51 protein-coding genes and 1 pseudogene (1 of these 52 running past the window's edge) are annotated in these 57,671 nt (G+C 42.1%); 12 read left to right on the top strand and 40 right to left on the bottom strand.

All coding sequences use genetic code 11. The features are described 5' to 3' along the window. The 6 genes from BVG16_RS30850 to BVG16_RS30825 all read right to left on the bottom strand — a co-directional run. Positions 1 to 647, bottom strand: partial view of a tetratricopeptide repeat-containing glycosyltransferase family 2 protein gene (locus BVG16_RS30850; RefSeq protein ID WP_078503032.1) — the 5' portion only. 463 nt of this gene lie to the left of the window's left edge; the window shows 647 of its 1,110 coding nt (coding positions 1-647); the start codon lies at positions 645 to 647; its stop codon lies off the left edge, out of view. Positions 648 to 779: 132 nt separating this feature from the next. Then, positions 780 to 3,224 (bottom strand): collagen-like protein, encoded by a 2,445-nt coding sequence (locus BVG16_RS30845; protein ID WP_233147218.1) that lies wholly within the window; start codon positions 3,222 to 3,224, stop codon positions 780 to 782. Positions 3,225 to 3,808: 584 nt separating this feature from the next. Continuing rightward, positions 3,809 to 5,233 carry a PQQ-dependent sugar dehydrogenase gene (locus tag BVG16_RS30840; protein WP_078503030.1) on the bottom strand — a complete coding sequence of 475 codons (1,425 nt, stop codon included), beginning with the start codon at positions 5,231 to 5,233 and terminating at the stop codon, positions 3,809 to 3,811. 282 nt (positions 5,234 to 5,515) lie between these two features. Further along, the gene (locus BVG16_RS30835; RefSeq protein WP_078503029.1) at positions 5,516 to 6,880 is read right to left on the bottom strand and encodes a copper amine oxidase N-terminal domain-containing protein; all 1,365 of its coding nucleotides are present in this window, start codon (positions 6,878 to 6,880) and stop codon (positions 5,516 to 5,518) included. Further along, positions 6,870 to 7,424, bottom strand: a complete 555-nt coding sequence (locus BVG16_RS30830) for a sigma-70 family RNA polymerase sigma factor (protein ID WP_078503028.1) — start codon at positions 7,422 to 7,424, stop codon at positions 6,870 to 6,872. The genes BVG16_RS30835 and BVG16_RS30830 overlap by 11 nt, the downstream gene beginning before the upstream one ends. A 458-nt stretch (positions 7,425 to 7,882) precedes the next feature. Next, positions 7,883 to 8,863 carry a serine hydrolase domain-containing protein gene (locus BVG16_RS30825; RefSeq protein WP_078503027.1) on the bottom strand — a complete coding sequence of 327 codons (981 nt, stop codon included), beginning with the start codon at positions 8,861 to 8,863 and terminating at the stop codon, positions 7,883 to 7,885. An 821-nt stretch (positions 8,864 to 9,684) separates the two neighbouring features. On the opposite strand from BVG16_RS30825, the gene BVG16_RS30810 reads away from it, so the two are divergent. The 3 genes and pseudogenes from BVG16_RS30810 (at position 9,685) to BVG16_RS30800 (ending at position 12,223) form a co-directional block, all read left to right on the top strand. Then, positions 9,685 to 10,188 carry a MerR family transcriptional regulator gene (locus tag BVG16_RS30810; protein WP_078503042.1) on the top strand — a complete coding sequence of 168 codons (504 nt, stop codon included), beginning with the start codon at positions 9,685 to 9,687 and terminating at the stop codon, positions 10,186 to 10,188. Positions 10,189 to 10,191: 3 nt separating this feature from the next. Continuing rightward, a pseudogene (locus BVG16_RS30805) lies at positions 10,192 to 10,634 on the top strand (SRPBCC family protein). Then, positions 10,631 to 12,223 (top strand): MFS transporter, encoded by a 1,593-nt coding sequence (locus BVG16_RS30800; protein ID WP_078503025.1) that lies wholly within the window; start codon positions 10,631 to 10,633, stop codon positions 12,221 to 12,223. The pseudogene BVG16_RS30805 and the gene BVG16_RS30800 overlap by 4 nt, the downstream one beginning before the upstream one ends. A gap of 295 nt (positions 12,224 to 12,518) precedes the next feature. On the opposite strand, the gene BVG16_RS30795 is transcribed toward BVG16_RS30800, so the two are convergent. After that, a complete protein-coding gene (locus tag BVG16_RS30795; RefSeq protein ID WP_078503024.1) occupies positions 12,519 to 13,520 on the bottom strand; it encodes an NADP-dependent oxidoreductase in 1,002 nt (333 codons plus the stop codon). A gap of 95 nt (positions 13,521 to 13,615) precedes the next feature. Continuing rightward, complete coding sequence (locus BVG16_RS30790) at positions 13,616 to 13,939, bottom strand: ArsR/SmtB family transcription factor (RefSeq protein WP_078503023.1); 324 nt, start codon at positions 13,937 to 13,939, stop codon at positions 13,616 to 13,618. A 259-nt stretch (positions 13,940 to 14,198) separates the two neighbouring features. On the opposite strand from BVG16_RS30790, the gene BVG16_RS30785 reads away from it, so the two are divergent. Continuing rightward, the gene (locus BVG16_RS30785; protein ID WP_078503022.1) at positions 14,199 to 15,293 is read left to right on the top strand and encodes a lactonase family protein; all 1,095 of its coding nucleotides are present in this window, start codon (positions 14,199 to 14,201) and stop codon (positions 15,291 to 15,293) included. 21 nt (positions 15,294 to 15,314) lie between these two features. Here BVG16_RS30785 and BVG16_RS30780 read toward each other — a convergent pair whose 3' ends face one another. Next, positions 15,315 to 17,135 (bottom strand): alanine--tRNA ligase, encoded by a 1,821-nt coding sequence (locus tag BVG16_RS30780; protein ID WP_078503021.1) that lies wholly within the window; start codon positions 17,133 to 17,135, stop codon positions 15,315 to 15,317. A 401-nt stretch (positions 17,136 to 17,536) separates the two neighbouring features. Continuing rightward, entirely contained in the window at positions 17,537 to 17,872 is a 336-nt protein-coding gene (locus tag BVG16_RS33585) for a DUF4111 domain-containing protein (RefSeq protein ID WP_269845624.1), read from the bottom strand. Positions 17,873 to 18,300: 428 nt separating this feature from the next. On the opposite strand from BVG16_RS33585, the gene BVG16_RS30770 reads away from it, so the two are divergent. Beyond that, complete coding sequence (locus BVG16_RS30770; RefSeq protein WP_078503019.1) at positions 18,301 to 18,786, top strand: hypothetical protein; 486 nt, start codon at positions 18,301 to 18,303, stop codon at positions 18,784 to 18,786. Between the two features lie 419 nt (positions 18,787 to 19,205). Here the strand turns inward: BVG16_RS30770 and BVG16_RS30765 are convergent, their stop codons facing one another. The 5 genes from BVG16_RS30765 to BVG16_RS30745 all read right to left on the bottom strand — a co-directional run bounded on the left by BVG16_RS30765 (position 19,206) and on the right by BVG16_RS30745 (position 22,930). Next, positions 19,206 to 19,652, bottom strand: a complete 447-nt coding sequence (locus BVG16_RS30765; protein ID WP_078503018.1) for a GNAT family N-acetyltransferase — start codon at positions 19,650 to 19,652, stop codon at positions 19,206 to 19,208. 364 nt (positions 19,653 to 20,016) lie between these two features. Further along, on the bottom strand, positions 20,017 to 20,391 hold the full coding sequence (locus BVG16_RS30760) for a hypothetical protein (RefSeq protein ID WP_078503017.1): 375 nt from the start codon (positions 20,389 to 20,391) through the stop codon (positions 20,017 to 20,019). 346 nt (positions 20,392 to 20,737) lie between these two features. Further along, on the bottom strand, positions 20,738 to 21,685 hold the full coding sequence (locus BVG16_RS30755) for an alpha/beta hydrolase (protein WP_233147216.1): 948 nt from the start codon (positions 21,683 to 21,685) through the stop codon (positions 20,738 to 20,740). A gap of 355 nt (positions 21,686 to 22,040) precedes the next feature. Continuing rightward, complete coding sequence (locus BVG16_RS30750) at positions 22,041 to 22,232, bottom strand: hypothetical protein (RefSeq protein WP_144027547.1); 192 nt, start codon at positions 22,230 to 22,232, stop codon at positions 22,041 to 22,043. Between the two features lie 29 nt (positions 22,233 to 22,261). Further along, complete coding sequence (locus BVG16_RS30745; protein ID WP_078503015.1) at positions 22,262 to 22,930, bottom strand: phosphotransferase; 669 nt, start codon at positions 22,928 to 22,930, stop codon at positions 22,262 to 22,264. A gap of 297 nt (positions 22,931 to 23,227) precedes the next feature. On the opposite strand from BVG16_RS30745, the gene BVG16_RS30740 reads away from it, so the two are divergent. Next, positions 23,228 to 23,908, top strand: coding sequence for a hypothetical protein (locus tag BVG16_RS30740; RefSeq protein WP_144027546.1), 681 nt, complete (start codon positions 23,228 to 23,230; stop codon positions 23,906 to 23,908). Positions 23,909 to 23,955: 47 nt separating this feature from the next. Here the strand turns inward: BVG16_RS30740 and BVG16_RS30735 are convergent, their stop codons facing one another. The 12 genes from BVG16_RS30735 to BVG16_RS30680 form a co-directional block, all read right to left on the bottom strand. Continuing rightward, positions 23,956 to 24,474, bottom strand: a complete 519-nt coding sequence (locus BVG16_RS30735) for a hypothetical protein (RefSeq protein WP_078503013.1) — start codon at positions 24,472 to 24,474, stop codon at positions 23,956 to 23,958. 162 nt (positions 24,475 to 24,636) lie between these two features. Next, positions 24,637 to 25,548: an aldo/keto reductase gene (locus tag BVG16_RS30730; protein ID WP_078503012.1), complete on the bottom strand. Its 912-nt coding sequence runs from the start codon at positions 25,546 to 25,548 to the stop codon at positions 24,637 to 24,639. A gap of 217 nt (positions 25,549 to 25,765) precedes the next feature. Further along, a complete protein-coding gene (locus BVG16_RS30725) occupies positions 25,766 to 28,936 on the bottom strand; it encodes an ATP-binding cassette domain-containing protein (RefSeq protein WP_078503011.1) in 3,171 nt (1,056 codons plus the stop codon). A 167-nt stretch (positions 28,937 to 29,103) separates the two neighbouring features. Beyond that, positions 29,104 to 29,520 carry an SRPBCC family protein gene (locus BVG16_RS30720; RefSeq protein ID WP_078503010.1) on the bottom strand — a complete coding sequence of 139 codons (417 nt, stop codon included), beginning with the start codon at positions 29,518 to 29,520 and terminating at the stop codon, positions 29,104 to 29,106. Then, a complete protein-coding gene (locus BVG16_RS30715; RefSeq protein ID WP_078503009.1) occupies positions 29,520 to 29,843 on the bottom strand; it encodes an ArsR/SmtB family transcription factor in 324 nt (107 codons plus the stop codon). Before BVG16_RS30715 ends, BVG16_RS30720 begins: the two co-directional genes overlap by 1 nt. Before the next feature lie 354 nt (positions 29,844 to 30,197). Beyond that, positions 30,198 to 31,400: a macrolide family glycosyltransferase gene (locus BVG16_RS30710; protein WP_078503008.1), complete on the bottom strand. Its 1,203-nt coding sequence runs from the start codon at positions 31,398 to 31,400 to the stop codon at positions 30,198 to 30,200. 225 nt (positions 31,401 to 31,625) lie between these two features. Then, a complete protein-coding gene (locus BVG16_RS30705; RefSeq protein ID WP_078503007.1) occupies positions 31,626 to 32,741 on the bottom strand; it encodes an extracellular solute-binding protein in 1,116 nt (371 codons plus the stop codon). After that, complete coding sequence (locus tag BVG16_RS30700; protein ID WP_078503006.1) at positions 32,738 to 34,552, bottom strand: RNA polymerase sigma factor; 1,815 nt, start codon at positions 34,550 to 34,552, stop codon at positions 32,738 to 32,740. Before BVG16_RS30700 ends, BVG16_RS30705 begins: the two co-directional genes overlap by 4 nt. Before the next feature lie 189 nt (positions 34,553 to 34,741). Beyond that, positions 34,742 to 34,960 carry a VOC family protein gene (locus tag BVG16_RS33920; protein WP_078503005.1) on the bottom strand — a complete coding sequence of 73 codons (219 nt, stop codon included), beginning with the start codon at positions 34,958 to 34,960 and terminating at the stop codon, positions 34,742 to 34,744. 81 nt (positions 34,961 to 35,041) lie between these two features. Further along, positions 35,042 to 35,551 (bottom strand): hypothetical protein, encoded by a 510-nt coding sequence (locus BVG16_RS30690; RefSeq protein ID WP_078503004.1) that lies wholly within the window; start codon positions 35,549 to 35,551, stop codon positions 35,042 to 35,044. 282 nt (positions 35,552 to 35,833) lie between these two features. After that, positions 35,834 to 36,940 (bottom strand): polysaccharide deacetylase family protein, encoded by a 1,107-nt coding sequence (locus BVG16_RS30685; protein WP_078503003.1) that lies wholly within the window; start codon positions 36,938 to 36,940, stop codon positions 35,834 to 35,836. 180 nt (positions 36,941 to 37,120) lie between these two features. Beyond that, entirely contained in the window at positions 37,121 to 37,480 is a 360-nt protein-coding gene (locus BVG16_RS30680) for a hypothetical protein (RefSeq protein ID WP_078503002.1), read from the bottom strand. Between the two features lie 101 nt (positions 37,481 to 37,581). Here BVG16_RS30680 and BVG16_RS30675 point away from each other — a divergent pair, with 101 nt between their 5' ends. Genes BVG16_RS30675 through BVG16_RS33805 form a run of 3 tightly spaced genes read left to right on the top strand, consistent with a single transcriptional unit; the run spans position 37,582 to position 39,177 of the window. Continuing rightward, positions 37,582 to 38,157 carry a transposase gene (locus tag BVG16_RS30675; RefSeq protein ID WP_233147220.1) on the top strand — a complete coding sequence of 192 codons (576 nt, stop codon included), beginning with the start codon at positions 37,582 to 37,584 and terminating at the stop codon, positions 38,155 to 38,157. Continuing rightward, positions 38,087 to 38,848, top strand: a complete 762-nt coding sequence (locus BVG16_RS30670) for a GTP-binding protein (RefSeq protein ID WP_158081843.1) — start codon at positions 38,087 to 38,089, stop codon at positions 38,846 to 38,848. The genes BVG16_RS30675 and BVG16_RS30670 overlap by 71 nt, the downstream gene beginning before the upstream one ends. Further along, positions 38,785 to 39,177, top strand: a complete 393-nt coding sequence (locus tag BVG16_RS33805; protein WP_078502999.1) for a GTP-binding protein — start codon at positions 38,785 to 38,787, stop codon at positions 39,175 to 39,177. The genes BVG16_RS30670 and BVG16_RS33805 overlap by 64 nt, the downstream gene beginning before the upstream one ends. 7 nt (positions 39,178 to 39,184) lie before the next feature. Here BVG16_RS33805 and BVG16_RS30660 read toward each other — a convergent pair whose 3' ends face one another. Next, entirely contained in the window at positions 39,185 to 40,018 is an 834-nt protein-coding gene (locus BVG16_RS30660; protein ID WP_233147215.1) for a phytanoyl-CoA dioxygenase family protein, read from the bottom strand. 126 nt (positions 40,019 to 40,144) lie between these two features. Between BVG16_RS30660 and BVG16_RS30655 the strand changes: the two genes are divergently transcribed. Further along, positions 40,145 to 41,014: a helix-turn-helix transcriptional regulator gene (locus BVG16_RS30655; protein ID WP_078502997.1), complete on the top strand. Its 870-nt coding sequence runs from the start codon at positions 40,145 to 40,147 to the stop codon at positions 41,012 to 41,014. Between the two features lie 130 nt (positions 41,015 to 41,144). Here BVG16_RS30655 and BVG16_RS30650 read toward each other — a convergent pair whose 3' ends face one another. Together BVG16_RS30650 and BVG16_RS30645 are read right to left on the bottom strand one after the other, a co-directional pair. Continuing rightward, a complete protein-coding gene (locus tag BVG16_RS30650) occupies positions 41,145 to 42,482 on the bottom strand; it encodes an MFS transporter (protein ID WP_233147214.1) in 1,338 nt (445 codons plus the stop codon). 185 nt (positions 42,483 to 42,667) lie between these two features. Continuing rightward, positions 42,668 to 43,300, bottom strand: a complete 633-nt coding sequence (locus BVG16_RS30645; protein WP_078503039.1) for an ArsR/SmtB family transcription factor — start codon at positions 43,298 to 43,300, stop codon at positions 42,668 to 42,670. A gap of 506 nt (positions 43,301 to 43,806) precedes the next feature. On the opposite strand from BVG16_RS30645, the gene BVG16_RS30635 reads away from it, so the two are divergent. Next, a complete protein-coding gene (locus BVG16_RS30635; protein WP_233147213.1) occupies positions 43,807 to 45,747 on the top strand; it encodes an N-acetylmuramoyl-L-alanine amidase in 1,941 nt (646 codons plus the stop codon). A 450-nt stretch (positions 45,748 to 46,197) separates the two neighbouring features. On the opposite strand, the gene BVG16_RS30630 is transcribed toward BVG16_RS30635, so the two are convergent. The 10 genes from BVG16_RS30630 to BVG16_RS30580 all read right to left on the bottom strand — a co-directional run bounded on the left by BVG16_RS30630 (position 46,198) and on the right by BVG16_RS30580 (position 56,075). Next, on the bottom strand, positions 46,198 to 47,586 hold the full coding sequence (locus tag BVG16_RS30630; protein WP_078503037.1) for an FAD-binding oxidoreductase: 1,389 nt from the start codon (positions 47,584 to 47,586) through the stop codon (positions 46,198 to 46,200). 643 nt (positions 47,587 to 48,229) lie between these two features. Next, positions 48,230 to 48,583 carry an acylphosphatase gene (locus BVG16_RS30625; RefSeq protein ID WP_078502995.1) on the bottom strand — a complete coding sequence of 118 codons (354 nt, stop codon included), beginning with the start codon at positions 48,581 to 48,583 and terminating at the stop codon, positions 48,230 to 48,232. A gap of 362 nt (positions 48,584 to 48,945) precedes the next feature. Next, positions 48,946 to 50,229 carry a DUF4179 domain-containing protein gene (locus tag BVG16_RS30620; protein ID WP_078502994.1) on the bottom strand — a complete coding sequence of 428 codons (1,284 nt, stop codon included), beginning with the start codon at positions 50,227 to 50,229 and terminating at the stop codon, positions 48,946 to 48,948. Continuing rightward, positions 50,195 to 50,758 (bottom strand): sigma-70 family RNA polymerase sigma factor, encoded by a 564-nt coding sequence (locus tag BVG16_RS30615; RefSeq protein ID WP_078502993.1) that lies wholly within the window; start codon positions 50,756 to 50,758, stop codon positions 50,195 to 50,197. The genes BVG16_RS30620 and BVG16_RS30615 overlap by 35 nt, the downstream gene beginning before the upstream one ends. Positions 50,759 to 51,101: 343 nt before the next feature. Next, the gene (locus BVG16_RS30605) at positions 51,102 to 52,040 is read right to left on the bottom strand and encodes a GNAT family N-acetyltransferase (protein WP_078502991.1); all 939 of its coding nucleotides are present in this window, start codon (positions 52,038 to 52,040) and stop codon (positions 51,102 to 51,104) included. A gap of 283 nt (positions 52,041 to 52,323) precedes the next feature. Next, positions 52,324 to 52,785, bottom strand: a complete 462-nt coding sequence (locus tag BVG16_RS30600; protein WP_078502990.1) for a GNAT family N-acetyltransferase — start codon at positions 52,783 to 52,785, stop codon at positions 52,324 to 52,326. 597 nt (positions 52,786 to 53,382) lie between these two features. Continuing rightward, entirely contained in the window at positions 53,383 to 53,991 is a 609-nt protein-coding gene (locus BVG16_RS30595) for a hypothetical protein (protein WP_078502989.1), read from the bottom strand. Positions 53,992 to 54,166: 175 nt separating this feature from the next. Then, positions 54,167 to 54,781, bottom strand: a complete 615-nt coding sequence (locus BVG16_RS30590) for a CPBP family intramembrane glutamic endopeptidase (RefSeq protein WP_078502988.1) — start codon at positions 54,779 to 54,781, stop codon at positions 54,167 to 54,169. A gap of 348 nt (positions 54,782 to 55,129) precedes the next feature. Beyond that, the gene (locus BVG16_RS30585; protein WP_144027545.1) at positions 55,130 to 55,603 is read right to left on the bottom strand and encodes a hypothetical protein; all 474 of its coding nucleotides are present in this window, start codon (positions 55,601 to 55,603) and stop codon (positions 55,130 to 55,132) included. 265 nt (positions 55,604 to 55,868) lie between these two features. After that, positions 55,869 to 56,075 carry a hypothetical protein gene (locus BVG16_RS30580; protein ID WP_078502986.1) on the bottom strand — a complete coding sequence of 69 codons (207 nt, stop codon included), beginning with the start codon at positions 56,073 to 56,075 and terminating at the stop codon, positions 55,869 to 55,871. A 239-nt stretch (positions 56,076 to 56,314) separates the two neighbouring features. Between BVG16_RS30580 and BVG16_RS30575 the strand changes: the two genes are divergently transcribed. Continuing rightward, complete coding sequence (locus BVG16_RS30575) at positions 56,315 to 57,523, top strand: IS110 family RNA-guided transposase (RefSeq protein ID WP_078501439.1); 1,209 nt, start codon at positions 56,315 to 56,317, stop codon at positions 57,521 to 57,523. Positions 57,524 to 57,671 lie beyond the last annotated feature (148 nt).

The raw sequence follows: 57,671 nt of genomic DNA, 5'->3' as shown, positions 1-57,671 counted from the left end.
AATTTATCGTAATAACATATCGCTTGTTCGTACATCCGGTGATCAACGAGTTCATTGGCAAAGTAATATAAATCCCTAGGCGAAAAATCTTCGCCGCGGAGCAACCGTTTTTCGTAAATTCTAAGATTTCGGTCGCTATCATGTTGGAGGCTGCTATGTGTGATGGCAACATCACTATTCAAAATGTTACCCCAAACTTCGAGGTATTCGTGCACGGCACCAATCCATCGAAATTGATTTCCCCTCTTTACAAGACGGTTACGTCTAACGCTTGAAGTCACGTTTCCATATTCATCGAAAGCCAAATAATAATCCATCGTAACAGAATCAACGGATTGATCGAGTCCCCCTATTAGAGTGGAGAATTTCTTACGGTCTTCATCTTTTAATATGTCATCTGCGTCCAACCAAAAGATATAGTCTTTTGTACCGCAACTAAAAGCATAATTACGTGCGGCTGCGAAATCGTCAATCCATTCGAAATCGAAAATTTGATCCGTATACTTACGTACAATTTCCTTAGTGTCGTCGGTCGACCCTGTGTCTACTATAATGATTTCATCAACGATATCCTGAACAGAGCTTAAGCATCGATCGATACTATCCTCTTCGTTTTTTACAATCATACAAAGACTAATGGAAACCAAATTACTCACCTCATAATAGGTATATTCATGGGGAGATGCCCATGTGAACCTTCATTTCTCCTTTATTTCTATAAAAGTTAACCCTAGGGAAATAAAAAGCGACCAATCCGCAAAGGATTAGCCGCTTGTTGCCTAAGGCTGTATTAAAGACCCAATAAAAGTGATTCCACCAATAGCATTTCCTGATCCGACAATAGTTAGTGCATCTAACGAATACGTAACATTTCCAGTTCCAGGGGTTAGATCAACGTGCTCAACACTGGTTGCTCCAAATGTGTTATTTCCGACTGCATGCTGATTAATGCTAAAAATTATCGTTGCCCCTCGGAGGATTTGTAGTTGAAGTAATGTAGTGCCAGCCGTAGACTCCCATCCAACGATTCCGGTTAACCAAATGCGACTTCCTGTAGGAACTCCCGTTATTGTGATGGTTTTTAATGTAGTTGCGACAGCGCTTAACGGGATGGCTGAACTCCCTGTTGTATTTGGCGTATTCTCGGATACTTGTAATTGTAGGAAGGGTCCTCCTGTTGCTCCGGTTGGACCCGTTACACCAGTAGCACCAGTTACTCCTGTAGCTCCTGTTGGACCCGTTGCACCAGTAGCTCCAGTTGGACCTGTGGCTCCCGTTGCACCAGTTGCTCCGGTTGCTCCTGTTACTCCAGTAGCTCCTGTTGGTCCTGTTGGTCCTGTTGGTCCTGTTGGTCCTGTAGCTCCCGTTGGTCCTGTAGCTCCAGTTGAGCCAGTAGCTCCTGTTACACCAGTTGCACCCGTTACTCCAGTAGCTCCTGTTGGTCCTGTAGCTCCCGTTGTTCCCGTTGCTCCTGTAGATCCTGTTGCACCAGTTGCTCCGGTTGCTCCAGTTGTACCAGTGGCTCCAGTAGCTCCAGTTGGACCCGTTGTTCCAGTAGCTCCCGTTACACCAGTAGCACCCGTTACTCCAGTAGCTCCTGTTGGACCTGTGGCTCCCGTTGCACCCGCTGCTCCGGTTGCACCCGTTGCACCAGTTGGTCCTGTTGGTCCTGTTGGTCCTGTTGGTCCTGTTGGTCCTGTTGGTCCTGTTGGTCCTGTAGCTCCCGTTGGACCTGTAGCTCCAGTTGAGCCAGTAGCTCCTGTAGCTCCTGTTGGTCCTGTAGCTCCCGTTGCTCCGGTAGCTCCGGTAGCTCCGATTGCACCAGTTGCTCCAGTGGCTCCAGTAGCTCCAGTAGCTCCGGTTGCACCAGTGGCGCCAGTTGCTCCTGTTGTTCCGGTTGCACCAGTGGCGCCAGTTGCTCCTGTTGTTCCGGTTGCACCAGTGGCTCCCGTTACTCCAGTAGCTCCTGTTGGACCTGTTGGACCCGTTGCTCCTGTTACACCTGTTGCACCCGTTACTCCAGTAGCTCCTGTTGGACCTGTTGGACCTGTTGGACCTGTGGCTCCAGTAGATCCTGTTGCTCCGGTGGCTCCAGTTGCACCCGTTGCACCAGTAGCTCCTGTAGCTCCTGTTGAACCTGTAGCTCCTGTGGCGCCAGTTGCTCCTGTTGTTCCTGTTGAACCTGTAGCTCCTGTTGAACCTGTAGCTCCTGTTGCGCCAGTTGCTCCTGTTGTTCCTGTTGCACCTGTTGCTCCAGTAGCTCCAGTTGCACCAGTTGTTCCCGTTGCTCCTGTTGTCCCAGTTGCACCTGTGGCGCCAGTTGCTCCTGTTGTTCCTGTTGTTCCTGTTGTTCCTGTTGTTCCTGTTGTTCCTGTTGCACCAGTTGTTCCCGTTGCTCCAGTAGCTCCTGTTGTACCAGTTGCACCTGTGGCTCCCGTTGGGCCAGTAGATCCAGTGGCTCCCGTTGCACCTGTGGCTCCCGTTGGGCCAGTAGATCCAGTGGTACCCGTAGCTCCTGTAGCTCCCGTTACACCAGTGTCTCCTGTTGCACCAGAGGCTCCTGTTGCCCCAGTTGCCCCAGTTGGACCTGTAGCTCCAGTTGCTCCTGTAACTCCGGTTGCACCAGTGGTGCCAGTTTCACCAGTAGCACCAGTAGTTCCCGTTGCACCAGTGGCGCCAGTTTCACCAGTAGCTCCCGTTGCTCCTGTTGGTCCTGTTGCACCTGTTGCTCCTGTAACTCCGATTGCACCCGTTGCACCAGTGGCTCCTGTAGCTCCGGTAGCTCCCGTAACTCCCGTTGGACCTGTAGCTCCAGTGGCTCCCGTTGCTCCTGTAACTCCGATTGCACCCGTTGCACCAGTGGCTCCAGTAGCTCCGGTTGCTCCCGTTGCCCCAGTAGCACCAGTAGCACCAGTAGCTCCAGCTGCTCCAGTGGCTCCAGTTGGACCAGTAGCTCCAGTAGGTCCTGTTGCTCCAGTTACTCCCGTTGCTCCCGTCGCTCCCGTTGCTCCCGTTGCCCCAGTGGCACCCGTTGCACCTGTTGCACCTGTTGCTCCAGTATCTCCCGTAGCTCCGGTTGGTCCTGTGGCTCCGGTTGCACCAGTGGCGCCCGTTGCTCCCGTTGCACCTGTAGCTCCGGTTGCACCAGTGGCTCCTGTAGCTCCCGTTGGTCCTGTAGCTCCAGTTGCACCAGTAGCTCCTGTATTTATCGGTGTAGGTAACACAGGGAAAATGCTTCGACAACTTTTCGGTGGTATTAGACAAGAAGGTAGTGCATTTAAAGGATAATATCTTACGACGACCATAAATACACGCCTTTCTTAAGAAGAGAGTTAAAACTCAGCTATAATAATGCAAAGTTTTATCAAACTTATGGTATTATTTCGATTATCACAGCTTATGTGAGTAGATAACTCATGAAACATGTACATTTTTATTGACATTTTTAATCTTTACGAAATGCCCGTTAGATCAATAAAGTGCGACTAATATTTTGGAACATTTGTGTCATTGGACATGTCATACACATTATATAGCTCCATTTTTCGGTGATAAAATAATAAGTTGGTTACCCTTCCCGTGCTGAAAAGAAAAAAGCCGCCATTTGGCGGCAATACTTGTGATCGAAGAATTGAACAACAACTACAATTCCTCCAATGAAAATCACCATATCATAATCCTTGTTTGAAATCCGTTTCATCTCACCTTCAAAGTTCACCTTTTTTTCAGTACTGCTGCATTAACCTGTGTAAAGATCGCCATCCTCGTGCTGAATGCAGATTATTAAATCGAACTATATAGTTATGAATTATGGAACAATTTCATAAACAGTACCTTGGTAAGAATCAGCCACTTTCATCGAGTCATAAACCCCTAAATATAATCTGGTTTGATCCAGATTCGTTCCCAAACTAACATAATAAGCTGATTGAGACCCAAAATTATAATCGGTTTCAATAACACTAAAATCATTTAGTTTACAATCTGTTCTTACCCTCGTATAAGCTAAAACCCCTCTTACCGGAAGTTGAGATTCTTTAGCCCGAGCTAGATCGGTAAACACAACGTTCCCCCTTAAATCGGGGATTTCATTTCCCATATATGGCTGGACTCCTGTAAGTGCAGTTGCTCCAAACTTATCGATTCGGGGATCTTTATGAAAATAACTAGTTAGAGGCTGAAGACGCCGCACTGAAGTTTTTACTGCTTCATCGTAATAAGCAATTGTTTTCGAATTCAAAGCCGGATTTGCAGAGCAGCTTGTTATTATCGAAGTAGGAAAAGCCCCTTCCCACCCTCGCCAGCCTAAGTTAATAAATCCTTCTTGGTCAGGTTCAGAATCCATTAAAAAAGCTTGAACAAGCTGAGTAACCGGTAAGGGTTTATAATGAATGAATGAAAAAATCGACTCTACGAGATCCTGTCCGACATTTCCTACGTATTTGACATACTGATTATAAAACCTTTGAAATGAAATGCCTGGTATATTGCGAACTCCTTTGGCAATTACCGTAAGCGTTTCCTGAATAGGTACGGGTAGCTCATTAAAACGTGTAACTACAGGCGGATTATCGATAAATGTATTCTTAACGACATCAATTTCAATTATTTTACCTGCGATTTCCATATCATCTTGGCTTAAATTAAATGGATCATAGCCTGATCCGCCATCTCCGGTTGTCAAAACAAGTTTTCCTGTTTCAGGTGAAAAGTTTAAGCTATTGACACCATTATGATTTAAAAATGGTCTTCTTATATGAAGTAATGTCCGCCGTCTTTGAGGTTGACCATTCGAATGTAGAATCCATTCTTCAACTGTATCAATATGATCATATTGAATTTCTCTATTTATCCACTTTAGGTTTAAGGTTCTAGCATCACACGGGTTAGGCTTAAAAGATTCAAAAGCACCTGGAAGAGCGCCTGGACCTTGGGTTCCAGCTACGGAATAATGGAGATAAAACAGACCATTATAATAAAATTCGGGATGAAACGCGAGCCCTAGCAATCCCCGTTCATCATACCCACCACTAGAGACACCTAGTTTTATGATTCGTGAGCGAATATCTAAAAAAGTCCTTAAAACCCCGTTCCAAATGTAAAAGATCTCTCCTACCTGGGTTGCCATAAATAATCTTTCAATTGTGTCACCCGGAAGTATAGTTGTTTTCAAAACAGTGGGTAAGTTTATCTTACTTACAATGGGCCGTAAACTAACCTTAACTTTTATCAAATAACTGTACACCCCTTCTTATTATTTTCTTTTATAAGGATATGATTAGAACTGTTCTATTAGTATCAAATTAGGGCAGCCTCCGTTGCGCTATCCTGGCCAGCTTTCCATTCCCGATTCGTTTCCACAAATTTTCCGTTGATCGATACATAAATATAAGGGCATTGCTGCGCTATCCTGGCAGTTTCGATCCTATGAAATAATAAATGAAGACTACCGATCTTGCCGGTAGCCTTCGCATTAATTTCGTTAGATTTTTTGTTGTACTACGTTAATAGTTGTTTATGGAGAAATAATCCACATGCTTGTAGAATATTTAAGTGTATAGTCAACATCAAAGTAATCTTCTATAAGATACGGCGGTATACTCAATTCTCCGTTTTGCATATTAACGCCTTCGTAATCTCTTTCTTTTAATGGAATTTCTTGTCCGTTAACAATGGCCGTACTACTACCTGCTGTTAATTCTAAAGTAGTGCCCCTATATGTTAATACCAGTTTAGCGTTCTGATTATCCCAAGAATATTCTGCTCCTAATCCTTTACAAATATCATCCACCGACATAAGGGGGCCGTCTTTTTCTGTTCTTTCGAATTCGATTATTCTGCTTTCAAAACGATGCAGCTTTTCATCGATCACGACCGGTTTTGGCTCAACTTTTTTGTTTAGAGTGTATTCCATATTATCAATAATAACGGATTGAATATCGTTTAAATCCATAATTTCTTTGAATCTGAAATAAAAGCGGTAAAGCCCATCCTGATCAGCAGTTAGTATAGAACTTGAGGATTTATAATTATTAACCAGTTGATTTTTAGTTTTAATCGTACCATCTGACATTTTGAAAAAGATTTCAGGCATCAAAGCGTCTTCTATACTGTTCCAACCTCTCGAATCGATAACCATACTGATACTGTTAATGCCCATATGCTCTATCGTATATTTCTTACCATTAGCCTCGGCTTCCTGATTCATTTGAAAATCCAATGTTTGAATATTACTGTCCATTGGGACTGTAATAAATAGCTCCGGTGATTTAACCTTATCCAGGTATAACCTCATCGGCTCTTGTTTGGGATTATCGATAGCATCCACCTCTAAAGCAAAATACTTTTTATTAAAAGTATTTTTGTCCCCAAAACTAGATTGCCCATAGCCATTGTTTTTAGTTTCTGACCCAGGAGTTGTTTTTAACGTAATAGTACTCTCAAATAAAAACATCGAATTTGTTTCTAAAGCATTTGTTGCCTCCTTTGTTAAGCCTTCTACAGAGAACACTATGATCGCATCGTGAGGGGCTGCCAACACTTGTTCCAGTGTAACCTTATATTCATCATTTTGAATGCTTGTATTTGGATTACGTACCTCTTTTTGTAATATGTTGGTATCTCCCCTAAGAAGCTCTTTCAGCAAATCAATATTACTCGTGGCGAAAACCGACCCTACCCCCAATGTTAAAATAGCCGTTGTAACGATTGCAAATTTTGTTAATCTATATTTCATATACAATCTCTTTTCTTGTGGTTTGGCATTCAATCTTTGGTTAACTCTGCGTTTAATATCTTTCGAAGTTATGCCTGTTAGATTCAGGGTTTCTTCATCGATCAAATGATCAATCGAATGAGCTTTGTTTAGCTTAATTTTCATATTCGTACCCCTTTTCGATCAGATTCATCTTTAAATTCTTGCGTCCTCTGAACAGCTTTATTTTGACGGAAGAAGCAGTCATTTTCATATTTTCGGCAATACTGCCGATCTTCTCATCATGAAAATAATATCGTTTGAAAATCTCTCTTTCAGACTCCTCCATACTGTCTATGGCTTTTAAAAGAAGCGCTGCTCTTTCTTTTTGTTCTATTTCTTCCTCAAAATTGACTTCTGCAAAAAGCACATCATATTCATCAATGCTTAAATCGGAATTCAACCCTCTGAGTTTATTTTTTGCGCAATTCCGAGCGATGGCACCTAAATAGCCCTTAATGCTTTGACGGCTTTCGTCTAACTTCTCAGCATGATTCCACAGTAATATGAACACATCGGAGATCACTTCTTCCATATCTTCTTTTGACATGATGTTCCCAATAATGTTATACACGATGGTCGCAACATAGCCGGTGTAGATCGTAATCGCTTCATCGAGAGCGCCTCTTTTTTTCCTTTTTAAATGTATTAGAAGTTTACGTTCATTCATCTTCCTCAATCCGTTCTTGTGTGATGTAGTGGTACTTGTTTTTCATAATGCATTATGTATTAACCGTAACCGTTACATAACTAAATACACAAAAAATATAATATGGTTACACTTTAATTAATATTTTGTATTTTAAATCACTAGCGTTGGATTAAACCTACAAACATAAACTATCTAAACATTCAGAAATTCATTTTCATCTGCTGATCCAAAAGGTTCGGCAATCGGACTATATTTTTGACATTCGACAAATGGCTTGTGTCACAATCAATCGTTGTATTTATCTAATTTATCACTTCTACTTTTCTTGTTTTTGAGTTTAGATATACTGTTTTCGATCCTATGAAATAATAAATGAAGGCTACCGAACTTGGCGGTAGCCTTCGCATTAAGCAGCACTTAAGAGCTTTGAACTCTTTGAAATTTGTGCAGTGATCAGACTTCTATGCAGCTGGTTACTATGTTAACGAGTAAATTCTTAGAATCTCATGACTTAGTTTATCAACATCTACTGTTGACAAGTTATTTAATATGATTAAAGTTACGCGTTCATCAACTAAACGAGTTATTTTATTTTTAAAACCAACTATTCCACCACCGTGATGTATTTGTCTTCCGTTTTCATTGTTGTTTATAAACCAACCGTAACCATAGCCAAAATCATAAGAACTGAACATTTTTTCGAGGGTTTCTTTTTTTACTAGGCATTCCGTATATAACGCCTGATCCCACTTAAATAAATCACCAGTTGTTGAATATAGATTACCGCCACCTACTGGAAGCGTCATATCAATGTATGCGGCATTAACTAGGCAAGAATCGAATTCATAACCTTGTGCTCTATGTAAAATGATTTCTTTGTGGTCGTCACAGCCTGTATTTATCATATTTAAAGGCTCAAAGATATATTGTTTTAAAAATTCTCCATAAGATAAACCTGTGGAATTTTCAATAATGTAAGCTAATAAAATGTATCCCGAATTCGTGTACTGGAATCTAGATCCAGATTTGAAATCAGGTTCTAAGTTTAAGAATAAATTTATTGATTTCTCAAGTGTTGCAGGCTGCTTCATGATCTCTAAAAAATTTGGGATTTGAGTTATATTGGGGATACCGGATGTGTGGGTCAATAAATGATGAATTGTTATCTGATCTGCATAACTGAATGAAGGGGTAAACCTAACTAGATTTTCTTCAACTCTCAGTATCCCTTGTTCAACCAACATCATAATTGCCATAGCTGTAAACTGTTTCGTTATCGATCCAATTCTGAATTTTGTATCAGTAGAATTCATTACTTGGTGCTCTCGGTTCGCAAACCCATATCCACGATTGAAAATGATTTTACTTTCTTTGGCGAGCAACACGCTTCCACTAAATTCATTATTATCCTGCAATGTGGATAATAACTCATCTATCTGAAGTGTTAATAATTGCAATAGACATTCCTCCTAACAATTTATAACACAATTTTACAGGCATTAATTGTAAATTCAAGACTTATAGTTATTTCACCATTATGTTATAATTGAATTAGGGAGGTCCGTTTGGACCTCCCTTTTCATTTTGTATCTCAACTATCTTGCCCATTAGCTTAATGACAGCACATCCATTTTGAGCACTATCGGCATATTCGCTTGCGACCGTTCCAGGATCGATAAGCTCCTGCGCGCAAGACATTTTCAACAGATTAATACTCATATTTCTGAAGTTGAATACTGCAGATTTGTCGTCTTCAAACACGACAGAGAGGCCAAAGACCTCTTGATAGACGACTTCGCGTCTTTCAGATCCTCAACGAACAAGGTAATAACATTGACATTCCTCGACCCTAAAGGCTCCATACTTACACCCCTTCTCGTTTCGGGTTAATCCATTCATACCTTAAGCTTTTGTTCTAGTTCACTCTTCTGATGCAGGTGATGGCGGAAGCGCATAGCGACAAGATCGAACCACTCCCGCGAGTTCAGCCAGCCAAAACCGTCATATCTGACTTTATAATTGGGGTTTATAGTATCGACTTTCTCATCCCATCCGGACATTCTCTTTAGTACTAAGTCGAGTCCACAGATTAGGTCGTCTTTACCTTCCGAATTATTGGGAGTATTTCGGGGGCCAACAGGCTCCAGTTCCCTAAAGAAAAACACCCTATTTTCATACATATATTTAAAAAATTTCATTTTGCACTTGAAACTTACGTAACGGAAGGTCTTATGATGTGGATACCGGTAAAAACCTCGCGCGAAAAAAGGGGATGATCATGAAACGGGAGTGGAAAGTTGGAGAACTTGCGAAATTAGCGGGATTAACGGTTCGAACATTGCGATACTACGACCAGATCGGTTTGTACTCGCCATCTGGTCATACAGAATCCGGACACAGGATCTATACCGAATCCGATATTGCACGCCTACAGCAAATTCTGTCATTGAAAGAGCTCGGCTTGTCGTTGGAGCAGATCAAGTCCGTTAATGCTGGCAATCATTTCAGCCTGTTCGACATTGTTTCCCTTCAAATTGAGCGTCTGAAAGAAAGTATAAGCTTACAACAAAAACTTTTACAGGAATTAGAGCATGTAACAAGCCTTATACAGAGAAAAGAACCGTTGACCGTTCAAGAATTCACCAAAATATTGAGCGCCATGAGGAAGAGCCATCATAAATATCTTGCCGAGCGGGAAGCGATCTGGAGATCCCATCTCGACCGACTTGGCGATTATCTTGGCGAGCATCCAGATGACGCTTCCCAAGGGAGGACAAAATAAACCATGAATGAACGATCTGTAAAGTACTCTACCTTTGTTATCGAGAAAAATTATAATGCATCGCCCGAGCAGGTATTCTTCGCCTGGTCGGATCCGTCGGCCAAAGCCCGGTGGTTCCCGAAAGCCGATGAGTTCAACTTCCGGGTTGGTGGTCGAGAAATCAACCCCGCGGCGGCCCGCCGAACGGTCCGATTTACACTTTCGACGCTTGCTACCATGAGATCGTTCAGGACAGTCGCATCGTTTATACTTACACCCTGGATCAAGGAGAGACACGGATGTCGGTTTCCGTGACGACAGTAGAAATAAAGCAATCGGGCAACAGTACTCAACTTATCTATACCGAACAAGGAGCTTTCTTCGATGGTTACGATATACCAGAACAACGCGAGCAAGGCACAAAATTTATGTTAGATAAGCTGGGCGTGGAGCTGCAGAACGAATGAAGAACGCCTTGCATGGAAATGAGATGATGGCCGGCATGCGTGAATGGATCGGGCTCGCGGTACTGGCCTTACCCGCCCTTCTTGTCTCGATTGATCTCTCTGTAATGATTCTCGCACTGCCGCACATTGGTGCCGACCTCGGCGCCGATAGCGCTCAGCAGTTGTGGATCATCGACATCTACGGATTCATGCTCGCCGGGTTCTTGATCACCATGGGGACGCTGGGAGATCGGATCGGTCGCCGTAAACTGCTGTTGATCGGCGGGAGCGCATTCGTGATAGCCTCGATATTGGCTGCATTCTCCCGAAGCGCTGAGATGCTCATTGCGGCCCGCGCAATACTCGGTATAGCCGGAGCGACTGTATCGCCTTCTACTCTAGCCTTGATTAGCAACATGTTCCGTGACCATAAGCAGCGCTCTCTTGCCATCGGCATATGGTTAACGTGCTCTATGGGCGGCATGGCGCTCGGGCCTGTGGTTGGAGGTATCATGCTAGATCACTTCTGGTGGGGCTCGGTGTTCCTTCTGGGCGTGCCGGTCATGTTGCTTCTACTAATAACCGGACCCATGTTGCTGCCTGAATACCGGCACCCCGAATCCGGCCGGCTGGATTTGACCAGTGTTGCTTTATCTCTGGGCGCCATCCTGCCGATCATATACGGCCTCAAGGAAATCGCCAAGTACGGTCTGCAGATGATGCCTGCGCTGTTAATACTAGCGGGTGTCGTCCTAGGAACGGTGTTTGTGTTGCGGCAGCGCAGACTGACGAGTCCCCTACTCGATTTACGCCTGCTCGCGAGTCCTGGATTCAGCGCTGCACTGGGGGGTATGTTCGGTATTACACTGACAGGAGCGACCATGCTCTTCATCGCGCAGTACCTCCAATTCGTGCAAGGAATGTCGCCACTTCAGGCAGGGTTGTATATGTTCCCTGGGGTAATTGCCTCGATGGTCGGTATGTTTTTCTCACCGCTAATCGCACGCCGGATCCGACCGGCCCGTCTTATCGGAACGGGACTACTGATATCGACCGCGGGCTGTTTTCTGCTAACCCAGGTTGGAGTCGAGTCAGGTCTCACGTTTCTGGTGCTCGGGTATATCTGCTTCAATATAGGTTCAGCACCGCTACTGAGCCTGTCCAGCGATCTTATTATTGGCTCAGCCCCGCCAGAGAAGGCAGGATCGGCGGCCTCCATGTTGCAAACCAGCGGCGAATTCGCCTTCGCGCTGGGCATTGCAGTCTTGGGCAGCATCGGCACGATCGTTTACCGCAACCAGGTGGCGAACTCTATTCCCGCCGACTTGCCGACGTCCGCGATACAAGCTTCCCGCGACAGCTTGGCTGGTGCCACGGCTATAGCGGGAGATCTCTCCGAACAAGTCGGCAAGACACTGCTCACGGGGGCCCGCGAAGCCTTTACGAGCGGGATGCACGCCGTTGCGGCAGTCAGCGGCGCAATCATGCTTGTTATCATCGTCGTTGTCGTTACGCGGCTTCGGCACCTACGACCAATCGGAGAGACTCAGTCTAGCCAATCCGGCAGTATCCCAGAAGCAGTACCTGGTGCTGCCAAAGAATCAAGATAGTTGCACTGCAAGTCATGCTTAAGTAATAGACCAACCCGTACGGGCACTGTCCAATACCAATGTATTCTTGCTAGGAGCATCAACAAAGCCGACCCAAACTGGAACAATACAGTCTTGGTCGGCTTTTTTCTGTTTTTCAACTTCCTCGGTACGATTTAGTTTTCTCACGCATACTCACTTATTCGGAATTTTGTTAGTTGAATTGTACTTCTTATCCTGCGTGATATTTTCAATATATGTCCACCTCAGCCACACTTTGCATTCGGTCGTGAAGTATACCTCTATAAGCTATGAATTACTTTATTCTAATGACTACCTTTCCTTTGGCGCTTCCACCTTCAAGGTAATGAAGCGCTTGAGCGGCATCTTTCAAATTATACACCTTATCAATAACGGGCTTTATGTGATTGCCTTCAAAATATTCCTTTAAAACCTTCAGTTGCGTTCCGCTCGGTTTCATAAAAAGGTAATGATATCTCGTTTGGCTCTTCTTCTCAAGAGATGTGATTTTATGGCTCGCGATGGACAAAATTGCCGTTTTCATCCAACCCAATTGTTGTTCTTGTCCAAATCTTGCGTTGGGTATACCGGAGATTGATACTATTTGTCCGTTTGGCTTCAGTATCCGGAATGATTTTTCCAAGGCTGCTCCTCCTAAAGTATCATAAACGGCGTCATATCCCGTAAGCAGTTCTTCAAATTTCTCTTTTTTATAATTAATGATCAGATCGGCACCCAGCGATTTGACCAATTCATATCCTTTTTCGCTTGCTGTTGTTGCGACAAAAGCTCCCATCAGCTTGGCCAGTTGGATGGCGAAAGTGCCCACGCCACCTGAACCTGCGTGAATCAATATTTTTTGACCTTTTTGAAGGTTCAAAATATCGGAAAAGGCTTGGTAAGTCGTAAGTCCGATCAGCGGTATGGATGCCGCTTCTTCAAAGTTTAGATTTTGCGGCTTCAGCGCAATATCTTCCTCATGAACAGCAATATATTCGGCTAATGTGCCGATCCGGTTTTTGCGGGGTCTCCCGTAAACTTCATCTCCGGGTTTAAATGCATTCACCTGATCGCCAACTTTGACTACAACTCCGGAGAAATCATTTCCTAAGATTAATGGGAACTGGTACTTCAACAAGAATTTTACTTGCCCTTCCTTTATTTTAAAATCGATAGGATTTAAGCTGGCTGCATGGATTTCCACCAGCACATCATGCTCTCCGATGTCAGGCATTGGTTGTTCTGTCATAATTAATGGAACATTTTTTCCGTATTTCTCGATTATCATGGCCTTCATTTATCATCACTCCAATTATGTTTATTGGTTTAAACGATTGAACCAAATTGGCAAAATATTTTCAATTCATACCTTTGCCTTAAGTCTTCCGCTGGTCACTGAGACTTGCTGCACACAACTTCAACGTCCGCAATTAATGTTTTGAGCTTTTCAAGCGGTACACGGACAGTCAGCACATAGTAATTCTCTACGCCTTTTTTTTCGGAATTAATAAAACCAGACTGCTTCAACACCTTTAAATGATGGGAGACGGCCGGCCTGGACAAATTAATATGGTCGGATATCGTATTGACATTAAGCCCCGATTTGTGCTGTGCCAGCAGAATAATAATGGCTTGACGGTTTTCGTCGGTCAGAACATCCAGCAGAGGGATACATTCTTTAAATTGTTGCAGAACATGCTCGGTTTGTTTGCTCATACATTTCTTTTCCCCTTCAGTCTATTGGTTTAATCACTTAAACATAATTGTATCCATCCGGTTAAAAAAAATCAAGCGTAAGTCCAGTACATCCTGATTCCACTCCTCCTGGTCGGTTTTTCAACACAAACCCGGGAAAGCATCATGTATCCCCACAGCCTTACTGCGGGGGCATTGTTCTAGCTTCAGATGAATAATATTAAACGATAACATAATCTAAGGCGGAGCAAAGAACTACTCGAAGGAGGAAAGTCATAAAATGCCGACATCAACTCGAACGAGCATGGTTTACATGATGACCAATATGGAAGTAATGAACGAAGTCATAGCTTTTTATCGGGACACGAATGGTACACTTACCTTTATGGGTCCCTACCCAACATATGGAAGAGGTACGGGTACAAGGAAAGTTTCACCTGCAACAGCAAACGATGGCATCGATCCCCTCGTGTCACAAGGATCACTGTCTTTATCCCGTGATGGTCGTTTCTTATTTGCAGTTAATGCAGGCAGTAATAGTATCAGTAGTTTCATCATTACCGACAGCGGAGGACTTGTTCTCGCCGATGTGAAGCCATCGGAAGGTGCTCAGCCAAATAGCGTAAATGTATTCGGTAATCTTCTTTATGTTTCAAATGTGGGTAATGCCGCCAATAATTTTGCATCCAATATCACTGGTTTTCGCATAGAGGATAACGGACGTCTTACTTATATTCCGGGGTCCACCCATTCGCTAAGTACGATCAATGCTCAGCCTGCGCAGGTTTTATTCACTCCAGATGGCAGTAAAATCGTTGTAACTGAGTTAACTACAGACCGAATCAGTGTATTCCATGTTCATAAAAATGGTACTGTTACAGGACCAATCATTAACGATTCTAATGGTACGAGACCGTTAGGCTCTTATTTCCTATCCTCAGGAATCCTTTTAGTTACGGAAGTAGCTTCTAGTGCGCTGTCATCATATTCAATGAGTGACAACGGGCTGCTTCATGTTATCAGTGGCTCCGTACCGAACGGCCAGAAGACAGCATGCTGGGTTGCAATTACGAGGAATGAACGTTTTGCATATACCACCAATACCTTAAGTGGCACAATATCCACTTACCGTATAGATGACAGCGGAGCGCTAACGGTTCTCGGGCATATTACAAGTACACCAGTTGGCAGACCTACTGGCATACCAATAGATGCTGGAGTGAGTAAAGATGGACGCAATTTTTATACCCTTAACGGGAATCATGGCACAATATCAGTATTTAATATCAAGGATGATGGTAGTCTAGTCAGATTGCAGGTTGCGGCATCGACCAACTTTCCGTACTTTGGATCGCAAGGTTTAGCTGTTCTTTGATTCTGATTGGTCCACCTGCTTCTATTCAATATCATGTTCCAAAATATTCTGACCATTTAGCCTAATGCAATCAAGTATTGCCTTTATCCTTCTCACGCTTGATGAAGAGCTCTCCTCCTTAATAATTTTAAAAGAACCGAGGTCTGCCGTATTCGCCGCGTGCGGACCACCGCATATCTCTTTGGAGTATACGCCCATTGTATAAACTTTTACTTTCTGACCATATTTGCTCTCAAATAACCCAATTGCCCCTGCATTCCGGGCTTCATCCAATGTCATTTCATCGAATGTAATCTCCACGCCTTCGGCAATAGCTTCATTGACAAGTTTCTCAGTTACTGCAATTTCCTCTTCCGTCATTTTGCGATGGAAAGAAAAATCAAAACGCAGTCTTTCGGCTGTTATATTGCTGCCCTTTTGTGCCACCTCGTCGCCGAGCACCTTTCTTAATGCAGCGTGCAGAAGATGAGTTGCCGTATGCAAATTAGCCGTCTGAGTGGAGTGATCCGCCAATCCTCCTTTAAACTTCTGGGCTGCTCCGGCCTGAGATAACTCTCTATGTTTCTGAAACTTCTCCCGATATCCTTCCATATCGATGACGATAGAACGCTCTCTTGCCAGTTCCATAGTCAGTTCGATGGGGAAACCGTAAGTATCATAAAGCTTGAATGCTACACCGCCGTCTAGTTGACCATTTACCAGCGAATCCGAAAACTTTTCGAACTCGCGTAGTCCTTGTGCGAGAGTTTTTTGAAAACGTGCTTCTTCCACTTGTAGCTCCCTAATAATCTTATCTCGGTTGCTTTGCAACTCTGGATAAGTTTGTTCGTATTGCTCAATTACTGCTTTGGCGATATGCGTCAAACCGCCTTCTTGAATACCCAATTGCATTGCGAAACGAAGAGCCCGACGAATTAATCTACGTAGAACATAGCCTTGATCGACGTTAGACGGGGTAACTCCATAAGCATCACCCAGGATAAATACGGCTGTTCGGGTATGATCTGCAATTACACGATATGCTTTTTGTTGATCTTCGTATGTTGTCCCTGACAGTGTTGCAATGCTGGAAAATATCGAAGAAAAGAGATCGCTATCGTATACTGTTCCACCATTCAAAGCGACCAACACTCTTTCCAAGCCCATTCCTGTATCGACGTTTTTTTGGATAAGTGGCTCAAACTTTCCAGCTGCTGTTTTGTAGTATTGTAAGAATACGTTATTCCAGAACTCAACGTAACGTCCGCATCCGCATGCTGGAGAACATGAAGGACCGCAACGTTCTTTCTCGGAAATGATGAATATTTCTGTATCAGGACCGCATGGTCCTGTCTGACCTGCCGGGCCCCACCAGTTATCGACCTTTGGCAAGAAGAAGATCTCTTCCTCACTTTGACCTAATTCACGCCAAATCTCGTACGATTCTTCATCACGAGGAGCATCATCATCTCCTTCGAAAACAGTAACCGCAATTTTTCGTTTGGGTATATCGAGCCATTTCGAGGACGTGACGAATTCCCAACTCCATGAAATCGACTCGTGTTTGAAATAATCGCCTAATGACCAGTTGCCCATCATTTCAAAAAATGTGCAGTGGGTATCATCACCGACTTCGTCAATGTCTCCGGTACGTATACACTTCTGGATATTAGTTAACCTCGTACCAGACGGATGCTTCTCACCAAGCAAATACGGTATCAGGGGGTGCATACCAGCTGTCGTAAACAGAACGGTTGGATCATTATCGGGAATAACAGAAGAGCTTGAAATTACGGCATGTTCTTTTTCTTGGAAAAACTGAATATACTTCGTTCTAATTTCATTAGATGTATACAATTTCATTGTTTTGTCCCCCTCTAATCTGTTTTTGACAACAAAAAAACGCCCCAAAAATTGGGACGATTTTATCGCGGTACCACCCAAGTTATTGTATCCGCGTATAGCGAAACAATCAGCTCTGTCGACAATAACGGGTCGAACCGACGGGCATTAACCGCACTCCTGAACCGGCAACACACTAAATTTCGTAGGATTTCACACCGAAACATCCCTCTCTGAACGAAATGTAGCATATTTTGTTCTTTCATTGATTTACCATATTGATTTCCTAATTATTGAAATTGTAACCATTTGGAAGTCGGATGTCAACCGGGCGATTTGACTGTCTTTAACGTTAAAATAGCAACGGCTGCTGGCATCAGCAGCAGCCTTGTCCTGGATGTTTATTCAGCTATAGTTCGCCGTTAGCTGAATGATATGTTTTGCTTTATTTCTTGTATCATGTATTCAACGAATGCTAAAAAATTTTGTGAATCAACATTACTATTATCTGTTTCTCCGTTGTATTCATTTAGACATTGGTTAACCAACTGCTGAAACTTTTGAGGCAAATTTTTTACTCCCCATTCTCCGCCTTCTCGCTTTGAAGATATCTTACCTTTTTTTATAAAATAAAGGACTCGACTGAGATTTAAGGTTAGGTACGTAGGAGTAAGGTACGCAGGGGGATTGTCAATGATCTCCTCTGCTGCTCCATCCACATCGTGTAGAATGGAGGCAAGGTAGTATTGACTCTCGATCGGTTCATAAAGCTTACTTAATGGTTTTCCGTATAGGGTTATTCCTCTCTCATAGGCAACAACAATTTGAGAAGCTAAATCTATTTTTGCAATCCTAGAATTATTTACTGGTGTTAGCTTTTCTTTTACAACAACTAAAAAATCGATGCTCTAAGTATAATTCAACTGACATTTACATCAAGGTAATACTTATTTATAATCAACTATCCTGTCCGTTAGCCCAATAAAATGAGCGAGCAGCTGCCGTAGCAAACTGCTCCTCGCTCTGTTCAACTAACGTTCCCCGTTAGCGCAACACGCTATTCTCTGAGGAATCTCCTTTATAGGCATCTGCACAATCATATAGTTATTAACCTACATACTGTAAACAAAGGTTATTTGACTTTACGAATAGTGCATTATCTTTTTAAAGCAAAAGGAGATATTATATGACAAATTTTTATTCTTTTCACGGGACTATCACTATGATTAATGATTTTTTTACAGGTCAAAATGGTGAAGGATGTTTTAATTTAGTATCTGTAGACAACGGATTGGGAGCATTAGTAAATTTCGTTGTGTCACCCAATACTTATTTTGTAGACCATGTAATGATGTCAGTAGGAGATCAAGTGACTGGATATTATGACGGAAATGCACCTGCTCCACTAATTTACCCTCCACAATATCAAGCAATTGTCATGGTAAAAAATAGCCCATATCAGAATGTAAAAGTAGATTATTTTAATACTGAGTTGGAGAGTAGTGATGGACGATTACGATTAAATATTTCTCCATATACTCAAATAGTATTAACAAATGGGCAACACTTTTCAAGAACCCCTGCGAACCGAGATCTAATTGTTATTTATGGACCTACCACAAAAAGTATCCCCGCCATTACCACACCCTATAGAATTATAGTTTTGTGTTAGGGGGATGCTGTCCACTGCAGAGGATGGAATAATATTCATAATTCATTGGTTCAACTAATCTGCCCGTTAGTTTAGTCTCAACCTTGGCTCAATGCAATAACATGATGGCTCAATTTTATTAACAAGGTCCATTTAACCTAATGGCTCTATGACACCGAAATATTCAGTTTATACTGCTTTCGTTATTATCCTTTAATTAGCACTTGGAGATTTCCGATAACGTTCTTGTATTCATGAACCCGAAAGGCTTAAGGGAGCGTTAGCGATCGGCTGGCTCTGCCACTTAGCCTTGCAGGGTTGTCTGCCTGATCCGCTTCTTCGAAAGTGCCGCGGGCAGACCTAGGGAGCATCAGCGACCGCGGCATGAATACATTGTTATGTGATGTTCATTGACTTCATTGAATAACTACTCAATTCTTTTAAGTCATAAGATGACGAACCACTTCACCGTCAATTAATTCTTTACTTACTCTTTCAAATCCCAGAGATTCATATAGATTACCTGCAACTGTATTCTCGGGTCTATGTCCAATCATAATTCTTTGGCAGTTCAATGTTTCTTTCATTAATTCTATTAATTGTTTCATCGATTCTTTTCCATGCCCTTTTCCCTGGTACCTTTCATCAATCATCAGTGCAGGAATCCAATAGTTACCCTCATTATCCGGTATCTTACAATACACAATAAAACCTATAATATCCGAACTATAATAGATCGTCATCGGTTCAAAGTCAGTGACATACTTTGATTCAGCAATCCAGTATACTATTGGGGCTGGGAATACTTTCTTTTGATCTTTTGTTACTTCCAATTGGGTGCAGTTATACCAGTTATCAACCGATACAGGCTTCAAACTAATTGCCATTTTAGATTCCTCCTTGTCAAGTTCCACAGAGGAATCACCTAATCATTCCTCTGTGTTAAATCAAAACACCTCTTAAATCACTGTTGGTTTTACTCGTATTCGTATTATTCATACTACATCACTCCTTTCATGCTATTTGATTATTCATATTTTTTTAGACTATTTCAATGAATTTCGCATAACGTTTTTGTATCTACGAACCCGAGAGGCTTAAGGCGCTCCGCACCGGGTCCGACGGACTTAGCCTCGCAGGGTTGTTCGCTGAATCAACTTCTCCACTTCCACTTGTCGCGAACCAAGGGCGTAGATACGGTGTTAGGCGAAGTGCCACCTGAGTTACTCACAAAATAGAAGATTGCTATGATTACGAGTCGTTATCAAAGAATCCTTTAGGGTAATATTCATCATCTTCTATTTCAACATCGGGGTAGCTAGTAAAGACGTTTTGAAACTCATCTGTTTCAATTAAGTAATGTATTACTTCGTGGATCCTTTCCTTACTTCCAATATCAATTAATACCATATCACTAAACCATAAATAGGCCCCATTCATACATTCTCCTGTTTTTCTATTATTTTCTCTTCTTGTATTTATGTTTTTATATGTAAAAAAACTTGCTACCCACTTCAATTTATTTGAAAAGACTACAATTACATCAGTATTTACATCTTCAATATCCCATTGCCCCTCTGCCCACTGTTCTGCTTCTATCCATATAATTCTCTGTAAGTTTTTCATTACTCTAACCTTTCAGTAGTTATTAATCCTAGCATTTTAAAGGTTTTATAATTGTATTACTTATTTAGCTTCGGCATTTCGCATAACGTTGTTGTGTTCATGACGTCCCACCACCGTCTTATTCATGAACTTCATTAATAATTCCATATGTAGAGTATTCGCGAAAATATTGAAGCTAACCTGCCCGTTAGCTCAACGAGGCTGCCGTTACATGCAGGCAGCCTCGTCATGATGTTTATTGATCTATAGTTCCCAGTAAGCTTAACGTTCATCAATGACTCTTCGAGAACAGTGAAGTAATTCAATTTTTCCAATTGCTTGCTACGTGCCTCCCGTGTTGAGGAAGTTATTTCCCAACATAAAATTGCAAATAATTATCAACCATCGATTTCCAATAGTCCCCATTATGTTTTCCTTTATTTAAGTGATATTCAACGGAAACTCCTTTAGCTTTTAGAATAGAATACAATTTTTCCGAACCCTCGTAAAACTTAAAATCATCTTGATCCCCACAATCCAAGTATACCTTCATTTTTGATGAATTTAGATTTTGTGCAAGAATAAGTGGGTCACGGGTTTGTCGGACTGTATCGGTTGGATAAAGGAAAGATTTCAAACCATTTTCACCGCCAGTTGTAGACCAATCGTTCAAGAATAAAGCAGGACTGTGCCCTCCCACCTTACTAAACATATCGGTATGCAAGAAAGCTGTATGCAAGCTAATAAAACCACCCATTGACAACCCGCCGATGTAACGGCTCTCGCGTTTAGCTAATGTACTATAATGACTATCGACATATCCAATAACATCTTTGTACAAATAGTCCTCATACATGCCGTTATAAGTCGTGTATGGATCTCCAGTATTAGTCACAGAGTAGGTTTGAGAAGAGTTAATGCCGTAGCTATTATCCAGCTCAGGAGAAACCATGATGAGCGGTACAATTTTCCCCGCCTCGATTAATTTGTCGGCTGCTTGATCGATCCCAAGTCCGGGTATCCAATCCGTCTCATTCCCCGTGTACCCATGGATAAGGTATAAAACAGGGTAATGTACTGCAGAACTATAACCCTTTGGGAGGTAAACGTTCATCTTTTTTTCTTGATCAAGAGATTTACTATAAAAGGTTATTTTTTGAATTTCCGAGGATAATAATGGATTATTCTTGTCCATTGCAGGTGATTCTTCGGAGAGAGTCTGAATTGACTTTGCGGGGGCTTTGTTCGCAGAACACCCAATTACAAATAAGCATACGGTAGACATGATGAAAAGAGCGATTACAAACTTCAACATAACGAATTACCTCCTCCTAAATAACTGTAGCACAGTAAATTGTTATATATTCACTGTCGACACTATAAAAGTACGAGTTTACAATCGCTATATAAATTCCCTCTTATGTCTTAATATCAGCCACATTCTTTCTCCTCCCTTTGAACTTTCCTGTTTGCATCCTCAATATACAAAAACTCGTTTATGTTTGAATACACGATATTGTCGACTTCTCTTCGTGTCGAACTTCGAGTCTTGCCGAGGAAGATCATCAATCGTACCTTGGATGAGAATTACACGGTTTTCTATGCCTAGTTCAACTGATTTATGGTTAGCGATTTTCCGTTCAATAAATTAAACTTCTGTTAAGTTTAATTTATTTTCTCATTATTAAATGAGCTAAACTGCAATAAAAAAACAACGTTATTAATAAAAAGATAATCATAATCAAAGATAAGGTTTTACCTAATTTTGCTCCGAAGTCATTTTTGAATTTATAACCCAGAATCAATGCTGGTATATAGAAAATAAGAGAACCTAACCCAATTTTCTTATAATCTTGTTTCAAGATAAAAGCCCCCATTCGAAAACTCTTCTTTATATCCGATCTCGAATCATAGCAGCAAGTCTGGCAATTTGTTCATCTGGTATGGCGCCCGAAGCAATTGAACGCGCGGCAGCCGGTACATACCAAGACTTAATTTCTTCCTCTGTTACTCCAGACAACTTACAGTACTCGTCGATGAAAATGTGGTAGGCCTCTTTCCGCGAAGCTTGAAAGAACTCATCGACAGCAGCCGGAGTTTCCGGTGGCAAGACAGCATAATCGATCGTCACGCAAACTTCCGCGACATCCGCTGCCGGGTTGCCAAGCGAGGCATGCATCCAGTCGATCATGACCGGTAAGCCGTCTCTCAGTATCAGATTACTCATATTTGTATCACCATGACAAAGCTGTTGTTTAACGGGTAAATGGTCAATATAGGAATGGATGGCTGATATTTCGTCATTGGTAAACAATGCAGATCGGCCAATAATCGCTTTTAAATTCTCCTTTTGATCGGTAACGATATCGAAGACGGATGCTATATGAATGTCATTCAGCACTCTCGCGAATATTCGTAGTTCGCTATCTGTTTTGTCATTTTGAAAAGTATACATTTGTTCAAATAATCGATTCACGATCGTTTCCCCGACAATCTTTTCGAATATAATTCCGGGACGACCTTCCCATATCCCTAACTCAAACGGTCTAGCGACGGGCAATCCGCCCCCTCATGTCATGCCATTCCACACTTGAACTACGTTATACTGGAAATTTTTTGTATCCTAAACTTACCATAATTTGAATTAACCTGTAAGTAGATTTTCTGCGTTAAACTGTCCTTTAGCTTAATGAACAGTGCTCGTTCGGAACGGCCCGCTGAGCTGAGGCTCCCTCCAGACACTTTCCAGTTCACTACCATCGTCAAGGTTCAGCCTCTGGGCCCCCCTTTGCTATGTCAGATGAAACTTTTCCCAGGATAAATCGTCTATATTTCTATATGAAGAAGAGGTGAATAATTGATGAAACCCCTGTCAAAAATTGTGCTGTGTACTGCCCTCGGGGCGATGATTGCTGCAGGCTCCGCTTATGCAGGATCTAATTTGGATTTGATTATCAATGGTCATGGGTTTGTGACGAGCTATCTGGACCTTCAAGTCAAAGACGGCAAAGTGCTTGTTCCGATCGATCGTCTTGCGGAAGTATTTAAAGGTAAAGCGGTCTACGATGCTGATAAGAATGAAGTTCAAGTGACACTGCCGGAATCCGCTAAACAAGCGATTCAGATCAACCGTTTGGAAGATGCTATGGTCCCTTCTACAGCACAAGAAGCCTTAAATACTTGGGTCAAAGGCATTCAGAAGCGCAATGGGGCGCTGCAATTTGCTGTTTTCTCACCTGAACTGCGTTCCAAAACCAAGAAAGAATTCGAAGATTACTACTGGACAACGGGTGGCTCCAGTCCGCATATGTCTGAGATCGAAAAGCTCAAAACAAAATCTTTGAATAAAACAACGACTCAATTCTCATTCGATTATGGTCTTGTTGCTTCCAATTGGAAAGGCAAGGGCTCTGCGGTTGTCACCGTACAGAAATTGACAGCCAAAGGCTATGATGGCTGGTTTATTACAAATATTAAAATGAAAGACCCGGGCGATACAGGTACCACGATCGGTGTCGAGCCGTTAAAAAATAATTGATCCAAAATACAAGCTCATCTTAAATAATCGCCAATTTCGCTATCTACTTATACAATAGCTCCTTCTAATTTCTCATCTAGTATTAAGTGAAAATGTGCATCATCCAAGGAATTATTTTCAACATAGATACGATAATCTCCATCCTCTGGTATTGTAAAGGTTACTGTACCTGTTCCATCATTGACAATTTCACTATAAATTTTCTTTGTTGAGACGGACATGATCCCAATTTTAAGTTCTCTTTCCTGTTCACATGCTACAGTCCAAGTAATAGTTTCACCTTTTACCAAGTCTCTCTTTCCGAAATTGTTTGAACTTCCCCCAATTAGCCATATCAATAAATCCTTACCGTCCGATGTGTCAATTCCGCCTAATTTTATGATGGATGATTGATCTTCGGTTGCTTTCTCTTTTGAATTATCTATAGACGATGAGACTCTCTCAGGATCATTAAATTTACTAACCGCAACTACTAATCCTATGATAATTATGGTAAAAAGTGCAATATTAAAGACTATAAAGAAAGCTTTCTTCTTCTTAGCGTATGTGATTGATGAATTTAGCATTTTTATCCTCCTCATTTGGTACTAGTGTATTAAACGCTTTAATCATGAATAAGTTGCAAGCCACAGGCTTCCACTACCCTGTGAGCAAGTAAAAAGGATCCGCCGTGGCGGATCCTTCTACTGTTTTATTGATACCCGTTGAACGGTATATGAACTGCCAACCTATTTAGCATGGCTTGCGATTTCTTCAGCAGCCTGCCAAACACGATCCTCGAAATCCACTTCCAGCAATTCAAAGTTGGTGCGCAGGTGGTTAATGTTCTTCGTTCCCGCAAGTATGGACGTAATTCCTTCTTTTCTGTACAGGAATTGCAAAGCAAGAGCGGTCAGTCGATCGGATTCCCCACCAACGAGTTCAAGCAATTTCATTACTTTGGCGTTTCCAGCAGGATCATTTGTAATTTGAGGAAGTACTCGCGAAGTAAGCTTGCCGTAGCCGAGACCACCGCGGATAAACACCCCGATTCCTCTCTCATGAGCAAGTTGAATATTTTCATCGTTATGAACATTGAGTAAATTATACTCAAGCTGCATGATATCGAAATCACCGCTTAGAATGCACCGCTTCGCAAGCTCTCCATCGATGGAGGCACCTAGATGCCCGATTTTACCTTCTTTTTTCGCATCCTTCATCGCAGCCACGGTCTCGCCGTCATCAAGAACTTTTTGAGGATCGGGTCCGAAATGAATTTGCAGAACATCGATATAGTCGGTGTTTAACAACAAAAGACTTCGATCGATCGACTCTTTGATCGCCTTATATGAGAAATCGTAGTATGTACCGGGATATTGGTTATGCTCTCCTGCTTTGGTAGCAAGTACATATTGGGATCGACGGGAAGCGATCGACTTACCAATGCGCTCCTCACTTGCATGATAGGCGCTTGCTGTGTCGATCAGAGTAATTCCTAAATCCAACACTTCGTTTAGCAAGGTTCCTGCGGTTTGCTCGCTCGGACGCTCCGTCTCCGAGCCTATACCCCAATCCCGACCGATTTCTAATGCCCCGAATCCTAGAAAAGTAACCTCTTTATTCATCCGCCCTATTATTCGGCGTTCTAATGCTTTTGACATGTTAAAACCTCTTTCTTTTCATTATCATTTACTATATATTCACGGCGACTCAGTTTTGTTATTATACCATATTAATCCTTGGATGAGTTCTGTTTATCAATTGCTGTCCGGCAAGTAGCAAAAAAACTCATCTGCAATTCATTATTGCAAATGAGTTTTCTTCACTGACTAACATCTAGCTCTGTATTAAAATATCGCTTGTTTTAATCATTCTAGTTTAATTATTTTGCTCAAGGAATTGGTAAATTGCCATCATTTCTTGTTTATTCAACTCACGAATACGGTTGAAAATTGGAATATCTGCAACAGCCTCAAGATTTAAGCTTTCAGCAACAACATCACTTACTTTGCCAGTTAGCCATCTTTGCACGTCTATGCCATCAACGATTTCCTTACGCCCTTCATCATTGATGCCACTTGCATAACAACTTACACATGGTATCGATAATTTAAAAACACCATCATGAAGCCCATCTTCCGAAATGACTTTCTTCCCATTACAGAATGGACAGGAATGACTTGCTTTAATTTTATTAATTAGGGTGACAATTTTTTTGTAACCAAACGCTTCATAGACATAGGTCAGTTTTTTGTATTTTCCATTGGTGAAATACTTATCAATGATGGTTTCTCTCGTTTCGGTGATATTGGCAAAATCACAGATGGTGATCCGATTATTCATGCTGATGGATTCGATACTGCCGCTAATCCGGCCCCAGAATGGCAGGACATTTTGTAAAACCATTTCATAGTGCGCAAAGCTTGCCAGCTCTAGTTCAAGCATTTTCAGAGCGACTTGTGTTTCCCTAGGCAATAGAGAGACATCTTCTGTCAAAGGCATATCGCCGCCGACAATGGCTTTTATTTTTTCTAGTATCTGTAAATTCCCAACGGTTTTCATCACTTGATCAAGAGGCTGCCCAATAATCTCACGAATATCCGTATCGCCAAATTTTAGCTTTTTATGATGATTTAGCACAGTTCCTTGACAGATTGGACAGGTAATCATTTCTTTGGATTCTTTGATATGCTCTTTAATAATCGATTTGGATATGACCATATAGCGCCCAATGATGAAATTTAAGCCCTCCCAAGTCCTCGATGCCTTGCCTGCTTTATCATAGAATGACTTTTCCCAATATCCGTATAAAAAGGTATGCTTTTCTGCTTCTGTCATCTCGTTATAACTTTTGCTTATATCCTGACCGAGCTCATTTTTAATCTCATCAAAGATGAATTTTAATTTTGGAAATTGATAATATTTTAAAATCTCCATCACGTCTGGATGCAATAGGCCATCCCAGAATGGCACGGTTTTGTCCTGAATAACAACATCAAAATCAAATTTTTCAATTACCCGGCGGCCCGAGCAGCTTGGACAATGATTGTCTTGATGATAGAAATCAAAGCTATTCGTATCTTTATTGGTTGGATGCGCCGTAACTATATGGTTGATCAAGCCACCAATTTCAAATAGAAAACTGTATTGACTATATAAATGTCGTTCCAGATCAATGGCGATGACGGGTGCAATGGTATCCGAATCGTATTCACCATAAATCAAACGTGCCATGGATGATAAGCTTTTTAAGATGCCGCCCTTATAGATGTTTTCTGCATTTTTAAAATAGGCAATCTGATTTTCTTTTAAATAGTTAATTCCATTTTGTTGATTAAGTGTTGAAGAAATTCGTGATGGACCAACACTAGAAGTACTGTTTTGTTCACGATAATAATCATCATGACTGAGAACATCAAGATGCTCCACAGGTGCAAGCTGTCTTTTACCAAAATCAACGATAAAATCAGAATTTTCTAGCATATACGAATTATGTTCAATCATTATTATGGAGACAGATTTATCCTGCAGAATGCCCCTAACACTATCAATGAACTGATTTAAAATATTTTGTGATAAACCTTTGGAAGGTTCGTCAAAAATAAAAAGTGTATGTGGGTTTCTTGCGTTCGCAAACAGCTCAGAAACTAAATGAACACATTGAAATTCACCCGTTGATAAGGACTGTGTTTTTCTTTCCAACGTCAAATAACCAAGCCCAAGTTTGATCAATAAGCTCAAGCGTTTATGAGCGATGTCCTCATTTGGCAGTTCATCAATAATATCTTCAATCGAGCGCTGAAAAATATCATCAATATCTTCACTATATTTTGTGAGCTTCTTTTTAATATCAAGAAAAGTCGCAACGGTTGACCGACTGGTAATCGATTGGTTTCGATCTTGCCCAACCATTACGAGTTTATCTTTGGGATATCGCTTCAGAAAATCTTTGGCCATACATTCATTGACAAGTGTAGATTTACCACATCCAGACTCACCCGTAAAAGTTACAAGTCTATTTTTGGGAATCTGAATTTCGGCCATTTGAATATTACGACAGTAAAGATCATGAAATTGGTAATATTCTGTTGGTGCTGCCTGATTTCGTTCCCAATTGATTGGTTGTGGACGTGGTGATTCTTCAACAATTTTCCCGCCGTATTTACCACTACCTGGTCCAAAGAACAATTGCTCGTCCGTTGTGTCAAGCACCGTGTCAGAATGATCAATGAGCCAAATTTGATTCTTATACCCTAATTGTGTAATCTGTTCTAAAATTTTCAATAGGGTTTGGTGATCAAGACCCACGGAGATTTCATCAATGATAATAACCGTATTTTCACTTGTTGCCATGAATTCTGCCAAGTAAAGTCGTGTTAATTCTCCACCTGACAATGTACCCATAATGCGATTTAATGTTAAATAACCAATATTCATATTGATTATATTTTTTAGAATTTGTTGTTTTCCTTCACTAATCTTTAAAACTTCTGCTTGTGAAAAAATGGTTTCAATGCTTAAGTCGTTGATATCGGAAATACGCTGTGCTTGATCAAATAATTCAATTTTATATTGCTCAACTTCTTGATTAAAGCGTTTCCCCTTACACTTTTTACATTCGACATTTTTAGAAGTTCCGCGACCTTTACAATCTGGACACCAGCCTAATGGATTATTAAATGAAAAAACTTCTGGAGAAAGATTATATTTTTCAGCAAGAGTAACACGAATCTCTGTAAACACGCCAGTATGTGTGCCAATGGTTGAACGTGGATTTGAAGAAATGGATGATCTACCTAGAAAAAGTACAAGTGGCATTTCTTCCATCTTGATGGCACTGAAATTGGTTTCCATGATATTTGGAAATAAATACTGATATTCAGCCTTTGGCAATAAGGAAACGAGTCGCTTCTTGGATTCTTCACCAATGGATTGACAAAAAGTTGTTTTACCCGATCCAGACAAACCAGCAATTCCTAACGATTCATCTACTGGTAATACTGCATCTAATTTGTTAATATTGTTCGCAATTAATTGATTTATTTTCATAGGGATATCCTCTCATCTCCATTCTCTTCATTTAGTATTGCCATGATTAATTACATTAAAAAGGGCACTTTCCGTATTCCAGAAAAGCGCCCTATTCTTGAAGTAAACCGATTAATATTTATAATTATCAATTTCTATTGGATGAATGGAGGATGAAGAAACCATCTTTACAGTTCTGCTAACACTTTTTCAAGCTGACCACCCATATTCGTCCAAGCATATTTAGCTCCTTCGATGGCTCCCTGGCGGGCTTTTGTTGCTTCACTAAATCCAGATTGGTCGAGATGTAGATGAACAGTTCCATCTGAATCTTTTTTCAAAGTCCAAGTAACCGTAGTGCCTTCTCCGGCACTTAGCCAAGTGTAAGATAATGTATGAGGCTCATCCACTACGAGTACCTCGCAATCTACGATTCCATCCCACCATTCATTTGGCTCAGCACGGAATTGAAATTTATGTCCTACGACTGGTTTAAAGTCATTGTTCCAGATCCATTTCGCAAGCGTATCCGAATCAGTTAACGCGTTCCACACCTTCTCGATTGAACTTGTAAATTGAAAATCTAATGATAAATCTGGTTTCATTATTCTTCCTCCAATAAAAGTTTTAGTTTAACAATTCTATCTTTCCAGAATCCCTCGTAAATAGATACCCAATCTTGGATTTCTTGGAGCGGAGTGGCATTCAACCGATACCTCGTTTCTCTACCAACCTTTCGAGTAGTTACGAGATCAGCATCTTTAAGGATAGATAAATGCTTAGAAACTGCTGTACGACCCATTTGAAAATGAACCGTTATCTCATGTAGGGGTAATTCTTCAACTTCTGCCAACATTTGAAGTAATCTTCGCCTTGTTGGATCGGCAACAGCGTCATAAACATCTCTCACCTGACTTTTTTCGTTCAAAATCACCCCCACCTTTTCATTATTATTTCCTGTTGTGTCACCGATTAAACTTCATAATAACCTTATAGGACACCTTTTGTTGTCTTAATTATTATAGGACACCAAAAGGTGTCATGTCAAGTCCCTTGCTATTCCATAATCGGGCCCTTGGTCAGAATCTTTCATATTCCACGATCTGTATATGAAATTCGTATCCAGTCGTGGCCATCTGGGATTTGTCAACTGTAAATATATTTTCTAAACGCAAACAACCGATCTTGATTAAGATCGGTTGTTTGCGTTTGGTGGTTCCGAGGGGGATTAAATCCCTTGCCATTAGCATACTCTCGACAGGAGCTACACCATTCCTTTATTTTAGATATGATCTTGACTTTTAAATTCGAAAATCTCATCAACAGCTTGATGATACCCACCTGATTTTTGAAAGGATTCGCTCATATTTGCAACAGCTTTCTTGAAAGATGAGAGGCTTAACACATGATCTACGGCTTCCCGTAGTTGATTTGCAGTCAAGCTTTGCATTTGTAATTGAATGCCTGCTCCGATATTGGCGACTTGCCCCGCAATGATCGGCTGATCCGCGCTTTGTGGGATTACAATGAGCGGAACCCCGTAATAGAGACCTTCATGTGTACTGTTCATTCCACCATGTGTAATAAATAATTTAGTGAATTGCAGTACATCCGTTTGTGGAACATAATTTTTTACGATGAAGTTTTTAGGAATTTCCCCTAAATCAGAAATTTGGGCTTTATTCCCAATAGACATGACAATCGTATGATCCGTGTTCCCAAATGCCTCAAAACAAAGCTTATAGAACTCAATTGCTTGGTTAAAGACGGTACCCAGTGAAATGTAAATTGGGTTTTTCCCCTTGATTGCAGTAAAGTCGAAGTTCTCTTGAGTTAATCGTGAAGAGATGGATGGACCTACAAATTTATAAGTTTGGTTGAATGCTTCTCCATAAGGTTGAAACTCCCTTGTTGTATAAACGATTGTAAGTGGTGCAGGATTACAAAACACTTCGTAAGGAGAATGGATCTCCACATCATATTTTTCCTTCACCATTTCCGTCAGGCTTTGAAATTTATCGTTTATAGGTTTAACTATTTCTGCAGGGACTTTTATAGAAAATTGTTCCAACATATTATCGAATGATACTTTTGTCTGCGCAAAAGAAGTACAAGAGTTGATTGCAGGAAGCTTAAGAATTTGAGCAAGTAAACGTCCACAACCAAACATGGAATCATGGATGATGTAATCAAAATGCTCTCCTTTGATCTGTTCAAGAACGCTTGGAATGACTATATCTGCCGTAAGTAAAAGACCGTTGATTCTTTCGAGTAAATAATCTCTTCCACCTGAGATAAAGGCTTTTATAAATTTTTGATCGTCAAATGTTCGAACTGTTGCTCCCGTCTTCTCAATACGCTCCCGATAAGCTTCTATAGAAAAGTACACTACCTCTTCTCCACGCGAAATAAGCTCTTGCACAACTCCAATCGTTGGATTGATATGTCCCTCTGATCCACCATTAATAAATAACACACGCGCCATTTCTACCACTCCTTAGGTATACTAGAGTAAGGGGCACTGTCCCATACCATCGCTCGAATCAAATCATGGAATCAAGTTTATCATAGTACACTACTTGAAAATTTCAAAACTTTAATCACCATATGTTTCCACTATTCTGCCCGTCTAGTTGAAAAAAACGAGCAGACGCCGTGGCGAACTGCTCGTTCATGTTTGATTCCTGCTTAGAGGAAATAACTTTTTTCATCAAGCGAACCTCGTCCATGACCGCAGCGTTTGGGAGACATCGGCACCCTCGAGAATCATCCTGTGGATGTCCTCGTTAATCAGCTGACGTGACGAATTCCACTTCTCGCTCAGGTAATACCCGCTTGGCCGTACATGGTCGAGCTCCTCCATGTAACGCGACCAGAGGCGGTGCCCGGTCAGACCTCGATCCTCCGCCTGAGAGCGTGTCAGCGGAAGCGGCCAAGAATGCCGCTCAATGATATAATGGCGTAGAAACTCCCAGGCTAGACGAGGGTTCTTCGACTTAGAAGTAACACCGGCCGCGCCCATGTAGATCATGTTCGACTGATCGCCCCCCTGCATTTTCGGCAGGCCAACCACCCCGAACTTGTCGTCGATCTTGTGATAGATCAAATCGCCGGTAAACCACATAAAACCGAAGATCATCGCAAAACCCTCGTGAAGCTGACCCGCTGCGGAAGGTTCGTCCGGCTTCCGGATAATCCCGTGTACACGATACGCATCAATCACCTTGCGGAACGCCTCGATGGTTGCCGGACTGTCGACATACCCTCTCGCCGTCGATCCGTTCGGAGACAGATAGCTTCCGCCATTCCGGAACACAAACGGCTCATACCACTCGATATCTACGCCGATTCCAAAGCCGAACTGCGAAGCGACGCCATGCTCATTGCGGATCGTCAGCTTTTTACCCAACTCGATAAAATCGTCCCATGTCCAATCCTCGGTCGGATAAGCTAGTCCGGCACGGTCAAACATTTCCTTATTGAAGACAATAAGCGGTATGCTGACGTCGACCGGCAGTCCTGGCAGCATACCGTTGTGGCGGGCGACCCGCATTGGCCCTTGGTAAAGATCCTCCTCAAGTCCGTCGACTTCCGCGACATAGGGATTTAAATCTACGAACATGTCTTTATTGTTAAATAGCGACCACCCGCCCGACTCGATGATATCCGGCGCCTCGTCGGATTGATAGGCGTTATTCGATTCAAAATGATCTGTCGATTGCTCGATGACGATTCTTACGCCAGGGTTGGCCCGTTCGAATGACTCCTTGGCATCCGTCAACCTTTGCAAATGTTGAAACTCCGTCATAAACCGCAGCTCTTTCATTGTCTGCTTCCCTCTTCCCCAGCCTTTACGGCGATACTTTTCTCTAGATAACCGACCGCGGCGCTTTCGAAGGCCTTGGCTTTCTCCAACTGCTCAACGCATACTTCACGCATGTCCGGCGGCAGAACCTCCGACGTCCGGATGAACGGCACAAGCCTGCTGAGTTCAGCCATCGCGTCGGCGGCCTGCTCATAGGCTACTGACGCCAACATCGCCAGCCGCATCGCCTCTCCTTCAAGAGGCACGCCCCGCAGGTAAAGCGCCGCATAACGCTTCGCCTCGGCATATACGGCGGAGAGCTGTCCCATCCCGTAACGGTTCGGCGCAATATGCGGGCTTCGCAGATGGTCAATCCAGCGGTCATATGCCGCCAGCCCGGACGTGTAATTTAAGTACGAGGTTCGTGGTCGATATTCGCAGCCGTGCTTTGCGTAGGCGATTGCGAATCGGATCGTCCGCAGTGCTTGCTCGCGGGTTCCTGTCTCCCTAGGTCGCCTTGCAGTTTCTCCTGCTGTCTGTTCCAGTTTACTGCCAAAACCAGCTAAAAACCGGACGGGATTGTTTATCACATCGTCGTACGAAAGCGTTTTGCCTTCCGGCCGAATCGGATCGGTGAGATGAACGACTCTTACCCGGTCGTCGTACCCATAGATAACCGACCATTCGTGCACATATGGCCTGGTAACCAGCGTATCAAAATACAGAACCGGCCTCCCGGCGTCGATGTGTCTGCGGATGAACGGAAGCACCGCCTCCTCGATCCGGAGCACGACTGGGAACCGTTCCACCGCCCCGAGCAGCGGAACGGGCGAATCTGCCAGTTGACCGCATAGCACCGAGATCTCATAGCCGATTTCTCTCATCAGTCCCTGCAGTGTGGCTCTCCAGTCAAACACGTAGATGCCGTCGGCGAACGTCGTTTTATCCGAGAGCTTCATCCGGAATGCGAAGGTGGACACCCCCATGAGTTCTGCGGCTTCCCTCTGGTCGCCTATTGAAGCAAGCATTCGCCCGATGCTGCTTATGAACGTCGACATGACTGGAGGCTCTGCCTGCCATGACCGCAGGTCAAGTAGCTTATGTCTGGCCAATCCGCTTCCTCCCTTCTTCTCAGGCAAAAGGCCGAGAGTGACGCGAATATGCTCATTCCGGAGCTTCTGGCGAGAGCGGTGGATATACGTATAGATCGAACCGGTCGTCATTCGATACATTTCGGCGATCTCATCAGGGCTCAATTGGCGGAAAAAGTAAGCCTTGAAAATATCTCGCTCCTTGCGGCTCAGGCAATGCAGCAGCGCATGAATCGTTTCGTATATTTCCTTGCGCAGAAGATGCTCCGCCGGGTCCTGCTCCCTCATTGCTGCATCGGTCGCCGTACGTGCCAGATAATAGAGGATGCTGTCCAGGTCCTCCCAGTCAACCCTTGAGCCATTTGTTTCCGGGGAGCTGATGGAAACGAACGGCCGTTCATTCCGGTGCGGTCCGCCCCGTCGCATTCGCATGTTCGCCTGATTACGCACGATACGGTAAAACCAGGGGAGAAAACGGCTAGTATCGACGAGTGAACCCATATGCATGAATGCACGTATAAGAGCATCCTGTACCACGTCGTCGGCCATGTGGGGATCTCCTGTCAGCCGCTCCGCTAAGCCGCGCGCTTTATTGCGATGCTGCTCGATCAACTCGCCGAACGCCTCGGTATCTCCTTGCTGCGCACGCTCCACCAGCGACTGATCCCGATCGAAGGACGCCATCCCGACGGATGCAACCTTGCTAGCTGCACTTGCCCTATCTTCCGCTTCGAATGCCATACTTTCCTCCTCGCGTCTCTTCGCCCTATTTATTTAGATGCCGCCCGTTCGTTCGATTTGAACAAGATTTTAAATTTATTTTTTGTCAGAGTCAGTTAGCTTGAGAAATAATTCTGCTAAAAACACTTAATTATCCTTTATATGTTGCGCTTATCTGCCCAATACTTGAGTGCAACAACACTAGTGACTCTAACATTTACAAATCATCAACATGTTGCCATCTGGATCTTTAAAATTAAACCAATGGCCATTCTCTATATCGGTGACAAGTTCAATTTTACGGTCTTTCATGAATTGGTAAGCCTTATGTATATCGTCCGTGTTCAAATGGAAGGCAGGATTTCTAAAGTATGAATCCCCATTGTAAATATTGCTGTCTAAGATAAGGTTTAAACCATTATTTTTCACACTCCTTAATGATCGTAATACCAAGATTTAAGATATATTGTACCATAATATTTGGTAAAATAAGGGCATTAATATATTGCTTTAATTTTCAAGTTGATTGATTGCTTTTTGAAATTGTTGTTCGTATTTCGCAGGTTTATCCATTGCAGCACGTGCCCAATAAAATACCATCACATTTTTTGCTTCATAAATACGAGGAAGCATCATATCATATCTTTCTTTTTGTTTATTAAAATCTTCCAACCCTTTTTTTCGTGCATTTTCTGATTCGAAAACATAAATTGAAACTTGCTCTAGTTTAGTTGGGTCTGTATTTTCGACAGGACTGCCCACAGTAAATCTATTTGATTTCATGTTGTTTAATATCCAATCATTGTTAGATTCTTCAACTGGCATTAATTCAAGTCCTTCTTCTTGCAAAGCTTTTTTGAAGTCTTCCAATGTTTTTTTCGCTTCAATCACAATTTCTTTTCCGTCATTGTATTCTCCCTCTCCCACTGTTTGTCGAGGATGGTTTTCTAAGGATTCATTAAAATATCCTGTCAACGCTATTAACATAACACATGCCAGTAAAATGAATTTTAATTTCAATAGAATCCCCTCTTTTCAACTGTTATGACGCTTGGAGAAACAGGTATGTTGCAAAACTGCTCATTAGCGGAAAAAAGGGCTGCCACTTGGCAGCCCTTACAGTATTAAACTATCGTGTTCTGTTAGGTAATATAATAAGTGTTTATTGAGCTATAGTACCCGTTAGTGCAGTAAGTAAAAATTACTTTATACAACCATATTACTTATAATCGTTAGAAAACCGTTCTTTGTGGCGGTATCAATTAACCGATTTCTTGCAGTATCGCTAACAAAAACCACTCATCAGGCAGAGAGACTTTTGCTCATTTTACGCTTTCTCTCTGCGAGCAACCTCGACCCACTCCATAACCAAAGGGCAGCGACAACCACGAGGACAAGCAGAGATATGATTATATAAAATTTACGCGTTCTTGAACCCTCATCAAATTGAATGCTGCCGAGCTTCTCCTCAGCGTGTTTCATGAGGGATAGCTGCAGCACCGGATCATTGACCATACCTCCAGCATTCACTCGAAAACCATTGGTTTGTCCGGGCTTGTTTAAACCCATCTTTACAGTCAGCGTTACATCAATTCCTAACTGATCGCATATGTCTAGAAGCGACTCAGAGAAGAACCCAAAAGGAAAAGCAAGCACATTTTTTTGGACGCCCAGCTTCTGCTGGAGGATGTCATTGGCATGCTTAAGGTCGTTAGTAACACGAAGCTTGTACTCTTCCTTAGTTTCCTTCCGCTGCTTGTCCTTCAGGTAAATCCGACCGGCAAGCATTGCAGTCTCCGAAGTACCTGAAGAATTAGTATTTGCATACTTGTGCGAGTCATACGTATGACTGAAAAATTCAATGCCGTTTCTATGCATCAGTTCAACCTGCTCCCAGGTCACCTTCGGAATCCCTTTATACTCCGGATTGTCGATTGCATTGACAATAAGGAAGTTGGACGCAGGGACCTGATATTTCTGTAGGAGCGGATAAGCATACGTATAAAATGATTCATAGCCGTCGTCGAAAGTAAGGAGCACCGCGTTGTCCGGAACAGGGGAAGAGTGCCGTATGAAATCTATGTACTGACTCATGGTAATCCAGTGAAAGTTATTATCTCTCATTAACTCTAATTGCTTCTCGAAATTAGTGACGGATAATGTTCCAGGGTCCTTCGGCTCAGGACTGAGATTATGATACATCAGCACAAGAACGCGGTCTTTATAGTAGATACCGTTTGGATTATTAGATTCAGGTTTTAATCCATCGTATGGAGAGATGGCACTCCCAAACAAATGGTTGAGAATAGGGATTTTCGAATGGTATCTTTGAATTACGAAGTAGCCAAACACAATTGTAGATGTCACTAGCAGGAGAGATAAAAGAATAAATTTGATATTTTTAAACATGTAGTCGCCTCACAAAGCAAGATTGATGTTCGAACTGTAATTATAGTGAACATATGGAGTGATTGTACCATATTTAGGAACGATTAACACCAATCAAGCCAACATCCGACATAAAACGTTCCCGCTTTTGCTAGCAGTGGGTTCAAATTATTGAATAAATTTATCCGTTCGTTGAATGAATCAACCCTCAATTAAACCAAGATATCTGATTTCCCTACCATCTAAATTAACAATTAGTATTTGACCACTCTCAAAAATTTCTGCTCCAACTGGAAGTTTGGTCGCCATTTCGTTTTCAAAAGTAATCCCATCTATATATTGCTTTCTAATTGTTCCAACAATCTCACCAATTGTTAGTTCTGTTTGTTGTACCCATTCAATGTTACTTGCATTTGTGTAAATGATTCCTTTGTGTTGAAAAATATCTGCATTCGGATTTTGAGTGAGAATTTCTTTTGTTGTCGGGTTGTGAGTTGTTTCAGTTGCTGGATGTTCAGAATTGTTTATTTTTGATTGATTACATCCTGTAAGTATTAACAACGCGATTAGATTACGGGTTTTCTCTGGCAGAATCGATTCCTTCAGCAGCGACGTACTCGCGTCTTATTCAAAAGTTAAGTCAGAGTCACGCCTTGGAAGAGGTGGGCCAACACGTATTAAAGCTCGCATTAGAAGAAGGATTTATTCCAGACGATACGATTGCCATTGATGCTACCCACTTCGAAGCACGTGATCAAGCTCCAGCAAAACAAGGAAAAATAAAAGAGGCACCCAAGAAGCGCGGTCGCAAAGCTAAGCATGAGCGAGAAGCCTGGTTGCTACAACAACAGCTTGAAGAAGAACAGAAGTCCATCTTTGACAAGAAAATCGCTGATCTGCTGCCTGAGTCCTACGAGAAGCTAAGACAGCAAATGCCCATTGCACCTGAATGGGGCATTAAATGCAACAGCGAAGGAAAAAACTTCTATTGGTACCGCTACAAAGGCCATCTTGCTGTCGGAACACAGAGCCAGTATATTCTCGGAGCACTTCTTTCATCTGGGAATATGAACGATGGAAAAGCAGCGATTGCTTTACTAAAGGGGATAAAGGCACAGTTTCTTCAATACGCGTTCAACTATGCGACGATGGATGCAGGTTATGATTATGAGCCTATTTACGAAGAAATCCGCAAGACAAAAGCTGATGCAATCATTGCTTATAACCCGAAAGCGTGAACCAGAGTTGGAAGGCTTCAATGAATACTTCGCCCCGACATGTGTGCGAGAGCATGCTCTACTTCGTCTGATGGAAGAAGTACAGCAGCGCGGCCTGAAACCAGGGGTGCTCATGAATGAGTTAGGCAAACAGGATGTGGATGGTCATTTGCTCGAAGGATACAGCAAGGGCGCCTTGCAAAAACTGCTAGACGGTTGTGTATGCTGCAGCAAAAAAAGTGAACTTGCAGGAAGTCTGAAGCTCCGCTATGATCAGAAGCCGGACATCATCTTGATCGAGCTAACAGGCGTGGCGAACCCCGAGGAAATTACAGACGCACTATCCGAGCCAAATCTTGTACGGAGCTTGGATGTGAAGCAGATTATTACTGTATTGGATGCCGAACATACGCTCGACTATAACAGTATTTTTGCATCGGATAGGCAATTGGTACATACACTTCGCCGTCAGATCGAAGTCACACACCTCATCGTCTTGAATAAGATCGACCTTGCGGAAGAGAATCAGCTGCTCAAAATCGAGAAAATGATCCGTAAACAAAATGAGAGAGCTCAAATCGTTCGTACCATGCAAAGCCGGATCGATGTAGGTCCTATCATGGATTCGATGCTGCTAGAAAAAAACACATGGAAGACCCGCATCCCTTCATGTCTCATCGCACCGTTCGTCTTTCAAGCAACCCGGTATTAGAACGGAATCCAGTAAGATCGGAACCGAGCGTGATCCCATCGCATACCCGGCTCCGTACGCTTTGTCTTCCATGCCCTTCGAATGGCTCGATAACTCGCGTTCAAGTGGAACATTTCATCATGCAATGGTCCAACCAGCTCATCCGCGCCAAAGGGGACATCAAGTTCGCTGCACATCAGGAGACACAGCTCATGCAGTTCGCAGGCAAGCGCATTTACTGGGAGAAAACACGTGCTGATACGGATGATTCCTATATTGTCCTTATTGGACTGGATATGGACATCGATCTCATTAAGCAATCATGGGCAAGACTACTCCCTTCACCGTAATGATTGGCTATTTGGAATAAAGTAACGGGAAGAATTCATTATCGAACTTTTGTCCAAACTGCGGACGTGGGCCAAGCAAGCGAACATTATCATGCCGAGCTCTGCCCTCTTTGTAGGAGGTATCTCCAGGCATTAGATGTGCTACGACAGACAACCTCGGCTGGTCGGTGAAATTTGTTGCCGAGCCATGGAATGTAAGGGCATGGTGGAAACTTGCTTGGCCAGCTTTTAGAATACAAGGCTCCTCTACCCAATCTCGATTTGCAAAACGCTGCTTCAGCATCGTCATATCCTGTTCGAAGAAAGTATCGCTTCCCTTGACAGCGCCCCACTTATGTGAACCCAAGATCGTCATCATGCCGCCATTATTCAGGTCCGTGTCCTGCAGCGCAATCCAAACGGTTACCATATTCGGAGTACTGCTTGAGCGCCAATAGGCGTAATCCTGATGCCATCCAACATTCCCTGAGTTTGTTTCTTGGCCTGAAGTACCCGGCTTGTAGATCACTTGATCATGCCATAGACGAATCTCGTCCTCGTTCAGGAGCTCAGCAGCCATTTGGCCTAAATTCGGATCCGTGACGACACTACAAACCTCATCGTTAATCCACCAGCCATTATCGAATTTACGAAGAGCAAATGGATTGTCAGAAAGATTGAAGTCATGAAGAGGCATACCAGAGCCATCATAATCTTTCTTCCAAATACGCTCATGCGCACCGCGAAGACGCTCGATCGTCTCGTCATCCAGTAATTTCGGGCTGATCCAATAACCGTCTTGATCAAACCTCTCTTTATCCGCTGCTGTAATGTTGTAATTAATAACTCCCAATATGGACACCTCATCTTTTCTTGAAAGTGGCTTACTACGTTCATTGTAGACCACAAGATGAGCATTGACTTTCCAAAACCTATCAAATAGGATTGGAAACATAAGAGATCATTAGAAACGATAAGGAACGTAACTATGGCGAAAATAAAGAATGAAACAATGCGTTGGGTGTATGAATTCCCGGAGTCGGCTAAGCTATCCCACATACCTGAATTGATCATGCTAGGCTATGACCGATTTCATGAAGCTTCTCCTTTAATCGTCCACCAACATGAACGTTCGTATGAGTTTGTATTCGTGGACAGCGGGAAGGTCACTTGGGAGGTAGGCGGTCACTTATATCCCTCCCACACCGGACAGGTCTTCTACACTCGGCCTGGAGAATGGCATAGTGCACGTCTTAATTTCATCGAGCCATGCAGTATCTGGTGGATGATTATTGCGGATCCATCCGAGCATTCCGGGTGGCTAAATTTACAAGATGAAGACCGTATGGAGATTCATCACCAGCTGCAGCAGCTGCCAAGAGTCGTATTCGTGGATAATCGTGTTCGTGAACCATTTACTAAGCTAAGAGACATTATTGAGCATAACGAGTCACTGGCTTCTTGCCGTGTACGTCATTACGTACTCGACATTATTCTGCAAATGCTGAACCCGTCTTCTAACCGTCAAATCCCACTTGATTTCCAAGAGGCCATGATTAAATTGACCGAAACCATCCAAGCAGCGCCTGAAACGAGATGGATTAATAAGGAGCTCGCTGATCAGGTTGGCGTAAGCGAATCCCACTTCTACCGATTGTTCCATGATATGCATGGGCAGTCACCTGCTAATTATATCGATCGGCTGCGAATGGATATTGCCTGTCAGATGCTTCGTCAACAAGAGGTCAGCGTCACAACAGTTGCGATGGATCTAGGCTATAAGACCAGCCAGCATTTCTCCACCGTATTCAAAAAATATATCGGTCTGTCACCCTCACAGTGGCGCAGATCCTCTTGATAGACGGTATTGTGGAAAAATTAAAGCTACGGACAAAAGGCTTAGAAGTATATATTTATGGTTAAGTTTCCTTCTAGTTTCCACCTGTTGTTTATATAAATGCAACTTTTAAAATCAAACCATTCTACCCTTACAGTTTTTCTGACATTCCTTTTTCACTATATTTCTTTGATTTTCCCTGCAAGGAATTATTAGATTCTGTTAAATTGGTCTTACGGGACCAAACAACAACTGGGATAAGTAGTAGTGAAATGATGCCTCCTGCAATTGAGAGTGTCGCATAACTGGAATTAGCTACAACCATGCCAGATAATGCTCCTCCCGAAGCCCCCGATAAAGCGATCAAGACATCAACAGATCCTTGTGTCTTAGCACGAGTGGACGGGTTAGTTGCATCCACAATGAGCGCCGTGCCACTAATCAAGCCAAAGTTCCACCCAAGCCCAAGTAAAGCTAGACCACAGGTGAGTAATACCATAGAATCTGCTGGTGCAATAGCTGCTAGAATGCCAGCAACAAGTAGAGTAGCACCAGAAGCAATCGCCATTGCGGTACGACCAATCTTATCTACAAGGAAGCCCGTCATAAGCGATGGGAGATACATTGCGCCGATATGGAAGCCAATTACTATTCCTATTTCTTTTAAACCATGTCCATGGTGTCCCATATGTACAGGTGTCATGGTCATAATAGATATCATAACAATCTGTGTTAAAATCATTATTGTAGCTCCAACAACGATTCCACGTTTCTGTATTGTTAGTTGGCTAGAATTCTCAGCTAAATAATTGCTTTCTTCTTTTCTCTGCTTATTTGCAATTGCTTTTGCAACGACGAGAGGATCTGGGCGAAGTAAAGTAAAGAGTACCAAACCTGCGAGGATGTAGGCTGCGGCAGCTAGAATGAACGGACCCGCTAGTGCAGGCACTCCAATGGATGTTGCAAATCGACCCAATATATTAACCAAGTTTGGACCTGCGACCGCACCGAAGGTGGTTGACACCATTGCGATACTGACTGCCGTAGCTCGTTGTTTAGAATTAGCAAGATCTGTACCCGCATAACGTGCTTGTAAATTTGTAGCAGTCCCGGCACCATAGATAAGTAGTGAAGCAAAAAGAAGTAGTATATTACTAGTTAATGCTGAAATCACCACTCCGATTGCTCCTATACCTCCAACTAAAAATCCTGTTGCTAGTCCTATACGTCGTCCAAATTGTTGACTAAGCCGCCCTACAAGTAACGCTGCCCCAGCTGAACCCAAAGTGAATAGCGCGGCCGGAACACCTGCAAAACTATCTGCCCCTAACATGTCTTGTGCAAGAAGAGCTCCCACGGTTACACCTGCTGCAAGTCCTGCACCACCGAAAATTTGTGAAATAACAATGATAATTAAAGTGCGTTGATATAATTTTCTATGCTTTTCTGGAGAATCAATGTAACTTTGTATCCAATCTTCTTTAACCATGATGTTCTCCCCTATATTTTTAGATGTGACCATCTTGTCCGCCCACTCTACTAAATCAACACAATCCTTCATACTTCATGCTGTCTTGATAAAGCTGTATTAGCTATACGAAATGCATTCCATGCTTTTTCTGGATCTTTTGTTTCTAAATTCATTCCTTAATTTCATACGATCTCCTCCATGAATCAATCTTCTTGATTAATAAATTCCTTCCAATCCTGCACGCTTTTCTCTAATCTAAAAGCATTAATTCCTCTAGTCTTCAATAGTTCAACAGCTTCTACAGACATTAAACAATAAGGACCTCTACAATAAGCAACTACATCACAATTTGATGGTAATGAGGCTAATTTTTCTTCTAATTCTTCAATTGGAATGGAGATAGCACCAGGGATATGAGCCTTTTCAAATTCATCTTTAGGTCTTACGTCCAAGAGTAACACTTCTCCATTTTCCATTCGTTTTTTAAGATCTTGTAATGACACTCCTTCTATCTCAAAATGATTATTTAAAAATTCCTTTTTAATGTGTTGAACTTGAACCAATTGTTTCTCAGATAGACTGCGAAGACTACTCATAAAATTTGAAACAGCAGAATCAGCTAGTTCATAATTAACAAAATTACCTTGTTTCTTACAATTGACTAATCTTGCATTGTAGAGTGTTTGCAAATGTTGTGACACATTAGCAACAGACATCCCTGTAACTTTAGCTAATTTTTCAACTGATTTTGGACTTTGCGATAATAGGTCAAGTATTTCCAATCGTTTAGGACTTGAAATACTTTTACCAATGCGAGCAAATTCGTTATACAACATATCCTTTAAAGCTCTTTCGTCAACCAATGCATCCACCTCAACTATTCAATTGTTTACTTGAATAGTTGAGGTGGATGTGTTTATTGTTACAACGTCAACGATTTATTTCGGTATCTATTAATGCCCTTACCATTGGCGACTAGTATTCGACTTGCCGGGGCTTGTACCACTCGATCTCACACGGTAGGTATGGCTCCGGGCTTAGGCGTTCAATCTGCTTTCGGGATGCGGACCCGGGCCGAAAAGTTTTGCTTTTCAACGCCTGCTGGAGTACTTCTAGATGGCCATCCCGCTCCGATTCAAATGCCTTAATAATCATCCGATCGTTCCCTGCCTCCCCTCATATCGTCTATCTTCCTATGAAATAATATTTCGATTTTTAAATTTTGTTCATGTTTTAATTTCATAAAAATATATTAGAGATGGAGTTTCATTTTATGGAAAGTGTGGTGAGTGAGGGGTTTTTTATTAATCGGAGTCATTATCATAATTATTCGGGAGGGAAAATGTTGAAACTACTTCGAACAATCCAATGGCAAAAGCTATCGCTTGCTCTTGCAGTCGCCTCACTGATGGCTGCTGGATTCGCACCTGGAGCTCCTGTTCCTTTCAAGTCCTTGCCTTCTGTCTATGCGGAGCAAGACCAATCGAATTCGTTGCAGGAAGCCTTCGAATCCGCGGCTAAGGAGTTTGGCGTGCCTGTGAGCATTTTGATGTCCGTTTCCTACAACTATTCCCTGTGGGAGCATCATCAGGGTGAACCTAGTACGTCAGGGGGATACGGCGTTATGCATCTGACCGACTATACGAGTCAGAATAATGAAGAAGATCAGGCAGCCGACGGTGGAAACCCCACATCAGCTTTGATAGACGATCCTAGCCATCACACCCTAACAGAGGCGGCACACCTATTGAACGTCGATCCCGAGTTGTTGAAGCGGGACTCTACGAGCAACATTCGGGGTGGTGCCGCATTATTGGCAAAGTACGCACAGGAAACACTTGGTAAACTTCCGGCATCGGAATCCGATTGGTATGGTGTTGTTGCCAAATACAGTGGTTCTCCACAGTCAGGGATCGCATTGGCGTTCGCCGATGATGTATTTGATACGATCCAGCAAGGAGTGTCGCGACAGACGTCGGAAGGACAGCAGCTCATCCTGCCCCAAAAAGAAGTGCAGCCTAACATCGATACCATTAAAAATATGCAGCTGCGCCCAACGAAGCCTGATACCGCAGAATGCCCTCGCACGCTCAACTGCAGATATATTCCTGCAGCCTATGAGCAGCACGGGGATGACCCGTCGGACTATTCAAATTATGATCTTGCCGACCGTCCTAAATTCGGTCCGGATATCCGTTATATCGTCATTCATGATACCGAAGAAACCTATCAGGATACGATTAATATTTTTACAGATCCAGATTCATATGTCAGCGCTCACTATGTTATCCGTTCTTACGACGGACAAATTGTGCAAATGGTCAAGAACAAGAATCTAGCATGGCATGCAGGTAACTGGTACTTCAATATGCATTCCATTGGGATAGAACATGAAGGCTTTGCAATGGAAGGCGCAACCTGGTTCTCAGAGAGGCTCTACCGTTCTTCTGCTGCATTGGTTCGTTATCTCGCAGACAAATACGATATTCCACTCGATCGGGCTCATATTATTGGCCATAATGAAGTACCGGGTCTAACTCCTGCACGTCAAAGTGTTATGCATCAGGATCCCGGTCCTTTCTGGGATTGGGAGCACTACATGGAGTTGGTTGGAGCACCGATCAGCTCTAAGCATAACATTAAGGACATTGTGACAATCAAGCCTGACTTTAAGACCAACCAGCCATATATCAAGGATGCGCCTGCTCAGCCATCTAACTTCGTTTATTTATATAAAGAGCCTAACTTTAACGCCGATCTAATTGATGATCCCGCCCTTGTCAATCAAGACAAGCAAGACGGGTTCAGCATAGGCGCCAAGGCTTCCGTAGGGCAGACCTTCTCACTTGCCGACAAGCAGGGCGATTGGACCGCAATTTGGTTCGGAGGACAGAAAGCTTGGTTCTATAACCCGCAAGGAAAGAATGCGGTTTCAGGTAAGGGTATGCTAGTCACTCCGAAAGCTGGCGCAGTCTCCATTTCGGTCTATGGTGCTGCATATCCGGAAGAAACTGCATATCCGTCAGATATCACGCCTAATGTGTTGATCCCGCTTCAGTACACCATTTCACAGGGACAGTCTTATATTGCCGTGGAAAAAGACAAAAGCGATTATTACGATGCTCCGGTATTCACGAATGACCCGTATGTTACCAATAAACTGGTCAAGGGCAAAGAAGAGTTCTACCGAATATTCTTCAACCACCGCTTCGCCTTTGTGAAAGCCTCTGATGTCGAGAAGGTACGTAAGCATTCGGTGAACGAAGAAGAGAATGAGGATTGAGCTAGCTATGCTTCAGGATTTCCTATAACGTAATGGGTCGTAAGGGAGTAAATTGATTAAATACAAGAGGCTGTCCCTTTGATTTAAGGCTTAAGATAAAAGGATAAACGACCAGCGTAAACTTGAAAGCCAACTCAATGAATGAGATGGAATCGCATAAGCCAATCCCGACCAGAGAAGCGTCAAGGACATTGAATTGTTCTTTGACGCTTCCATTAACAACAACTTTGTGCTTACTTATGATACGATTCACCACACTATCTGTAACGGCAAGTTTTATTTGAAGATGTCGAGAAAGTAACGTCCTAGACTGCCACAGTTTTTTGAACGGATAACAGAAAAAATGCAGTCCTCGGATAATCCTCGAAGACTGCATTTTTTCTATTCTAAATTAGCATGTCTACCAAACATCGAAGAAGAACTTATCCCCTTCTAATGTATCGCCTAATCTTATCGGCGAGCTGGCGGGATGCTCTGTGGAAAATGGAAGATATTCTTCGGATCGTATTGTGCTTTAACTCGTGTCAGCCTTTCAAAATTACCACCGAAGTAGGCCTGTTGCCAGTTTTTAATTTTAAGATCGGGTGTATTGACGTAAACACCCTTGGTAAAAGGGAGCATCTCCCTGCGGAAGTTCTCAACCCAACGAATCCCACGATTCGCCTCCTCTTGTGTGTTCCAAGTGGCCGAGGGAGTCATATTATACAAAGCCCGGCGATAGTAGTAAGCTGTAGCCCGATTTGGCACCTTTGCCACCGCACCACCTAGACCATGTAAAAAGACGGAAACTCCGGAGGTAGGTGGTGATTCAATGAAACGCCGAATTGTGGAAATGCCAGACTTAGGCAACCGATGAAAAACGTAGGGTCCAACGCTCTTAAAAGGATAAGGTTTTGTTGGCGTAGTCTTCGCAACCAGTCTAACAGACTCAATCCAAGGGATCCTCTCAATAACTACTTTCCTTGGCGATCCAGCTCGAAGTATAGGTTGCAGTACTTGACGGAGCTCTTTAACCGATCCGAGGAAGACACCTTGCATCAGAATTGGAAAACCTACTTGCGACTGCTGTTTTGCAGATTTTGACTGCGTGGATTGACGCCCGTTAGTTATCCCAAGGGTAACGGTGAGTCGCTCGTTAGCCCCCGGAACCGTATAGTCCTGCCAAGTTCGAAGTACTGCCTCCAGGTCATTTAGATCCCAACCGATTTCGACAAAACCGACGGTTTCAATAGGATGGGTACGAAAGCGAAAATTCGTACATACTCCGAAATTGCCCCCTCCCCCTCCACGTAATGCCCAGAACAGATCTTTGTTCTGGGTAGCATTGGCGTGAATGATGCGTCCGTCAGCGTTAACCATCTCGATATCGACCAAATGATCGAGTGTGAGACCATAGGGACGAGATAGAATACTGTGCCCGCCTCCAAGCGTAACTCCGGCAATACCTGTGGTTGGGCAGAGCCCCACTGGAACGACCAGCCCCTCCTCCCAAAGAGCCGAATTCAAGGCACCGCCCCTAATGCCGGCCTGTACCGTCGCTGTACCACGCTTTCGGTTCACATCCACCTGTTGCATGTCGCTCACGTCAATTACAATTCCTCCGTTAACGACTGACAATCCCTCATAACTGTGGCGTCCTGAGCGCATGCGGATGGGTACTTTATTATAGCGAGCCCAACGTATAGCATTGACTACATCCTGATTCTTCTGGGCAAATACGACCACTCGCGGGAATTTATTAAAGTAGGTGTTGAACTCTCGTCTAGCTGAGTTGTATTGTGAATTCCCTGATTCAACGATACGTCCAGTTAGTTCAGGTTCCTTGCCAAGTCTTAATATTCGAGGTGCGTATTGTTTGTCGATCAGTAATCCTGGTATTTTATTTTTGAACCTTTTATCTTTGAACCTTTTATTTTTCACCTTTCGCAACGTGTTCTTACTTACTTTCACTTTTCGAACGAGCTTTTTTACGATCAACCTTCTCCCATCCCTTATCGCATTTTTTCTTCTTACCGTACCAAGACAACCGATGTAGGAAATGCTCTCGAATACATAGGATGTTAGCCTGTAAAAATTTGCTTGGATGAATGTGGAGAATGATGCAAAAAAATTATTGAACTAAACAACAGTAAAAAAAGCACAAATGAAAATCTCAGCAAAAAGAACCCTGCACACACTAAAGCATTATGCAAATCCAATTCGGGCTTTTGCCCTGATACGGGATTTTGCATTCCTTTTCGAGGGAAATGTGGAGCAAGAGTAAAAAAAACGAAGTCGTCATGCACAGGAGGTTGCGGGTACAAAGCCCGCTAAACGAAATGAACACATGAACTTGCCCGTAGCATTCGGTCCACCGCGCTGTCTGTAACGGCAAGTTTAAAAGCCATCCTTTTGGGATAGCCTCTTTTTTGCTGATTGAAGCGTATGAATACGCACGAATTATGCACTTTACCAAGCAACTGCGAGCGGTATTATATGTACTTTATTTCACTATTGTAAAGCTTTCTTCAGCCTCTCTAATAGGTAGATCAATTATTGTCATATTCTTTACTGACGCACGTTTCAATGACCGCATACAATTGACCAGAAAATCAATTTTCACCTCTTCCCCTTGTAATTCTGCCTCCACACTTCCATCTTTTAAATTTTTCACCCATCCAGTTAATTTCATTCTTTGAGCAATACTATATATTTCCAAGCGGAATCCTACCTTTTGCACCTTACCAGAAAAAACTACTTTTTTTCTGACTATAATGCTTGGTCTAAAATTTGGGAATTTAACACGATTTGCATGCCAAATTACATAATCATTTCTTAATTTCTTAAAAACATTCATTCTTCCGTAGACTCCTTTTTATTACTGTTTTTATTTTTCGGATTGTTGAAACATACCACCTTCAATTAACGACCTGTAAAGTATTCGCGAAATTATTAAGCTATCCTGCCTGGTTACATGAATGGAGTCCCTCCACTCAACCATCAAAGCTGATTAGGTAATTATCTAATCTTCGTCCAGTAAATAAGTTCTTGTCATGAAGTTAGGAGAAGACTTATTTACTTAAAACAAAAACCCGGAGAATAGCCACTCTTTTTCAGAAGTGTCTATCTTCCGGGTTACAGTTCATCCTAAAGCTAAGAACTCCTCTGTTGTGTTGTATGACATAAGGTGATGAGCTGCTGTTATTACAAGAGCATGATTTATCTTTTGTTATCTACAGGAATAGAAATTTTCTTATTGTAGGTTTTAATATACTGGTATCCGTCCACCAGCAGGAATTCCGGCTTGTCCGTGGTGTTAAAAGAATACGTCTGTTCCCACATAATGTTGCCATTCTTCAAATCCCAAGGACGTTCTTCGGAGATTGAAGATACCGGAACGACGTTACCACCAGCTTGGATGGATAAATTGTCCCTTTCCAAGAACGTAAACTGTTTTCTGGCAATGACGATATCATAGCCTGTATCGGTTTTCGTAACACTTCGAATCCATAACTTTTCATCACCGACTTTAATGGATCGATCAGAAGGTGACGATAGCGAGATGGGTTCATTGATTTTGTGATACCCTTCGAAATTTTCGAGGACAAGCTCAATGGAATGAATATTATCCGTAGGGAATGCGGCGAATTGAAGTTGAAAATCAGGATTACGTCCCCCTGCTCGACTCCTGCCCACTTCTGTTCCATTCACATACAGCTTGGTTTCACCTGAAAATCTCGGATACTCTTCTAATTTATAGTGTCCCTTCACGATGGTTGACGTTGGGGAAGCCGTAATATGGTCATAATGAATTGTCCCTTTATCGACTGCGATGGATGCGGATAGATCCTCTTTAATGATACTCTTCATCGCCTTATTCGCTTCAAAGTTGAAGGTCATCGGATAAGATAGCTTCTGCCCATTATCCAACCACTCCGTAAATGTAACCGTTAAGGATCGAGCGAATGGACTAACAGGCTTGAAATCATGATCTCCGACGAACTGGCTCTTGTTCTTGCCAGGCCCGCCGCCGCCTCTTAGCGAATCTGAATTGGTCAAGAACCCTCGCAAGTTCTCAAATCCGTATCGACGAAAATCATCGTCCGTAAACGCAATGCCTGCAGGTCGATCAATGGTGTAATACATTCGAAATACATTATCGTCAGCGATGACACCTTGTATTGTAACGACAGTACCGTCCTGAAGCGTTGTGCTTTTGTTAACAGGTTGACCGTATCCCTGCTCCACCACTTCAGCAAAACTAAGTGCGTTCAAGTTGATGTTAAAGAAATAAGCTAAGGCAGGATACTCGTAAACGCCAACCATGAGAATAATCGCTGCAGCTGCTGATGATATCCAAGCCGCCACTTTCGTCTTGCTTCTCCTTTTCTTGGGAACACGATGCAGCGCATTCCGTAGTTTCTCCTCAAGTTCTGACGGCGCATGCATCTGATTCACCGTCTGCTGCTTATACTCCTGTAATTTCTCCTCGATCGTCTCCATAACGATCACCTCCGATCATGGCTTTCAATTTAAGTATGCCTTGTGAGATTCTTGATTTGATGGTTCCGAGCGGCGCGCCGGTCATGTCCGCAATCGTCTGATACGGAAGATCATGAACATATCGAAGTTCGATCGCTTCCCGCTGCTGTGCATTCAGATGGGATAGCAGCACCTGCATATCCAACTCAGACTCTATATGGCGATACGGATTATCGTCAGTGAATGCAGCGATGGTTTGTTCTTGCTCGTCTTCCAAAGGGAGCAATCGCCCTTTTTTGAGGAGTAATGTTCTGCAACGATTGACGAGAATGGTTTTGCTCCAGCTGTAGAATGCTTCGCCTTTTTGCAATTGATCGATCTTTTCATACAGCGTGACAATCATGTCTTCCATGGCATCCATCGCATCATGCTCGTTCCCCATGTAGGTATACGCAAGTCGATAATAAGCGTCCTGATCGGCCATGATGAGTTGTAATAAAGCTTCTTTGTTGCCTTTTTGGGCTTGTTTGACAAGATGGCTTACTTTCATGTTCTCTCCCCTTTTCATAGATAAGAGACCCCAGAGGTATAAAAAGTTCATTTTATACAAAAAACTTTTTACCCAAGTCACAGGGAAGATAATACATCCCCTAGGAGGTTGTTCATTATTTGTTAATCGGTACTGTGCTCATCTTCTTGTCAAAAACGGCAATGTCCCCAAGTTCTTGTCAAATAAAAATGACAGAAACTTGGGGACATAACAAAAATAAATCTCATTTTATGCGGCGTGTAATGTCTCTATGCTGTGTGCCTTTAAGAGCGAATCCAGTAACACAAATGGATATTCTACCGTAATGATCCCCGCGCAAACTTAGGCAATTTTCCCTTCGGAGTCATTCATATGGGATAATAAACATATTTTGTATCTCCTGTACTCCTGGAACAAACCCGAGATTAAGATAGACTGACTCTGCATCATTACCTTCCATGACATACAATCTTAGTACTGGATACTTATCTTTAAGGCCCGTCAGGGCTCTTTGTAACATTCGTGTAGCAATCCCTCTTCCTCTGTAAGCGGGGATGACACCTATACTGTATACTGCTGCTTGATTGTCTTGTAAACAAAGGCGACAATTTGCAATAAGCTGACCCGTATCCTGATCATAAACAAGTGTAGACGCTTGAGTTAGTATCTCATTTGTTAAATTGGGATCTTCGTTAGGTATAAAATCTTCAAGAGAGGACTTTTTTCTCCTTACTGCTTCAAAACCTCCTGCAAAGCTATTAAAGTCACAATGAGCAATTTCGTCTTCATTAGTGAATCGCTTAGCACCCATCCCATTTTCTATGATTTGGGGACTCTTAATCATAAGATTACTATCCCAAATAACGTTGAAATGATCCGTGGGGCGCTGCATCCAACGACATCTGAACTCATCTGGCCAAAATCCAGCCCTCGCAAATAAATTAACTTGGTCTGGAAGAACCTCAAAGGTCTTTATATGTTTCGTTCTATCAGACCATTTTATTAATATATTTTTAAGAAGCTTCAGTACCTCAAATGAATCTTTGAATGGGGGAATATAGAATAAATGATATATAATATTTGGCTCCATCCTTACTCCACCTATTTTTGATTCTCCTTTATAGATCCAAAAAGCGTTTCTTCGCGGAGCATTGAAGCCTTCTTCCCTAAAAAAACCATTATAACGCATATTATAATAAACGGAACAATAGACTCCCCATTCTTCAGGGTCGGCCTTTCGAATAGAATATTCACTTGATAAATCATAATCATTCATATCATCAGACCAATCAGCTAATTTCACACGCCATTCCTCCTCATTAAAACGAAATAATTGATTGCTTTTAGAATGAATAGTAAACGGTTTTACCTTGAATAAAATCCTTACACAAAGTATCGCAGAGGTTAGCTGCTTCGGCTTTAATCCATCCATTGTTAAACTAATTCTGGAATATATGAATGAAATTATAGCAATGAAAACATAATGAAAATATATAATAATCAATTAGAAATGATATATTACACAAATGGCCACATCAGAAAATTATCCAATGTGGCTGTATCTTTATCGAAGCGAGCTAATGGACTTATTTTAACTTTAGCTTATATATAATCTCACCATATTGATTCTCTTTATCTTGATTAATAAATCCGAAGTTCTCGTAAAGCTTTCTGGCATGATTATTACTTTTTTCGATTGTTAGAGATATTACTTCACATTGTCGGTGCGTTTCTTGAATGAATTCTAATATTCTTCTAAGAGATTGTGTTCCTAATCCCATCGTTTGATAATCCTTGTCTATTTGAAAACCACCGATCCAGTAATTATTCGTACTATTAGGTGTATAGGAAAGAAAGAAATATCCGAATGTTATATCATCCCTGCACAAAATATATGGATCAAAAGCCTCATCCCACGGTTTTATATAAGCCCATGCTAAAGATTCGATAATAGGAGACACAAACTTCTCTTGTGATTTATGTAAAGATATTGAAAGAGCTTCTTCCCAATTATGTTTATCAATTGGTTCTATACGGATTAGATTCATTTTATATATTCCTTTCGTGTTCCATCATTATTTCTTTAATTTCGGCTAACGTTGTTGTGTTCCTGAACCTAAGAGGCTTAAAGGAGCGTATGCGACTGGGTGGCTTCGCCACTTAGTTTCGCAGGGTTTGTCTGCTCCCCTGAAAAGCCTCAAGCAGACCAGGGAGCGGACGTGACGTAGCAGGAATACAGTGTTATATGTTGGAGATGACTTCTTCGAGCTTACATAAACAAAACACTTTAATAATATTTTACTTTTTTCAATTTCTGTTTTGATACATGTTTTCAAGTGTGATATTATTTATTTAATAAAGACCAAGTGCGTCGAACACTTGGTCAGTACAATTGGCTTGGATGGTATATTCCCTTCTTAGTCATTCAGGAACAAAAACCCACCTTTGGCTTCTAATCTTTGGGTGGGTTTTTACTTTTTCTTGTTGAACCCATGCCCACCCAAGATTCAATTGTTATCTATATTTCACCTATTCCCCCACCTACGCACAAATGTTCTCATATATTTATATTTTCTGATGCGTGAATATAATGTTATATGATGTCAGTGACTTCTTCGAATTCACTCCAAAATTGCTCTTTGTCTTTAGTTAAAATCAATTTGTTTATCCAAGACTATTTCTTGAATTTTTCTCTCCAAAAAATTTGCACTTGGAACTAATGAAAATTCTAGATTATCAAGGGTTTCTGGTATTGGTGGAGAAATAATGAATTGCATCTCTGTTTGTGCCCCTCCCCCATGACTCCCGTATCTCCGAACTAAAAATTGTTGGTCACTAATGATCTCAAGTAATAGATTAGGTTTAAGATGAACTTCACGTTGTTCAGCATTTTGAAGCCTAATATCTACAAAGACAATACTCACATTCTTATATTGCATAGAATGAGTTAATGTATATTCGCAAGACTCTACAATCGACTTTTTCATAATTGATAAAACGTTTTGAAGTTCACCTATCTCATCCGGAATAATTGGTCTAACTTGATCTTGCAAATTATGAATTATAAACCTAATTTGAGATTCATCCATTTGAAATCTTAATGACCATTGTGTTATTTGCTCACTTGATGGAAAAAATCTTCTGCCTTCGGTTATAGATCGACGAGTATAGATTAAGTCGATAATTCTTTCATCGATTTCTTTAATTGTTTCATTATATTCATTTGGAATTCTTCTCAATTCACTCCACCCCATGTATTCGCACTCCTTTAGATTGACTTTCAATTGCTTAGTAGCATTACGCTGATTTCACATAACGTTCTTGTATCTACGAACCCTCACTACCTTAAAGGAGCGTAGCGGTTGGCCGCGATGCGGTTAGGTAGTGCAGGGTTGTCTGCTGGTTACGCTTCCTCGATCAAACCACAAACTATATCTTTATTATTCTCTTTGAAAAGAGAATTGAAAATGAATTGAATACGATATGTAATATAAGTGAAAACAAAATTGATTGAGTCATCTCTGTCATAGCTCCCATCAGTATTCCACCTAAAAATGCAAAAATCATAAATCGAAAACTTTCGACTGATAATTTGTAGTATTGCAAATGACAGATTGCGAACAGACATGCAGTAATGATTACTGGAATTGTTACTGGCATATATAAAACATCCATATATATTGTTGGGACAATAAAAGGTTTAATGTTTGGTAATATCAATCCCCTAAAGATAATCTCTTCTACAACCGGAAATGTTATCACAAAATTAATGATGTTGTACTTCCCAATTGGATTATAGCCTGAGAAGCGTGCTGCGATCACAGTAAAAATAATAAGTAGAAGAAACATTGGTAATGCATTATCATATTCAACTGGCAACTTAAAAATATAATTTCTATTAAATAGGGGAATGAGAGCTGCTATCACAGTTGCCCAGCATAATACAGTATATTTACCACCACTTCTGTATGGAGTACTTTTAATAGCTACTTCTACTAGCTTGTACGAAAAGGTTAAGAGTAGCGATAAGCAAAGATATATCATTAATCACTCTCCAAATGATTCTTATATTATCTTTCAGGAATTTCACCTAACGTTGTTGTATCTACGAACCCGAGAGGCTTAAGGGAGCGCACGCGACCGGGTCCGACGGACTTAGCCTCGCAGGGTTGTCTGCCTGAGTCATCTTCCCCCGAAAAACCTCGGGCAGACCAAGGAGCGTTAGCGACGATGCGTAGATACGAAGTTATCTGCTGTTTGTGTCATCTTCGATCTTCTATAGCTATTTTCAATTACCTTGTTTTATTAATTCCATACTTTTTCTTATTTCCTTTTGTTTTCCTATCTGCTCTCTCCCAAAATTCATCTAAAATAGCCGTTCGCTAAGAGTGGTTACAGCATGTCCACAATTACTTTCGTGTGCGGTAGATAATTCACAGTAATTGTTAGATCCTCAAAAGCATCAAGCGGTACTAGAGAAGAATAGAATTCTCCATCAATATAAGCATAGTATGGGTAACCCCATGACTTACCTTTCATCTCAACAGTGGCACTGTTAGTTAAATGACCTGTCACCTCGGCATAGTTACCTGTAATCACAGCAGGTAGGTCTAACCAAGTCGGAACTGCAATATAGAAACAGAAGGTAGGTATGCCAATAAATAAAACTAACATGAAAACATAAGATAATCCAATCCCGAAAATATGTTTCACTTTGCCGAAAAACGTCCGCCTAACCTTTTTGATTCTCTTTTTTCGTGGATTTATTTTTCGAGTTTTCCAAGTTTCCCATACAATTTTGTAGAGGAAAATCCAGAACATAAAACTTCCGAGTAAGGTGAATAACAATAAACTTAGCCAGTACACGACCACTTAATTTCCAACCCTTCTAAGGTTAAGCTTAACCACCAGTAGCCACTTTATGGTCTGACTAGTGTTGCTCATTTCTGAAATATCTACCCTTTACTATAATGTAATTTATCTTTTCCACTATATGATATACTTCTTTTATTGCCAACACATACTGGCGATGCTTGTTTATTCTCTTTAGCAAATTCTTGCACTGGATTATCGTCTCACTTTTGGTTCTTACGATTAGCTTAAAACACACGGCATGTTCAATTATTATTTTTTATTTTGGCACTACACGAACTGCAGATAACGTTAATGTGTTTACGACACCCCATCGACTTAAGGCGACGAAGTCGCCGGGCGCGATGCGCTTAATCGGTGCGGATGTGTCTGGCTGATTCCGCGTCCCTGCAGCTGTCAAATACTTCTCCGAACCTACATCTAACTCCTGCCGGACCGAGGGGCGAATGCCCCGAAGCGTGAACATGGTGTTGGTATATTAAGCTCATCCCAGTTCATCGGGGATGAGCTTTTCTTTTATACTTAAAAGATTAGCACTGGGTTAAGAACGAATGTGGTGTTGGGACTTAGATCTCGTCACATAAAGTGTTTCAGCCCTAGCAATGTTCATACCCCGATTTAGCTGGTTGGGCCTAGAGCCCGTATCACCGTGCCAACCTGTGGAGAGCATTTGTTTTGGGTCCTAGTGTCATCCAAGGAGGTCATATGAATCAACCTGTTTTAAGTATCGATATTGCGAAGGGGAAGAGCGTTGCCGCTGCCTTCACTTCCTATGGCGTACAAGTGAAAAAGCCCTTCTCTTTCTCCCATTCACCTGATCATGTTTCGTCATTGCTTTCAGTTCTTGTTCAGCTTGAAGAATCTACAACGCTGCGACCAACTGTCGTTATGGAGGCGACTGGTAATTATTCGAAGCCTATTGCTTCTTTCTTTTTCTCGCACGGGTATCCCGTTTTCTTGTTAAACCCCTTAACGACTCATGAGCTCAAAAAGCGCTCTACTCGTAAGGTAAAGACCGATCCTATTGATGCAATTCGAATTGCTAATGCATTCTATTTAGGGGAAGGTACGCCAATCATGCCAATGGATGAAAAGGTCACTGAACTACGGTTTCTCTGTCGCCAACATGCCCAATGGAAAGCTCTTCTTGGTGAAGTTCAGCTGCAATTCCGTTCCATTCTGGATTTGGCTTTTCCGGGCTATGACAAGGCTTTTCAGAACATTTTCAACCCTTCATCCATTCAGCTTCTCACTAAATTCCCTTCCCCCTCAGCTTTACTGACTGCGGACAAAGAGGACGTATTAACCATTCTTATGCTGAATCGAAGAGGTCGTACTTGGAATGAAGATAAATACGCGCAGCTTCTGGGAATTGCGCGGAGTAGCCTTCCTGATCCGTGTGGATCTCAGGCGCATATATTTGCAATGCAGAATTTCATAGGGTTATTCAAGGCTTACCAAGAAGGAATTACAGCACTCGAAAAACAAATGGAATCCTTAGTTCAAGAATCTTCTGCCTACCACCTACTACGATCGATCCCTGGGGTGGGGCCGATTACTGCGGCAATGATTCACGCTGAAATTGGGGACATAAAAAGGTTCCCTTCCGTGAAACAGTTGACCGCTTTTGCAGGGCTGGATTCATCTGTTTACGAGTCAGGAACCTTTAAAGCAAACCAGAATCGTATCTCAAAACGGGGCTCTGCATATCTCCGTACAGCGCTCTACCAAGCAACAGTTGGGGGTATCTCAAAGCAAATCCACGGCCCTCGAAATCCGATTCTATGGCAATATTACCAGCAAAAACGACTTGAAGGCAAACCTGCCAAAGTTGCCATTGTGGCGACTTCAAACAAGCTTTTGCGCATGATTTACGGAATTTTGAGTAACGACGCGCCCTTTCAGAGCAAATAACGGATATTAATAGTTATATTTTACCATTAACTCGCTTCTTGCAGTAGGCTTATTTGAGTCTGCATTCTTTGGAGTTCTGAAATCTTAAATCTGTTGAATCTTGACTTTGATTAGCTGGTTTAHGCTNDGRYANAGTATHNATSSGYAS

Origin of the sequence: Paenibacillus selenitireducens (assembly GCF_002021565.1) — a bacterium.
In the GTDB taxonomy this organism is placed as follows: Bacteria; Bacillota; Bacilli; order Paenibacillales; family Paenibacillaceae; genus Paenibacillus_K; species Paenibacillus_K selenitireducens.
This window is presented reverse-complemented; position numbering and strand designations above follow the sequence as displayed.

Bases quoted from the DNA above. Each gene is read 5' to 3' on its own strand.
- BVG16_RS30835 (WP_078503029.1), bottom strand. From the start codon at position 6,880: ATGAAAATTAAGCTAAACAAAGCTCATTCGATTGATCATTTGATCGAT.
- BVG16_RS30830 (WP_078503028.1), bottom strand. From the start codon at position 7,424: ATGAATGAACGTAAACTTCTAATACATTTAAAAAGGAAAAAAAGAGGC.
- BVG16_RS30810 (WP_078503042.1), top strand. From the start codon at position 9,685: ATGAAACGGGAGTGGAAAGTTGGAGAACTTGCGAAATTAGCGGGATTA.
- BVG16_RS30800 (WP_078503025.1), top strand. From the start codon at position 10,631: ATGAAGAACGCCTTGCATGGAAATGAGATGATGGCCGGCATGCGTGAA.
- BVG16_RS30795 (WP_078503024.1), bottom strand. From the start codon at position 13,520: ATGAAGGCCATGATAATCGAGAAATACGGAAAAAATGTTCCATTAATT.
- BVG16_RS30790 (WP_078503023.1), bottom strand. From the start codon at position 13,939: ATGAGCAAACAAACCGAGCATGTTCTGCAACAATTTAAAGAATGTATC.
- BVG16_RS30785 (WP_078503022.1), top strand. From the start codon at position 14,199: ATGCCGACATCAACTCGAACGAGCATGGTTTACATGATGACCAATATG.
- BVG16_RS30780 (WP_078503021.1), bottom strand. From the start codon at position 17,135: ATGAAATTGTATACATCTAATGAAATTAGAACGAAGTATATTCAGTTT.
- BVG16_RS30770 (WP_078503019.1), top strand. From the start codon at position 18,301: ATGACAAATTTTTATTCTTTTCACGGGACTATCACTATGATTAATGAT.
- BVG16_RS30765 (WP_078503018.1), bottom strand. From the start codon at position 19,652: ATGGCAATTAGTTTGAAGCCTGTATCGGTTGATAACTGGTATAACTGC.
- BVG16_RS30760 (WP_078503017.1), bottom strand. From the start codon at position 20,391: ATGAAAAACTTACAGAGAATTATATGGATAGAAGCAGAACAGTGGGCA.
- BVG16_RS30755 (WP_233147216.1), bottom strand. From the start codon at position 21,685: ATGTTGAAGTTTGTAATCGCTCTTTTCATCATGTCTACCGTATGCTTA.
- BVG16_RS30735 (WP_078503013.1), bottom strand. From the start codon at position 24,474: ATGCTAAATTCATCAATCACATACGCTAAGAAGAAGAAAGCTTTCTTT.
- BVG16_RS30730 (WP_078503012.1), bottom strand. From the start codon at position 25,548: ATGTCAAAAGCATTAGAACGCCGAATAATAGGGCGGATGAATAAAGAG.
- BVG16_RS30725 (WP_078503011.1), bottom strand. From the start codon at position 28,936: ATGAAAATAAATCAATTAATTGCGAACAATATTAACAAATTAGATGCA.
- BVG16_RS30720 (WP_078503010.1), bottom strand. From the start codon at position 29,520: ATGAAACCAGATTTATCATTAGATTTTCAATTTACAAGTTCAATCGAG.
- BVG16_RS30710 (WP_078503008.1), bottom strand. From the start codon at position 31,400: ATGGCGCGTGTGTTATTTATTAATGGTGGATCAGAGGGACATATCAAT.
- BVG16_RS30705 (WP_078503007.1), bottom strand. From the start codon at position 32,741: ATGAAAGAGCTGCGGTTTATGACGGAGTTTCAACATTTGCAAAGGTTG.
- BVG16_RS30700 (WP_078503006.1), bottom strand. From the start codon at position 34,552: ATGGCATTCGAAGCGGAAGATAGGGCAAGTGCAGCTAGCAAGGTTGCA.
- BVG16_RS30685 (WP_078503003.1), bottom strand. From the start codon at position 36,940: ATGTTTAAAAATATCAAATTTATTCTTTTATCTCTCCTGCTAGTGACA.
- BVG16_RS30670 (WP_158081843.1), top strand. From the start codon at position 38,087: ATGAGCCTATTTACGAAGAAATCCGCAAGACAAAAGCTGATGCAATCA.
- BVG16_RS33805 (WP_078502999.1), top strand. From the start codon at position 38,785: ATGGAAGACCCGCATCCCTTCATGTCTCATCGCACCGTTCGTCTTTCA.
- BVG16_RS30655 (WP_078502997.1), top strand. From the start codon at position 40,145: ATGGCGAAAATAAAGAATGAAACAATGCGTTGGGTGTATGAATTCCCG.
- BVG16_RS30650 (WP_233147214.1), bottom strand. From the start codon at position 42,482: ATGGTTAAAGAAGATTGGATACAAAGTTACATTGATTCTCCAGAAAAG.
- BVG16_RS30645 (WP_078503039.1), bottom strand. From the start codon at position 43,300: ATGTTGTATAACGAATTTGCTCGCATTGGTAAAAGTATTTCAAGTCCT.
- BVG16_RS30635 (WP_233147213.1), top strand. From the start codon at position 43,807: ATGTTGAAACTACTTCGAACAATCCAATGGCAAAAGCTATCGCTTGCT.
- BVG16_RS30625 (WP_078502995.1), bottom strand. From the start codon at position 48,583: ATGAATGTTTTTAAGAAATTAAGAAATGATTATGTAATTTGGCATGCA.
- BVG16_RS30620 (WP_078502994.1), bottom strand. From the start codon at position 50,229: ATGGAGACGATCGAGGAGAAATTACAGGAGTATAAGCAGCAGACGGTG.
- BVG16_RS30615 (WP_078502993.1), bottom strand. From the start codon at position 50,758: ATGAAAGTAAGCCATCTTGTCAAACAAGCCCAAAAAGGCAACAAAGAA.
- BVG16_RS30600 (WP_078502990.1), bottom strand. From the start codon at position 52,785: ATGAATCTAATCCGTATAGAACCAATTGATAAACATAATTGGGAAGAA.
- BVG16_RS30595 (WP_078502989.1), bottom strand. From the start codon at position 53,991: ATGGGGTGGAGTGAATTGAGAAGAATTCCAAATGAATATAATGAAACA.
- BVG16_RS30590 (WP_078502988.1), bottom strand. From the start codon at position 54,781: ATGATATATCTTTGCTTATCGCTACTCTTAACCTTTTCGTACAAGCTA.
- BVG16_RS30580 (WP_078502986.1), bottom strand. From the start codon at position 56,075: ATGTTCACGCTTCGGGGCATTCGCCCCTCGGTCCGGCAGGAGTTAGAT.
- BVG16_RS30575 (WP_078501439.1), top strand. From the start codon at position 56,315: ATGAATCAACCTGTTTTAAGTATCGATATTGCGAAGGGGAAGAGCGTT.